Below are 52971 nucleotides of genomic sequence, written 5' to 3' on the forward strand. Positions count from 1 at the left end.
CCCGGTACTGGGCGTACCGGGATGAGCCCGACAACGCGGCGAGCGTGCGTGCCAGGCGTCGCGAGGCAGACGCGAGTTTGACGACAGGGCCTAGCCCCTGTCGTCAGCGGAGCAGCAGGGGGTCAACTCAAGGGCACGATGTCCGGCGCCCCCAGGCGTGCCGCGTCCGCCGTCAGGTCGTCCGGCTGCCGCTGCGACTCCCGCTCGGCCTCCACCCGCTTCTCGTAGTGCTGCACCTCCCGCTCGATCTGGTCCTTGTCCCAGCCGAGGACGGGCGCCATCAGCTCGGCGCATTCCCTGGCACTGCGCGTGCCCCGGTCGAACGTCTCGATCGAGATGCGCGTGCGCCGGGTCAGCACGTCGTCGAGGTGCCGGGCGCCTTCGTGCGACGCGGCGTAGACGACCTCGGCACGCAGGTAGTCGTCGGCCCCCGGCAACGGCTCGCCCAGCTTCGGGTCGGCGGTGATCAGTTCGAGCACTTCCTCGGCCATGGAGCCGTACCGGTTCAACAGGTGCTCCACGCGCACCACGTGCAGTCCCGTCCGCGCGGCGATCCTCGCGCGGGCGTTCCACAGCGCCTTGTACCCCTCGGCGCCGACGAGCGGGATGTCCTCCGTGACGCATTCGGCGACGCGCTGGTCCAGGCCGTGCACCGCCTCGTCGACGGCGTCCTTGGCCATCACGCGGTACGTCGTGTACTTGCCGCCCGCGACGACCACCAGGCCGGGTGCCGGGTGCGCGACCGTGTGCTCGCGCGACAGCTTGCTCGTGGCGTCCGACTCACCGGCGAGCAGCGGGCGGAGCCCCGCGTACACCCCCTGGACGTCGTCCCGGGAGAGCGGCACCGCGAGCACCGAATTCACATGCTCCAGGAGATAGTCGATGTCGGCGCTGGAGGCGGCCGGGTGCGCCTTGTCCAGGTCCCAGTCCGTGTCGGTGGTCCCCACGATCCAGTGCCGGCCCCACGGGATGACGAAGAGGACGCTCTTCTCGGTCCGCAGGATCAGCCCGGTGCTCGCGTTGATCCGGTCCTTCGGTACGACCAGATGGATGCCCTTGGACGCCCTGACGTGGAACTGGCCGCGCTCGCCGACCATCGCCTGTGTGTCGTCCGTCCACACACCGGTCGCGTTCACGATCTGCTTGGCACGGACCTCGTACTCCCCGCCGCCCTCCACGTCCTGCACCCGGGCGCCGACCACCCGCTCGCCCTCGCGCAGGAAGCCGGTGACCTTGGCGCGATTGGCGACCTTCGCGCCGTACGCCGAAGCGGTGCGCACCAACGTGGCCACATAGCGGGCGTCGTCCATCTGGGCGTCGTAGTACTGCATGGCGCCGACCAGTGCGTCCTTCTTCAGGCACGGGGCGACGCGCAGGGCGTGGCGGCGCGTCAGGTGGCGGTGCATGGGCAGGCCCCGGCCGTGTCCGCGGGACATCGACATGGCGTCGTAGAGCGCGACGCCCGATCCCGCGTACAACCTCTCCCAGCCCTTGTGCTGCAAGGGGTAGAGGAACGGCACCGGCTTCACGAGATGCGGGGCGAGCCGCTCCAGGAGCAGGCCGCGCTCCTTCAAGGCCTCCCGCACGAGCGCGAAGTCGAGCATCTCCAGATAGCGGAGCCCGCCGTGGATCAGCTTGCTGGACCGGCTCGACGTGCCCGAAGCCCAGTCCCTCGCCTCGACCAGGCCGGTGGACAGGCCGCGGGTCACCGCGTCGAGCGCCGTGCCCGCACCGACCACTCCCGCGCCCACCACCAGGATGTCCAGCTCCCGTTCGGCCATTCCCGCAAGTGACTCGGCACGCTCCGCCGGCCCCAGTGTCGCTGTCCTCACCGCTGCCTCCCGTTGAGCTCGGGTGTGGTCGGACTCACATCATGCCCAGATTTCTCCGCCGCCCGCTGATCGCGGCCCCGGCCTGTGGACAACACTCCGGAACCCCACGCAACGCAATACCGCAAATCGGTCATATTTACTCCTAGTCTGACATTGCGCTGGTCCGCCTTGTCCACAGGGCTTGCGCACTCGTCCCACTCCGGCTATTGGGAGGACGGCCCACCGCCATGCCCGCAGATCTCGCTGTCATCGGCCTCGGCCACCTCGGCCTGCCCCTCGCCCAGGCCGCCGTCGCACGCGGCATCGCCACCATCGGCTACGACCCCGTCCGCGCCGCCGACCTGGCCGGCGGCCGGCTGCCGTGCGACGGCGCCGAAGGCACCCTCACCGCCGCCGACGTCCGCCGGATGCTCTCGGGGGGCTTCCGGCCGACCGTCAATCCGGCCGAACTCGGCCGGGTCCGCACCGCGGTCATCTGCGCCCCCACTCCACCGGCCGCCGACCGCTCGCTCGACCTGAGCCAGGTGGCCGAGGCCGCCCGGGCCCTGGCCGCCCGCCTGCGCCCGCACACCACCGTGATCCTGGAGTCCCCCGCCTACCCGGGGACCACGGAGGAATTCCTCCGTCCGATCCTCGAATCGGGTTCGGGCCTGCGCGCCGGGCGCGACTTCCACCTCGCGTACTCGCCCGGCCGCCTCGACCCCGGCAACCGCAGCCACGGCTACGCGGGCACCCCCAAGGTCATCGGCGGCCTCACCCCGGCCTGCACCGAGTCGGCCGCCACCTTCTACGGCCGCCTCACCGACAAGGTCGTGCGCGCCCGCGGCCCACGCGAGGCCGAGACCGTGCACCTCCTGGAGACCAACTACCGGCACGTGAACATGGCCCTGGTCAACGAGATGGCGGTGCTCTGCCACGACATGGGCATCGACCTGTGGGACGTCATCCGCTGCGCCGAGACCAAGCCCTTCGGCTTCCAGGCCTTCCGCCCCGGACCCGGCGTCGGCGGCCACGGCGTCCCCCTGGACGTCCCGAACCCCTCCCGCGGCGTCCGCCCCCTGCGCATGGTCGAACTGGCCCAGCAAGTCAACGACCGCATGCCCCAGTACGTCATCCAGCGCTCGGCGACCCTGCTCAACGAACACGGCAAGTCCGCCCGCGGCGCCCGCGTCCTGCTCCTCGGCGTCACCTACAAGCCCGACCTCGCCGACCAGCAGGGCGCCCCCGCGCAGGAGGTGGCCACCCGCCTCATGGAGCTCGGCGCGGCGGTCAGCTACCACGACCCCTACGTGCCCAGCTGGAGCGTGCTCGGCCGCCCCGTCCCGCGCGCGGACTCCCTCTACGAGGCGGCGGCCGACGCCGACCTCACGATCCTGCTCCAGCACCACCGCACGTACGACCTGCAAGGTCTCGCGGTGAAGGCGCAGCTCCTGCTCGACACCAGGGGCGCCACCCCGGCGGGCGCGGCCCACAGGCTCTGAGCGCCTGTCTTCGAGCATGCGAAAGGGCCCCGGTACCAGGAGGTACCGGGGCCCTTCGTAGATCTGCGTCCAGAAACCGGACCGTCAGTCCGTCAGCGCTTGTGCTGCGAGTCCGCGACCGTCACCTCGACGCGCTGGAACTCCTTGAGCTCGCTGTAGCCCGTCGTGGCCATCGCGCGGCGCAGCGCACCGAAGAAGTTCATCGAGCCGTCCGGAATGTGCGAAGGACCGGTGAGGATCTCCTCGGTCGTGCCGACCGTGCCCAGGTCGACCTTCTTGCCACGCGGCACGTCCTCGTGGACGGCCTCCATGCCCCAGTGGTGGCCCTTGCCGGGCGCGTCCGTGGCGCGGGCCAGCGGGGAGCCCACCATCACGGAGTCCGCGCCGCACGCGATGGCCTTGGGCAGGTCGCCGGACCAGCCCACGCCGCCGTCGGCGATGACGTGCACGTACCGGCCGCCGGACTCGTCCATGTAGTCCCGGCGGGCGGCCGCGACGTCGGCGACGGCGGTGGCCATCGGCACCTGGATGCCCAGGACGTTGCGCGTGGTGTGCGCGGCGCCGCCGCCGAAGCCGACCAGGACACCCGCGGCGCCGGTGCGCATCAGGTGCAGGGCGGCCGTGTAGGTGGCGCAGCCGCCGACGATGACCGGGACGTCCAGCTCGTAGATGAACTGCTTCAGGTTCAGCGGCTCGGCGGCGCCGGAGACGTGCTCGGCGGAGACGGTGGTGCCGCGGATCACGAAGATGTCGACCCCGGCGTCCACGACGGCCTTGGAGAACTCGGCGGTGCGCTGCGGCGAGAGCGCGGCGGCGGTGACCACGCCCGCGTCACGCACCTCCTTGATGCGCTGGCCGATCAGGTCGGCCTTGATCGGGGCCGCGTAGATCTCCTGGAGGCGCCGGGTCGCGGTCTCCGCGTCCAGCTCGGCGATCTCGTCAAGGAGCGGCTGCGGGTCCTCGTACCGCGTCCAGAGGCCTTCAAGGTTCAGGACGCCGAGGCCGCCCAGCTCACCGATACGGATGGCCGTCTGCGGGGAGACGACGGAGTCCATGGGAGCGGCCAGGAAGGGCAGCTCGAAGCGGTAGGCGTCGATCTGCCACGCGATCGAGACCTCCTTCGGGTCGCGGGTGCGCCGGCTCGGTACGACGGCGATGTCGTCGAAGGCGTACGCGCGGCGGCCGCGCTTGCCGCGCCCGATCTCGATCTCAGTCACGTTGTGGGGCCTTTCCCTCTTGGTCTGCCTGTCCAGTATCCCCGACGCACACGGAAGGGGCGGCCCCGGTGACCGGGGCCGCCCCTCCCACGCGCACGCGTGAGCCGGAAGGCTCTACTTGCTGCGGCTGTAGTTCGGTGCCTCGACCGTCATCTGGATGTCGTGCGGGTGGCTCTCCTTGAGGCCCGCGGACGTGATGCGGACGAAACGGCCCTTGGTCTCCATCTCGTCGATGCTCGCCGCGCCGACGTAGCCCATCGTCTGGCGCAGGCCCCCGACGAGCTGGTGCAGCACGTTGGCCAGCGGGCCGCGGTAGGCCACCTGGCCCTCGATGCCCTCGGGCACGAGCTTGTCGTCGGAGGCGACCTCGGCCTGGAAGTAGCGGTCCTTGGAGTAGGACTTCCCCTGGCCACGGGACTGCATGGCGCCGAGCGAGCCCATGCCGCGGTACGACTTGAACTGCTTGCCGTTGATGAACATCAGCTCACCCGGCGACTCCTCACAGCCCGCGAGGAGCGAACCGAGCATCACCGTGTCGGCGCCGGCGGCCAGCGCCTTGCCGATGTCACCGGAGTACTGCAGGCCACCGTCGCCGATGACCGGCACGCCGGCCGCGCGGGCCGCGACCGCGGCTTCGTAGATCGCGGTGACCTGCGGGACACCGATGCCTGCGACCACGCGGGTGGTGCAGATCGAGCCCGGTCCGACACCCACCTTGACGCCGTCGACACCGGCGTCGATGAGCGCCTGGGCGCCGTCACGGGTGGCGACGTTGCCGCCGATCACGTCGACGCCCACGCTCGACTTGATCTTCGACATCCAGCTCAGGGCGTTGCTGTTGTGGCCGTGCGAGGTGTCGACGATCAGGAAGTCCACCCCGGCGCCGGCCAGCGCCTGGGCGCGCTCGAGCGCCTCGGGGCTGGCGCCGACGGCGGCGCCCACGAGCAGCCGGCCCTCGGGGTCCTTGGCGGCGTGCGGATACTGCTCGGCCTTCTTGAAGTCCTTGACGGTGATGAGACCCTTGAGCAGCCCGGCGTCGTCGACCAACGGCAGCTTCTCGATCTTGTGGCGGCGCAGCAGCTCCATGGCGTCCACGCCCGAGATGCCGACCTTGCCGGTGACCAGCGGCATCGGCGTCATGACCTCGCGGACCTGCCGGCTGCGGTCGTTCTCGAAGGCCATGTCCCGGTTGGTGACGATGCCGAGCAGCTTGCCCGCCGCGTCGGTCACCGGGACGCCGCTGATCCGGAACTTCGCGCAGAGCGCGTCCGCCTCGGCGAGCGTCGCGTCCGGGTGCACCGTGATCGGGTCGGTGACCATGCCGGACTCGGACCGCTTCACGAGGTCGACCTGGTTGACCTGGTCCGCGATGGAGAGGTTGCGGTGCAGAACACCGACGCCGCCCTGCCGGGCCATGGCGATCGCCATGCGGGCCTCGGTGACCTTGTCCATCGCCGCGGACAGCAGCGGGATGTTCACCCGGACGTTCCGTGAGATGCGGGACGAGGTGTCGACCGCGTTCGGGAGCACTTCCGATGCGCCCGGCAGCAGCAGCACGTCGTCGTAGGTCAGCCCGAGCGTCGCGAATTTCTCGGGCACTCCGTCGACGTTTGCAGTCATGACACCTTCCCCAAATGGCCTTGATCGGTGCGGATGTCCATGCTAACGGGCTCTGGGGGTGTCTCATTCCACGATCAAGATCATCGGTCGGCTTTGTACGTTCACACGTACCCGGCGACACGCCGAACCGGACCGCCCCTACTGCTCGGCGAGCGCCCTCAGCCTGCTCAGCGCCCGGTGCTGGGCGACCCGCACCGCGCCCGGTGACATCCCCAACATCTGTCCGGTCTCCTCGGCCGTCAGCCCGACGGCGATCCGCAGGAGCAGCAGCTCCCGCTGGTTGTCGGGGAGGTTGGCGAGGAGCTTCTTGGCCCACTCGGCATCGCTGCTGAGCAGCGCACGCTCCTCGGGACCGAGCGAATCGTCGGGCCGCTCCGGCATCTCGTCGGAGGGCACAGCGGTGGATCCGGGGTGCCGCATCGCCGCCCGCTGCAGATCCGCCACCTTGTGCGCCGCGATCGCGAAGACGAAGGCTTCGAAGGGGCGGCCCGTGTCCTTGTACCGCGGCAGGGCGAGGAGCACGGCGACACAGACTTCCTGCGCCAGGTCCTCCACGAAGTGCCGTGCGTCACCCGGCAGTCGGGACAGCCGGGTGCGGCAGTAGCGCAGCGCCAAGGGGTGCACGTGTGCGAGAAGGTCGTGCGTGGCCTGCTCGTCGCCCTCGACCGCGCGAAGGACGAGGGCACCGATCACCGTCGTCTTGTCATCGCGCATCGGTCCATGGTGCCTTGACGGCGAAGGATCCGCGGCACCGCGTCCGTAGTTGTGCACTGAAGCGTTATGAGCAGGTGCGCCGGAACTCATCTCCTGCGCCCTCCCCTCCCGCTCGATCGACTCGTCCCCGAGGAACTCCACACCTCAAGGATGCGGCATCGGCGACGAAACAAGCAGCGGCGGGCATCCGTCGCCCCGCCCGCCGGGTGGCAGACGGGGATCGCGGACCCCCCGCGGCAGCACACTCAGCGCACCAGACCCCAGCGGAAACCGAGCGCCACGGCGTGTGCCCGGTCCGAGGCGCCGAGCTTCTTGAAGAGCCGCCTGGCGTGCGTCTTCACCGTGTCCTCGGAGAGGAAGAGCTCACGCCCGATCTCCGCGTTCGAGCGGCCGTGGCTCATGCCCTCCAAGACCTGGATCTCACGCGCGGTGAGCGTGGGCGCGGCGCCCATCTCGGCCGAGCGCAGTCTGCGCGGTGCCAGCCGCCACGTCGGGTCGGCGAGCGCCTGGGTGACGGTCGCCCGCAGCTCCGCGCGGGAGGCATCCTTGTGCAGATAGCCGCGGGCGCCGGCGGCGACCGCGAGCGCGACCCCGTCCAGATCCTCGGCGACGGTGAGCATGATGATGCGCGCACCGGGGTCGGCGGACAGCAGCCGCCGGACGGTCTCGACGCCGCCCAGTCCGGGCATGCGTACGTCCATCAGAATCAGGTCCGAGCGGTCGGCGCCCCAGCGGCGGAGGACTTCCTCGCCGTTGGCCGCTGTCGTCACGCGCTCGACACCGGGCACGGTCGCGACCGCGCGGCGGAGCGCCTCTCGGGCAAGCGGGGAGTCGTCGCACACGAGGACAGATGTCATGACTGTCCTCCGCGGCTCTCACAGCTGCTGCGCGTCACCTTGAGCCTCCAGGCTGGTACATATCGTCACCTGTGCGGTTGACGCTCTCGGACACCTGCCCGAGCGCTTGTTCTTTCAACCGCCTCGCACTCTCAACGACGGTCACCCGAAAGAGTTACGGGGCAGTCAGCCACCTTCGGCACTCTACGTGAGGGCGCGGACACAGCGCAGAGCGCGCGGAAGACCCTCAACCTTTCATCACAAGCTATGCCCCATTTAGCGGCTTTTCTTCCCTTTTCCTGGTGTCTATGGCTAGATTCGCAATGAGTCATATTTTCATCTCCTTAGACAGTAGATGTACGGTCATGGGCACCGTATCCGCGAAGAACGGCATCAAGGGGACCAGCAATGGCAGATTTCTCCCGCCTTCCCGGACCGAACGCAGATCTGTGGGACTGGCAGCTCCTCGCGGCCTGCCGCGGGGTCGACAGCTCGCTCTTCTTCCACCCGGAGGGCGAGCGGGGAGCGGCGCGCAGCGCACGTGAGAACTCCGCCAAGGAGGTCTGCATGCGGTGCCCGGTGCGCGCGGAGTGCGCCGCGCACGCCCTCGCGGTGCGCGAGCCGTACGGCGTGTGGGGCGGACTGACCGAGGACGAGCGCGAAGAGCTCATGGGGCGCGCGCGCAACCGACTGGTCACGGCGTCAGCCTCGGCGGGCAGCGCCGTGTCGCACAGCTGAAGGAACGTTTCTTCGAACAGGCTTTCCGGCGAGCTCCGGAGCAGTCCCGGGGCGACTACCGCCCCCCTCCTCAGCGGGCAGCGGCCCGCGCGAGATGGTCCAGCGTGGCGGCGACGGCCGGCACCTGTGCCAGGTCCGGCAGCGTGAGCGCGACGATCTCCCGCTGCACGGCAGGCTCCACCGTCACGGTGACGGCGCCCTTGGGGCGCACCGACTCGATCGCGAGCTCGGGCAGCACCGCCACTCCCAGTCCGGCGCCGACCAGGCCGATCACCGCCGGGTAGTCGTCGGTCGCGAAATCGATCCGGGGCACGAAGCCCGCGCTCTCGCAGACCTCCACCAGTTGCCTGCGGCAGCGGGGGCACCCCGCGATCCATGACTCGTCGGCGAACTCGCCGATGGTGACCGAGTCCGCGCCCGCAAGCCGGTGCCCCTCGGGCACGAGACCGACCAGCCGGTCCGCGAGCAGCGGACGCACGATGAGGTCGCCCCACTCCTCGGCGGCCGTCGCCCCTTCGTACCGGAACGCCAGGGCGACGTCGCAGTCGCCCTCGCGCAGCATCTCCACCGAGCGCGGCGGCTCGGCCTCCACGAGGGAGACGCGGGTGCCGGGGTGGGCGGCGCGCAGGGCGGCAAGGGCGCAGGGAACGAGGGTGGAACTGCCGCTGGGGAAGGAGACGAGCCGCACCCGGCCCGCGCGCAGGCCCGCGATCGCGGCGACCTCCTCCTCCGCGGCGGTGAGCCCGGCGAGGATGCCCGAGGCGTGCCTGACCAGGGCCTCGCCGGCCTGGGTCAGGCGCATCTCACGGCCGGTGCGGATCAGCAGCGGCGTACCGGTCGAGGATTCGAGGGCCTTCATCTGCTGGCTGACGGCGGGCTGGGTGCAGCCGAGCTCGCGGGCCGCGGCCGAGAAGGAGCCGGTGGCGGCGACGGCGCGCAGGACGCGGAGGTGACGGGCCTCGATCATGGGATCGAGCATAAGCGGCGCTTGGACATATCGCGAAATAATGCTTCGCAGCTTTGAGGGGGCGGGCTTAGCCTGCTGAGCATGGAGCTTCTTTCGGTGAACATAGGCCGTCGCAGGGTCGTCGAGTACGCCGGTTCGCGCTCCGGCAGCACCGGCATCGACAAGCGGCCGGTGCGCGGGCCGGTCCTCGTGACGGCGCCGGGCGCGAAGGGCGTCGGCGGCAGCGGCCTGGCCGGGGACCAGATAAGCAACCTGCGGCACCACGGCGGGAACGACCAGGCGGTGTACGCGTACGCCCGCGAGGACCTCGACGCGTGGCAGGAGACCCTCGGGCGGCCGCTGCCCGACGGCTCGTTCGGCGAGAACCTCACGATGTCCGGGGTCGACGTGACCGGCGCGCGGATCGGCGAGCGCTGGCAGATCGGCTCCGATCTGGTGCTCGAAGTGACCAGCGGGCGCATCCCCTGCCGTACGTTCCAGGGCCACCTCGACGAGCCGGGGTGGGTGAAGCGGTTCACCGGAGAGGGTGCTCCCGGCGCGTATCTGCGGGTGATCGTGGCGGGCGAGATCCGGGCCGGGGACGCGGTCCGGATCGTGCACCGGCCCGAGCACGAGGTCACCGTCGGCCTCCAGTTCCGGGCCGTCACGACGGAGAAGTCGCTGCTGCCGCGGCTGCTCGCGGCGGGCGACGCCCTGCACCCCGAGACGACCGAACGCGCCCGCAGGTACCTGGCGCAGCACGCCGCCGAGGGCCTCGTGACCTGACGCCGGGCCGACGGCGCGCCACGGGGGCCGCGCGCGCTCACTAGCCTTGGGCCATGACTACGGCTCTGATTACGGGATCAACCGCCGGCATCGGCGCCGCCTTCGCGCGGCGCCTCGCCGGTGACGGGCACAACCTCGTCCTGGTGGCTCGCGACACCAAGCGGCTGCGCGAGCAGGCGACCGAGCTGCACGACCGGCACGGCATCGAGGCCGAGGTGCTGACCGCGGACCTCGCGACGGACGCGGGCATCGAGACCGTCGAGAAGCGGCTCTCGAACCGCAGGGACACAGTCGACCTGCTGATCAACAACGCGGGGTTCGGCAACAAGGGCCGCTACTTGGAGGTCTCGCTCGCCGACGAGCTGACCATGCTCAAGGTGCACTGCGAGGCGGTGCTGCGGCTGACGTCGGCCGCGACGGAGTCGATGCGCGAGCGCGGGCGCGGCGGGGTCGTGAACGTCGCGTCGGTGGCGGCGTTCGTGCCGCGCGGGACGTACGGGGCTTCGAAGGCGTGGGTCGTGCAGTTCACCCAGGGCGCGGCGAAGGACCTGGCCGGCACCGGGGTGCGGCTGATGGCGCTCTGCCCCGGCTTCGTCCGCACGGAGTTCCACGAGCGCGCCGGGATGGGGACGTCCAACATCCCCAACTGGATGTGGCTCGACGCGGACAAGCTGGTCGCGACGGCACTCGTCGATCTCTCCCGCGGCCGCACGCTGTCCGTCCCCGACCCGCGGTACAAGGCGCTGATGGGGGTGGTGAAGGTGACGCCGCGGGCGCTGCTGGGCGGCGTCACGTCCCGTACCGGCCGCAAATACGGGCCGCAGTAGGCCTGCGGGGGCCTTCGCGGGGGCGGGGTGCGTCTGCCTGGTTGTCCACCGTTGCCGGGTGCGGGCCGCCTTCGGCTGGTCGCGCAGTTCCCCGCGCCCCTGAGGGCGACTTCGGTGAGCGCCCCGTCAGGGGCGCGGGGAACTGCGCGAGGACGGAGGACGATCCACGGACGGCGACGCGCCAGGCACCCGGCAGACGCGCCCCCGAAATGGCTGAGGCCCGACTCCCTCAACGGGACGTCGGGCCTCAGCTACAAATCAGGTCAGTGCGAGTGACCGTGGCCGTGGCCGTGACCGGCCTCCGCCTCTTCCTCGGCCGGCTTCTCGACGACCAGGGTCTCGGTCGTGAGGAGCAGCGACGCGATGGACGCGGCGTTCTCCAGGGCGGAGCGGGTGACCTTGACCGGGTCGATGACGCCGGCCTTGACCAGGTCGCCGTACTCGCCGGTCGCGGCGTTGAAGCCGAAGCCCTTGTCGAGCTCGGCGACCTTCGAGGTGATGACGTAGCCCTCGAGGCCGGCGTTCTCGGCGATCCAGCGCAGCGGCTCGACGGCGGCGCGGCGGACGACGGCGACACCGGTGGCCTCGTCGCCCTCCTTGCCGAGGTTGCCCTCGAGGACCTTGACGGCGTGCACCAGAGCGGAGCCACCACCGGAGACGATGCCCTCCTCGACCGCGGCGCGGGTCGCGGAGATGGCGTCCTCCAGACGGTGCTTCTTCTCCTTCAGCTCCACCTCGGTGGCGGCGCCGACCTTGATGACGCACACGCCGCCGGCCAGCTTCGCGAGGCGCTCCTGGAGCTTCTCGCGGTCCCAGTCGGAGTCCGTGGACTCGATCTCGGCCTTGATCTGGGCGACGCGGCCCTCGACCTCGGCCTTGTTGCCGCCACCGTCGACGATCGTGGTGTCGTCCTTGGTGATGGTGACGCGGCGGGCGGTGCCGAGCACGTCGAGACCGACCTGGTCGATCTTGAGACCGACCTCTTCGGCGATGACGGTGGCGCCGGTGAGGGTGGCGATGTCACCGAGCATGGCCTTGCGGCGGTCGCCGAAGCCGGGGGCCTTCACCGCGACGGCGTTGAAGGTGCCGCGGATCTTGTTCACGACCAGGGTCGACAGGGCCTCGCCCTCGACGTCCTCGGCGATGATCAGGAGCGGCTTCGAGGCGTTGGCCTGGATGACCTTCTCGAGCAGCGGCAGGAGGTCCTGGATGGAGGAGATCTTGCCCTGGTGGATCAGGATGTACGGGTCGTCGAGGACGGCCTCCATACGCTCCTGGTCGGACACCATGTACGGCGACAGGTAGCCCTTGTCGAAGGCCATGCCCTCGGTGAAGTCGAGCTCAAGGCCGAAGGTGTTGGACTCCTCGACGGTGATGACACCGTCCTTGCCGACCTTGTCCATCGCCTCGGCGATGAGCTCGCCGACCTGCGGGTCCTGGGCGGACAGACCGGCGACGGCCGCGATGTCGGCCTTGTCGTCGATCGGACGGGCGGTGGCGAGGAGCTCCTGCGAGACGGCCGCGACGGCGGCGTCGATGCCCTTCTTCAGGGCGGCCGGGGAGGCGCCGGCGGCGACGTTGCGCAGGCCTTCCTTGACCAGGGCCTGGGCGAGCACGGTGGCGGTGGTGGTGCCGTCGCCAGCGATGTCGTTGGTCTTGGTCGCCACCTCCTTCACCAGCTGGGCGCCGAGGTTCTCGTACGGGTCGTCGACCTCGACCTCACGGGCGATGGTGACGCCGTCGTTGGTGATGGTCGGCGCGCCGAACTTCTTGTCGATGACGACGTTGCGGCCGCGGGGGCCGATCGTCACCTTGACCGTGTCGGCAAGCTTGTTGACGCCGCGCTCAAGGGCGCGACGGGCGTCCTCGTCGAACTTCAGGATCTTCGCCATGGGAGCGATTCAGCCCTCTCGAAAACTCGGATGAACGAACTGCGCCCCTCGCCGCCCGGCAATCAGCGGGGTGACCAGGGGCGCAGCTCAAAAGCAAATCTGCTGGTGAAGCAGGTGAAGCGGTGAATTACTTCTCGACGATCGCGAGCACGTCGCGAGCCGAGAGGACGAGGTACTCGTCGCCGTTGTACTTCACCTCGGTGCCGCCGTACTTGCTGTACAGCACGACATCGCCGACCTTTACGTCGAGCGGAAGGCGCTCGCCGTTCTCGAAACGCCCCGGGCCCACAGCGAGGACAGCGCCCTCCTGGGGCTTCTCCTTCGCGGTGTCCGGAATGACCAGGCCGGAGGCCGTGGTCTGCTCGGCGTCGAGCGGCTGGACCACAATGCGGTCCTCGAGCGGCTTGATGGCAACCTTGGAGCTGGCGGTCGTCACGATCCGGTCTCCCCCTTCGGAGATCTCACGGGGTTAAGAGTCTGAGTGTGGCGACCAGGTGGATCCGTCGTCGCGGGTGCCGGACCTGCCCGTCGCTGTTGGCACTCTCCAGTGGGGAGTGCCAGAAGTGAGACTAGGACGGGGATTAGCACTCGGTCAAGCGGAGTGCCAGTCGACTGCGTCGGGCTTTAGCGGATGTGGGTGCCCCTGGGCGGGGCGGGCGGCGATTTTTCCCTGTCGGGGCAACGGTTCTCGGGCTCTTCGGGTTCCCCGGCGGCGATTCGTGGGGGCCCTGATTCTTGTGGCCCTGCACCGGGGGCTGTGCCCACCCGTTCCTCCCCCAGTGCCTCAAGGGCCTGGGGGGACCCCCAGCGGAACGCCTGCCCACAGCGGTGCGAGCTCGGCTCTGAGCCCGGCTCTGGGGTCGGGTGTGAGGGTGTGCCTGGTCTGCGGGGCATCTTTTGTGTTGCCTTTCTGCCCAGGCGTTCGATCGGGTCCACTGATTCCGCGCAGCCCGCGAGCAGTGCGGGCGCGAGTACTCCGCACAGCAGGGCCCCGGCGAGGAGGCGGCGGCGGCGCGCTCGCGCCCGGGGGGTCACAGGTAGTCCTCCAGTTTGGCCACCGCGTAGCCCTTGTCCGTGACCGTCTTCATGACCCGGCGGACCATGTCGGGCATGGTGCCCTTCCAGTCCTCACGCCCCCGGAAGTGCGTGAGGATGATGTCGCCGGGATGCAGGTCCTTGTCCCACTCGCGCCACTCCATGTGGTCGGCGAAGGCCTCCGACGCCCACAGCGGGACCGCCTTGACGCCACAGGACTTGGCGGCGCGCAGGGTGTCGCGGTTGTAGTTGCCGTACGGCGGACGGAAGAGCTCGGGGCGCTTTCCGTAGTGCTTCGCGATGACGTCCTGCATGCCGCAGATCTCGCGGCGCTGGCCCTCGTACGACAGGCCGGGCAGATAGCGGTGGTGGAGGGTGTGGTTGTTCAGGGTGACGCCGCGGTCCTGCATCTTCTTGAAGTAGCCGTAGTCCTCCTTGACCAGGTAGTCGCTGAGGAACGCGGTGTACGGCAGGTGCAGTTCGCCCATCATCCTGAGCAGCGCCGGGTCCTTCTCGGCGCCGTCGTCGATGGTCAGGAAGACGACCTTCTCCTTGGTGGGGATCGTCGTGAAGACCGGCGGCAGGCTCGACTGGCCCTTGACGTCGAAGCCCTTGCGGGTGGTGATCCGCGGCTTGGTCCTGGGCGGTGGGGGCGCGGCGAGCGGGGTCTTGGCCAGGCCCCAGCGCTTGGCCGCCGCGACCCTGGCGGCCTGGATCGCGCCGAGCTTCTGGGCGTAGGAGTCGAGAGCGCGGGCGGGCGGGGCGTTGAGCGGCTGCTGGCCGTGGGCGGGGTCCGCGCCGGAACCGCCTGCGGAGGCGCAGCCCGACGCGATGGCGGAGGCGGCCAGGACGGCCACCGCGGCGCGTACCCGGTTGTTCCGTCTTCTGGCGTATTTTACGTTTTGTCGTACTAGTTGCATGGAGCCGGATCCTCGCAGCTCAAGGCCGTTTCGAGGCCCCGACACCGCCACCGGCCGCGCACCATCCACCGACTGGCCCACAATGGGGCAGGTGAACGACCCGAACACGCCGAGCGGCCACGAGGCCGGCCTCGTGGACCCCCTCGCCGCCTTCGCCGCCCTCCGTACCGCCGAGGGCCGGGCCCTGCTCGACGAGGTGCGGGACGTCGAGCCCGCGCAGGAGCTCGCCGCCGCCACCCGGCTGCGCCGCACGCACCCGGCTCCCCTGGTCACGGCCGCCCTCGCGCAGGCGCGGCTGCGCCAGCGGGCCGCGGCGAAGTTCGGCGCCGGGGACGCGGCCCGGATGTTCTTCACGCCGGACGGCGTCGAGCAGGCCACCCGCTCCTCCGTCGCCACCTATCGCGCCGAGCGCTTCAGGGCCCTCGGGGTCCGCTCGCTCGCCGACCTGTGCTGCGGCATCGGCGGCGACGCGATCGCTCTGGCGCGGGCCGGGATCTCCGTGCTCGCCGTCGACCGTTCCCCGCTGACCTGCGCGGTCGCCCGCGCCAACGCGGAGGCCCTGGGGCTCGCCGAGCTGATCGAGGTGCGCGAGGCCGATGTCACCGAGGTCGACACGTCGGCGTACGACGCGGTGTTCGTGGACCCGGCGCGCCGCTCCGCCAAGCGCGGCCGCATCTTCGATCCGGAGTCCTACTCCCCACCCCTGTCGTGGGCGGTGGAGACGGCACTGAGGGCGCCGCGCGCCGCGCTGAAGATCGCTCCCGGCATCCCGCACGAGGCGGTCCCCGCCGAGGCGGGGGCCGAGTGGATCTCGGACGGCGGCGACGTGAAGGAGGCCGTGCTCTGGTTCGGCACGGACGCGCCCTCCTCGCACCGCGCGACGCTGCTGCCCGGCGCCGCCTCCCTGTGGTCCTCGCTCGACGCGATGCTGCCCGACCCCGAGGTGCGTCCCGTCGGGCGGTATCTGTACGAGCCGGACGGCGCGGTCATCCGCGCGCACCTGGTCGCCGAGGTCGCCGCCCGGGTCGGCGGCGGGCTGATCGACGAGACCATCGCGTACGTCACCTCCGACGCCCTGCACGGCACCCCGTACGCGACCGCCTACGAGATCACCGATCAACTCCCCTTCAACGTAAAGAAGTTGAAGGCACTGTTGCGGGAGCGCGGGGTCGGCATCCTCACCGTGAAGAAGCGCGGGTCCGCCGTCGAGCCGGAGGAGCTGCGGCGCAAGGTGAAGCCTCAGGGGAAGCAGTCCGCGACCGTCTTCCTGACCCGGGTGGCGGGCGCGCCGACGATGCTGATCGGGCATCCGGCACCGGCCGCGACGGACTGACCCGGGCCGACCGGCACTGAACCGGACCGGCCGGCACTGATCCAGGCCGACCAGCACTGATCCACGCGGCCGCTCAGAGCTGGCAGGAGGCCGCCCGCGCGAGGAGCAGCTCCCGCTCCCTCTCGTTGCGCGCAAGGGACGCCGCCCGCTCGAACTCCGCGCACGCCTCGGCCGTCCTGCCGAGCCGCTCAAGGAGGTCGCCCCGCACGCTGGGCAGCAAGTGGTAGTCCTTCAGGGCCGGTTCGGCGGTGAGCGCGTCGACCAGGGACAGGCCGGGCTCCGGGCCCTGCGCCATCGAGACCGCGACCGCCCGGTTCAGCTCGACCACCGGGGACGGGGTGCGGGCGGCAAGCAGGCCGTAGAGGACGGCGATCTGCTGCCAGTCCGTCTCCTCGTACGTGTGCGCGTGGGCGTGACAGGCGGCGATCGCGGCCTGCAGCGCGTACGGGCCGAGAGCTCTGGACGAGGCGACCGCGGCCCTGGCCCGCGCCAGGGCGGCGTAACCCCGCCGGATGAGCAGCCGGTTCCAGCGGGCCCGGCTCTGCTCCTTGAGCAGCACCGGCTCGCCGAACGGTCCCGTGCGCGCCGCCGCGCGCGACGCCTGCAGTTCGAGGAGCGCGGCCAGGCCGTGCACCTCGGACTCCCCGGGCATGAGGCCGGCGAGGACCCGCGCCAGGCGCAGGGCGTCCTCGCACAGCGCCGGGCGCAGCCAGTCGTCACCCGCCGTGGCGGCGTACCCCTCATTGAAGATGAGGTAGATGACTTCGAGGACCGAGCCGAGGCGGGCCTCGCGGTCCGGGCCGTGGGGGACCTCGAAGGGGATGTCCTTGGTGGCGAGGATGCGCTTGGCCCGCACGATGCGCTGCGCCACGGTGGGCTCGGCGGCGAGCACGGCGCGGGCGATCTCCGCGGTGGTCAGGCCGCCGAGCAGGCGCAGGGTGAGCGCCACCCTGGCCTCGGCGGAGAGCAGCGGGTGGCAGGCGGTGAAGACGAGGCGGAGCAGGTCGTCGTCGATGTCGTCGGGACCGTCAGAATCGGCGGGACCGGCGGGACCGGCGGGATCGTCCGCGCCCGGCCCCATGGTCTCCAGGTCACGGCCGACCTCGGCCAGCTTGGCGGCGTAGCGCTCGCGGCGGCGCACCAGGTCGATGGCGCGGTGTTTGGCGGTGGCCATGAGCCAGGCGCCCGGGTTGTCGGGGACGCCCTGCCCGGGCCACTGTTCGAGGGCCGCCACCAAGGCGTCCTGCGCCAGCTCCTCGGCGATGCCGACGTCTCGTACGATCCGCGTGACACCGGCGATGATGCGCGGCGACTCCAGGCGGAAGACGGTCTCGACGGCGTGGCGGGACCGCTGCTCCGGCGGTGTGCGACGGGGGTGCTCCGGCGGAAGGCTCACGGCCACCCATCAGAACACCCCGGCGCACCCCCCGCAAAGGCTGCAACCGGTCCGGGCGAGAGAGCCTGGACCGGTCGGGCGGGACCCGGGGTCCGTCAGAAGGACCCTAGCCCTCGATCTCCCGGACCTCCGCGGTGACCGTCCAGTAGTCCTCATGGGTGCGCAGGAAGCGCTTGGTCCACTCGACCGCCTCCGTCATGTCCTTGGCCTGGCAGATCGAGTAGCCGCCGACGACCTCCTTGGTCTCGGTGAACGGGCCGTCGGTCACGGACATCTCGCCCTTGTCCCAGGTCACGCGGGTGCCTTCCGAGGTCGGCCGCAGACCCGCGGTGTCGAGCATCACCCCTGCCCTGGTGAGCTCTTCGAGCAGGGCGCCCATGCGCTCCTGCAGTTCGGCGCTCGGGCCGCCCTCGGGCGCGTTGTTCTCGTCGATGCGGATCATCGTCAGGTAGCGCGGCATGGCTGTCTCCCATCGGGTGGTGGCGGGGCCTCTCCTCGCCTCTCACTCCTGCGTCGAACGGGAGACGCCCGTTTCGACATCGTCGCCGGGATTTTTCGAAGTTTCTTTCCCGACGGGTGTTTTCGCAGGCCGCAGAGGTGCGGTCGGGGTCGTACGACGGCCGTGCAGCACCGCCGTCGCCAGCGCGGCCGCCACCAGGAGTCCCGCGGACGCCGTGAAGGCCGCCGCGTGCCCTTCGGCGAGGGCGCTCCGGCCCTGCCCCTCCCCCGTGGCGCTCGCCGCGACCGTGACCAGGAGCGCGAGGCCGAGGGAGCCGCCGAGCTGACGGGAGCTGTTGAGCAGTCCGGAGGCCATGCCGGTCTCCCCGGGGGCGACGCCGCTGGTCGCCGCCGTGCCGAGCGGTACGAAGCACAGGCCGATGCCGACGCTCGCGACCAGCGAGGGCCCGAGGACGGAGCCCAGGAACGTGCCGTCCGCCCCGACCGTCAGGGCGAACCACCCGAACCCGGCGGCGCCGAGCAGCCCGCCCGCCACGAGGAGCGTCCGCTCGCCGAGCCGCCCGACCGTCCGGGCCGCGACCGTCGACCCGGCCACGATGCCCGCGCAGAACGGCAGGAACGCGGCGCCGGCCGCCGTCGGCCCGTACCCCATCACCTGCTGGAGGTAGAGCGAGGTGAAGTAGAAGGCGGCGAACTGTCCCGAGGACATCAGCAGGGCGAAGACGTTCGCGGAGAGCACGGACCGGTGCGCCGCGCCGAGCAGGCCCAGGCGCAGCAGCGGCTCCCGCTTGCGGGACTCGACGGCGACGAAGGCGGCGAGCAGCAGGGCCGCGGCGCCGAGCGTGCCCAGCGTGGTGCCCGACCCCCAGGCGTACGTCTGCGTGCGCGCGAGGCCGAGGACGAGCAGCGTCGTCCCGGCCGTGACGAGCAGGGCGCCGGTGATGTCGAGGCGGGGCGCGGGTCCCGTACGGCGGTCGGCGGGCACCCCGTGCCGTGCGGCGAGGAGGGCGGCGAGCACCACGGGGACGTTGACCAGCATGACGGAGCGCCAGCCGGCCCAGTCGGTGAGCAGCCCGCCCGCCATGATCCCGACGGCCCCGCCGAGCGCCCCCGAGACGCCCCACAGACCGAGCGCCCGGGACCGCGCGGACCCCGCCGCGTAGTTCACGGTGATCAGGGCGAGCGCGACGGGAGCGAGCGCCGCCGCGCCCGCCCCCTGCACGGCCCGCGCCGCGATGAGCTGCCCCGGCGCGAGGGCGAGTCCGCCCGCGAGGCTCGCCGCGCCGAAGGCCGCGAAGCCCCCTATGAGGGTGCGCCGCCGGCCGACGAGGTCGGCGAGGCGTCCGCCGAGCATGAGCAGGCCGCCGAAGGCGAGCGCGTAGGCGTTGACGACCCAGAGCAGCGCGTCGGGGGCGAAGCCGAGGTCGTCACCCATGTCGGGCAGGGCGATGTTGACGACGGACATGTCGAGGGAGACGAGGAACTGCACGGTGAGCAGCACCGGCAGCAGCCAAGGTCCTCGCGGAGCGTTCGAGTTCACCGTAGTGACCGTGTTCACCATGCGACGCAGATTACTATACGTGTATAGAAACTACGCAAGGGCTGCTACCCCGCTCCCCTGGCCAGGCGCGACAATGAGCAGGTGGCAGCAGATGACAACGAGCAGACGGCGGCCGGGTCCGGGGCCGGGGCCGGGGCGAGAGCCGAGACCCCAGGCGCGGGGAAGAAGCGCGCCGTGGGGCGCCCCCGGCGCATCGAGACGGCGACGATCGTCGCGACGGCCCGCCGGATCCTGGAGACGGAGGGCGTCGCGGCCCTGAGCATGCGCCGGGTCGCCAAGGAGGTCGGCGCGACGCCGATGGCGCTCTACCACCACGTGCGCGACAAGGACGAGCTCCTGATGCTCACGCTCGCCGGTACGGCCGCGACGGTCCCGCGCCCCGAACTGCCCGCCGACCCGCGCGAGCGCCTTCTCGCCGTCTCGGTGCACATGCACGGCATCCTGGCGGGGATGCCCTGGGTGGTCGAAGTGCTCAGCCTCGGCGACCTCACCGACGAGGGCGCCCTGTGGATGGTCGAAGAGATCATCGCCTCCTGCGTCGCGTGCGGGCTCACCCCGGAGGAGGCCGTACGCGCGTACCGGACCATCTGGCACTGCGTCTACGGAGACCTGGCCTTCCGCCGCGCGATGGAGCGCCGCGCCGAGGACCCGGACCGCAAGCGCCACTTCCCCGGCCTGCTCACCGGCGCGGACGCGGCCGAACTCCCCTACCTCGCGGCACTCGCGGGCCGCTGGGCGGAGCTCACCGAGGACTACGACGTGACCCGCCAACTGGGCGCGGTCATCGACGGATTGCTGGGCCGGGCGGAACGCCCCCAGTGATCCGAACTGAACCGGGCGGAACGCCCCCGGTGATCCGAACTGGGCCGGGCGGAACGCCCCGGGTGATCCGAAGGGGTGTGCGAGGCTCCCCCGCATGCCCTTCGACCACAACGACCACTACCACCCGCTGCTCCTGCGGAACCTGCCGCGTGGGGGGCGAGCTTGGGCGTGCCAACTCATCAGGTGATTGTTACAGTAGTACTGTAACAATAGTTCTTGATGTTGGAGAGCTCATGACCTCCCAGGCCAGAAGGACGCGTCCCGGAATCTCCGATCGCAGTCGGATCGCCTTAGGTGCCGCCCCGTGGCTCGCCGCCGCCGTGGCACAGCTGGCCGTCTACGCGGCTGTCCGCGGTCGACTGCCGGACAAGGTGGTCTCGCACGTGGGCTTCTCCGGGCCCGACGGCTTCATGTCGCCCCTCAAGCTGGTCGCCATCACCGTCGCCATATACCTGGCCGAGGCAGCCCTGTTCGGATACTTGCTGATAGGCCGCCGCCAGACGGCCGGGCAGTATCGACTCGTTGCCGCCTGCGGGTGGGGCGCCGCTCTGGGCGAGGGCTATTTCCTCACCGCCTCCTTCGCCGCCAACGCCGGGCTGTCCGACCCGCGCGACCTCGACTTCTCCATGGCGGTGCACGGGGGGATCGCCATCGCCATCTGCCTGGCGGGCGGCGCTCTCGGGGCGGCACTGGCATGGAAGGCGGACCGATGATGACGCCGCCCGCCCCTCGCAGGGCGGCCTGGAGCCGGAAGGCGGGGCCTGCCTGGTGCGCACCGGCCGGAGCGCTCCTGGTCGCCGCAAGCGGCGGTCTCGCCTACGTCACAGTGAGCTGGTGGCTGCTCTTTGCGGCGTTCATGGGCCTGCTTCTCGTGCTGTTCGGCAGTACGAGGGTTACCGTCGACGCGGGCGGTCTCACCGTCTCCGCTGCTCGGATGCCGATCCGGCGCTTCCGCTCGGATCAGATCGTGGCCGCGCGCTCCGGCTACGCCCGCCTCGCCGACCTGGGGGGCTTCGGCTATCGCGTGATGCCCGGTCGGCATGCCGTGTCCTTGCGGCCGGGCGATGCCCTGTGGCTGGCGCTGAGCAGTGGGCGAGAGTTTGTCGTGACAGTAGACGATGCCGGGACTGCCGCACGTCTGATCACGGACCTTTCTGAAGGGCGTTGACGCCATGCTGGTGGAGATCGATACAAGCTCCACGCAACCGCTGTCGGAACAGGTTGCCGCGGCCGCCCGACGCGCCATGCTCGCCGGTTCGCTGCGCGTCGGTGACCGGTTGCCGGCTGCCAGGGATCTGGCCGGCGCATTGGGGATCAGCCTGCACACCGTGCTGCGGGGCTACCAGGCGCTCCAGGCCGAGGGGCTCATCGAGTTGCGGCGCGGCCGAGGGGCGGTCGTGGTCGCATGCGCTCCGCAGGACCGCGCCGCAGTCGTCGAACAAGCACGGCAGTTGGTGGCTGCCGCTCGGCGGATCGGCATGTCGGATGCCGAAACGCTCGCGCTGGTCTCGACGTGTATGGGCCGGGAGTAGATGCGGCGGCTCCGGCGGGAGTCCGCCCTCTGCGTGTCAACCGGCGGTTCGTACCGGAGGTCGCAGCGTCGTGGGTTCGACAGGTTCGACAGGTTCGACAGGTTCGGCAGGGGCCTCGGCAGTCGGGTGCGCCCGGCGCCGGGCGATGGTGGCGCCGGACGGCAGGCAGAGCACCAGGATGCCGCCCGCCATCGCGAGGGCGAAGCTCCACAGACCCATCATCAGCCCGATCGAGAAGTGGAACAGCAACCCCGCCCACATCGCCGCGCAGCGAACCCGCTGCGGCAACAGCGGGGCGACGGCGAGTGTGATCTCGATGAGCAAGGGAAGCCACGTCATCAGGGCGACACCCCATGGCGTCGACACGACAGGACGTACGACAGCGGCTAGCCAAGGGGGAGCACCGAAGCTCAGGTTGGTGCTCCAGTACCACATGGCCGTTCCGTCGTACCACTCCTGATGCGGCAGCTTGGCGACGCACGCGGTGAAGTAGACGACACACATCTGCAGCCGCAGCATCAGCAGTCCCGAGGAGCCGATGAGAGCCCAGCCTCGGCGGGCCCGGGAGCCTTCGTCCGATGGCGGTGCCTGCCAGTGCCACCGGCGCGGGTCCCCCAGGGCGGGCAGGATGAACAGCATCGACAGGACGAGCCCGATCTGGTCACCGCCGTCGCTGATGGCGATCCCCGCGAAGACGCTGTAATTGACATAGGCGTGCGGAACGGCGGTGAGGCGGGGGCGCCAGCCGGAAGCGACGATCAGGAGCAGAAGGACGCACAGCCACTTCAGCCACAAAAGGCCGGTGTGGTCGTCCTTCGCGAGGCAGAACACGGAAGCTGAAGTGGCTCCCTCGCAGGCCGGAAAGTCACCGGCTAGAGCGACCGGGCGAAACAGGGTGTCGACGCTGGAGAATGCGAGGGTGCCCGCGGTGCCGAGGGCGACGAGGGTGCGTGCCAGGCCGTAGACGTTGCTCCACGGCAGGCGGACGAGGCGGTCGGCGGCCATGTCAGCACTCCACATCCCAGACGGCAGCACGCACCGGCGTGTGGGTGCCCGACAGCAGATCGCGCCAAGCCCACGGAACCGGTTTCATCTCGACCATGGCCGAGCGTCCGCAGATGCTGGGCGAAGGCGAACGGTTCTTCAATTTTCGCGCCACAGAGACCTTCTGAAGGCATTCGGCAGCAGAGGTGGCGTCACCGCAGGGATGCCAGGAGATGCCCTTCTCGTGCAGGAGCAGAGCTCCCTCTATGCCCTGGGAGCGAGAGGCACGGTCCAGGCCGAAGGAATTGGAGGCGCGAGCGTGCGGCCCAAGCCGGATATCGCGCCATTCCTCGCCCTGCCGACGGAAAGGAACGAACTCGGAGCTCTTGGCGGACTTAGTAAAAAACGCCCAGCCCTGAGGGGCGACCACGAACGCGACGTCGTGCATCTTCTCCTGCCCCGGTAAGTGGAGGGCATTCTTCGGTACAAATATTTGGGCCAAGTAGAGGGCGATCACAGCCCAGATGACGGCAGCGACGGCGATCCATCTGCTCGGTACGCGGGTGTGACTAGCGCTATCAGTTACTCGTAGCGGTATGTACTCGGCAAGTCTCATCAGCGATCTGCAAGCTGGGTGTAAATAGGTGTTCGGCTGCTGTGGATCACGCAGCGGCGAGCCGGGTGATGTCGGCGACCTTTTGCTCCTTGGTGATGCCGCCCTCGTCGTCGGGTGCTGCCCTCGACATATTGACGACGTTCTTCCATGCCTGCACATTGACTGCGACGGAAACATTCACAGCACCGCCTACATTCACGGCGACCAGCACGTTCACCGCGAGGACAGCGCAGCGACCGGTACCCGTACCCACGTCCCCAGAGTTCTTGCCGGTGTCCTTCTCGTCCACCGTGACGTCGGTGAGCAGCTTGACGGCCTGATCCATTCCGGACTCGACCTTGCGGGGATCGCCGGAGCGGACCTTTGCGGAGAAGGCGCTGAAAAAGCCGGGCTCCTTCTCGGTGATCGCGTCGAGCACCTGGGCGACGGCCCTGCGCGCCTCGGCATTATTGTTCTTTCGGTAGGAATCGGGGGCGCCGGAGTACGACCCCAGCTCGGCGAACTTCTTGCCGAGATCCCCCTGCAGGAAGATCAGGCCCGCGTAAAGATCACGGCCGTCCTGATCAGTACCGGGAACCGGGCCCGACTTGTCGGCGGCGACCGGTGCGGTTTTCGCAGAAGGGGCGGCAGAAGCATTCGACGAGATCACCCCGCCCACACCGATCGCGGTGACTGCGGCCATTGTGGCCAGGAAGCGCTTCGTCATTATGTTCCGGGTCTGCAAAATGCTCCTTCGGTGGCGGGCGAGCATGCTGGACTGCAGTGATGGGCGCGCTATTTCACCAATATCCGGCACGCCAAGATTCTACGCAGAGACCCGACTCCCGCCTATCGGGAATTTCCTATACAGAGATTGGGAAACCCACTCACCCCGGCGGCAGCCGATGCGCCTCCGGGGCCAGGGTCACCTCCACCAGGTCACAAGGGAGCGGGAAGGGGAGGTCCGCTGTCCCCAGGCGGCGCAGGCAGGTGAACACGGTGTCGCGGTGGCAGTAGAGGCGCCCGGCCGCCCGTCCCGCCGAACCCTCGCAGGCCAGCCAGGCGTCCAGCGTCTCCAACAGCACGGCCCGGTCGGCCGGTTCGAGCGCGAGGACCTGGGCCGGCCCCTCATCCGGGCTAGAACCTAACGAAGCACTACTGAGCCCGCTCCACCGACTCGAACCGCCACCGGTGCACCGCCCGCGTCACCAACTGCGCGTCGGGCTCCGGGAGTTCGGGCAGCTCGGCGTCGGGCTCGGCGTCCCACCAGGTGATGACGAGGACCCGGTCCTGCGGCGCGCGGAAGGTCTCTCGGCGGACGGGGGAGCCGTCGATCTCCTGGGCCCGCGCCCAGGCGAGCAGCTCCTCGCCGCGTCCCTCGACGGCGCGGGCCTCCCACATCAGCGCGAGCGTCATGAGTACAGGTTCTCCTTGCTGACCTCGTGCACGTGATCGTGATCGTGGTCGTGCGGGTGCCCCGGCACGTGCGGCTCCGTCACCGGCAGCGAGGAGTCCGCCGACAGGTCCCAGGACGAGGCCGACCGGTTGCGGGCCACCATCTCGGCGCCGAGGGCGGCGACCATCGCGCCGTTGTCCGTGCACAGCTTGGGGCGCGGCACGCGCAGCCGGATGCCCGCCTTCTCGCACCGCTCCTGCGCGAGCGCGCGAAGGCGCGAGTTGGCGGCCACGCCACCGCCGATCATGAGGTGGTCGACGCCCTCGTCCTTGCAGGCCCGCACGGCCTTGCGGGTCAGCACGTCGACGACCGCCTCCTGGAAGGACGCCGACACGTCCCGCACCGGCACCTCCTCGCCCGCGGCCCGCTTCGCCTCGATCCAGCGGGCGACGGACGTCTTCAGACCGGAGAAGGAGAAGTCGTACGGGGCGTCGCGCGGCCCGGTGAGCCCGCGCGGGAAGGCGATGGCCGCCGGGTCACCCTCGCGTGCGTACCGGTCGATGACGGGGCCGCCCGGGAAGCCCAGGTTCAGTACCCGCGCGATCTTGTCGAAGGCCTCGCCCGCCGCGTCGTCGATGGTCGCGCCGAGCGGCCGCACGTCCGAGGTGATGTCGGAGGAAAGCAGCAGCGACGAGTGGCCGCCGGAGACCAGGAGCGCCATGGTCGGTTCGGGCAGCGGCCCGTGCTCCAGCTGGTCCACGCAGATGTGCGAGGCGAGGTGGTTCACGCCGTAGAGCGGCTTGCCGAGGGCGTACGCGTACGCCTTGGCGGCCGAGACCCCGACGAGCAGCGCGCCCGCGAGCCCGGGACCCGCGGTCACCGCGATGCCGTCCAGGTCCTTCGCGCTCACGCCCGCTTCCTTCAGGGCGCGGTCGATGGTCGGCACCATCGCCTCCAGGTGCGCGCGCGAGGCGACCTCGGGGACGACGCCGCCGAAGCGGGCATGCTCGTCGACGCTGGAGGCGACGGCGTCCGCGAGCAGGGTGGTGCCACGGACGATGCCGACGCCGGTCTCGTCGCAGGAGGTCTCGATGCCGAGGACGAGAGGTTCGTCGCGCGAGTCAGCCATGAATCTCGGTTCCTTGTACGCCAGATACGGAGGTGGAGGGATCGGTGCGGCGCATGACCAGGGCGTCCACGTTGCCGGGCTGGTAGTAGCCGCGCCGGAAGCCGATGGGCTCGAAGCCGAAGCGCTCGTACAGCTTCTGCGCCCGGGTGTTGTCGACCCGCACTTCCAGCATGACCTCGGCGCACTCGAAGGCGGTCGCGGCCTGCAACAGGTCGGTGAGGAGCCGGGCGCCGAGGCCGGAGCCCCAGTGGTCGCGCGCCACGGCGATGGTCTGGACGTCGGCCAGGTCCCCGGAGGCGGCGAGCCCCGCATACCCGACGAGGCGGTCGCCGTCCATGGCGACCACATAGCGGCGGGTGGCGAGCGGCCCGCGCGCGTGGGCCAGCTCCGACCAGAACATCCCGCGCGACCAGGCGTCGTCCGGGAAGAGCTCCTTCTCAAGGACGAACACCGCGTCGATGTCCCACCAGCGCATCTCGCGCAGCACGGCGGCCTCGGTCGCCTGGGTCACCTGGGTGGTCACTTGGGGGTGACCACCTTGTAGTTCTTGGGCACCTGCGCGTCGGGCCTGCGCAGGTACAGCGGCCTGGGCTCCAGGAGCTCCTCGCCCGCCGCCAGCCGCTCGGCGGCCAGCGCGGCGAGCGCGGCGGCCGAGACGTGCTCGGGCCCGCGGGCGTCGGGGAAGGTGTCGGGGTAGAGCAGCGCGCCGGCGCCGACCGCGGGCACCCCCGCGACCTCGGCGGCGATGTCCGCGGGGCGGTCGACGGCGGGGCCGCCCACGCGGGTGCGGACGTCGTCGTAACGCGCCCAGTAGACCTCCTTGCGCCGGGCGTCGGTGGCCACCACGAAGGGGCCGCTCCCGACGCCGGACGCGTACGCGAGGCCGTCCAGGGTGCACACCCCGTGCACGGGCACGCCGAGCGCGAGGCCGAAGGTGTCGGCGGTCATCAGGCCGACGCGCAGTCCGGTGTAGGGGCCGGGGCCCACCCCGGCGACGATGCCGGTCACGGCGTCGAGTCCGAGGCCCGCCTCGGCGAGCACCCGGTCGACGGCGGGCAGCAGCAGTTCTCCGTGCCGCCGGGCGTCGACCTGGCTCGACTCCGCGATGACGGAGGAGCCGTCGTGGAGAGCGACGGTGACGGCGGGCGTTGCGGTATCCAGAGCGAGCAAGAGCACGCGAACAGCCTACGGCTCCCAGGCGCGGCGCACGGCCGGACCGGCATCGGACAGCCATCGGACGGGCATGCGGACGGGCACCGGACCGGCACCGGACCGGCACGGGGTGCGGATGCCCGGGGATGGGGCGCCGCTGCTGCTACCGTCAACCCGGCAGCCGTACGCAGTACGAAGAGGTGGGTGGCGCAAGGTGTCAAGGAGCAGCTCGGGATTCGTGGCCGGGCTCACCGCCGCTGCGCTCGCCGCGGTCGGCTTCCTCGCCTACCAGGCCTCGGCCAGCGCGCCGGACGACCTGGCCAAGCACCCCGGAAAGAGCTCTCCCCCGGCCGCCGCCCCGCGCTCCCCGAAGGAGAAGGCGGACCCGAAGGCGGTGCCCGCGCGCTCCGGGACGGGGCAGCGCGTCGTGTACTCCGTGGGCGAGGACCGCGTCTGGCTGGTCGAGCCCGACGGGAAGCTGCGGCTCACGTTCGAGGTCACGCCGGGCACGGTCGACCCGGCGCCGGGCACCTACAGCGTCACTTCCCGTACCGGTGCCGTCACCGGTACGGATGGCAAGGCGGTCGAGCACGTCGTGCGGTTCACGTCCGTCGAGGGGACCGGGATCGGCTTCAGCGCGGCGGTCGACGGCTCGACGCCCGAGCCGGACCCGTCGAAGAAGACCGGCGGCATCCGCGAGTCGCGTGCGGACGGCAACGCGATGTGGGAGTTCGCCCTGCGCGACCGGAAGGTCGTCGTCATTCCGTGACCGGCGGGCGGTGCCTCACCGCTCCGTGGCGGGCTCCTCCGCGGCCGGGTCACCGGGCGGCGTGGAGACGGCCGTCGCCGCGGCGCAGGACGCCAGCAGGTCGCTCATGGACAGGTGCGAGGGCATCGACAGGTGCGAGGGCTCCGGTGCGCCCGACGGCCCCGGCAGCCGGTGCGACTGCGGCTGCGGCTGTACGTCATGTTCTGAAGCCGACATGGATGCCTCCTGGGGCTGCGGGGGCAGGGGTAGTTAGGCAGACCTAACCAGTACCTCTCTCCATGTGACCACGCCCGGCACACACAACGCAACATTTTACCGACGTCTTGTCGGAACGTTAGGGCGAACGTACGAGAGCGGGCCGCCCCGACACGCGATCGGAACGGCCCGTACGGGGGATGCGGAACGACCCTCAGGCCGCCAGCGACTCCAGGTCCGCGTCCGCCCACCGCTGCCCGAGCCCGGTGAGCGTCACCTCGCGCACCTCGTCCGTCGTGTCGCCGGTCGCCCGGTCGATGACGACGTGCAGGCGGTCGTCCGAGAGCTCCTCGACCTTGCCGTCGCCCCACTCCACGACGATCACCGATTCGGGCAGCGAGACGTCGAGGTCCAGGTCCTCCATCTCGTCGAGCCCGCCGCCCAGGCGGTACGCGTCGACGTGCACGAGGGCGGGACCGGCGCCGAGCGGCGGGTGCACACGGGCGATGACGAAGGTCGGGGAGGTGACGGCGCCGCGCACGCCGAGGCCCTCGCCGAGGCCGCGGGTCAGCGTCGTCTTGCCGGCGCCGAGCTCACCGGTGAGCATGACGAGGTCGCCGGGGCGCAGGATCTTGGCCAGGCGGCGGCCCAACTCACCCATCTGGCCGGGGGAGTTGACCGTGATCTTGAGTACGGCTGCGGGGGCCTGGTGGTGCGGTGCTTCCATACCGACCACGGTAGCGGCTGGACGGCCCCGCCCGGCCCGCCTTCGCGGCGCCCGCGCCGCGTCCCGGCCCCGCCGGACCCGCGGGCCCGGGGCGGTCAGCCGCCCGCCCGGCCCGCCCGGTCGGCCGCGGGGACGGCCCCCACCCGCGCGAGCAGATCCGCGAGCCGGTCCATGACCACCTCCGGGTGCTCCAGCATGACCAGGTGCCCGGCGTCCGGGACCAGGACCAGTTCGGCGTCGGGCAGCCGCTGGGCGATCGTCTCGCTGTGCTCGCTCGGCGTGACCAGGTCCTTGTCCCCCGCCAGCACGAGCACCGGCAGCTCGGCGAAGTGCTTGAGCGCGTCCGCCTTGTCGTGCTCGGCGAACGCCGGATAGAACTCCGCGACCACGTCGATCGGCGTCGCCTCGATCATCCGCTCCGCGAACCGCGTGATGGCCGGGTCCACGTCCTTGCGCGAGAACGAATAGCGCTTGATGACACCCGCGAAGAGGTCCGCGGTGGCCCGGCGCCCCTTCTCGACCAGCTCGGCCTGTGAACCGAGCGCCCGCAGCACCCCGGGCAGCACCCGCCGGACCGCTTTCATGCCCGCCACCGGAAGCCCGAAGTTCACCTCACCGAGCTGCCCCGACGAGGTGCCGACCAGGGCGACGCCCACCACGCGCTCCCGGATCAGCTCCGGGAACTGGTCGGCGAGGGCCATCGTCGTCATGCCGCCCATGGAGTGCCCGACGAGGACGAGCGGCCCCTCGGGCGCGGCGGCGTCGATGACGGCCTTCAGGTCCCGCCCGAGCTGGTCGATGGTGACCGGCAGGCCACGCTCCAGCTGGTCGGCCCCGCGCCCGGAGCGGGCGTGGCTGCGCTGGTCCCAGTAGACGGCGCGCACGACACCGCGCAGGGCGGCCCGCTGGAAGTGCCAGGAGTCCTGGCTCAGGCAGTAGCCGTGGCTGAAGACGACGGTGACCGGCGCGGGGGCCCGGCGGCCGAAGAGCCGGCGCCGCCGCGAGGCCTGGTCGCTGTCCGCCTCGACCTCCTCGACCTCGTAGGAGAGCTCCGTGCCGTCGTCCGCGTACGCCGTGCCTGGCATGCCGCGCAGCGAGCCGTAGGGCCCCGAGGCGTCGAGCGCGAGCCGTGCCTTCTTGCGCATGCCGCGGCCCACGGTGAGCCGCTCTATGGCGACACCGGCGGCCGCGCCCGCGGCGATGACGCCTATCGCGGTGCCCGCCACCCCGGCCCTGCGCCAGTTCCCCGCCGCGGCGGCGGCCTCCGTCACCGCTTCCGCAGCGGCCGCCCCCGTGCTGCTCTCGCTCACGTGCCGCTCCTCGTCAGTTCCTGGTCAGCCGTCGGACCGCTCGTGCACATAGACGCGCGGGACGCGCGATCCGATGCGGGTGACGATCTCGTACGCAATGGTGCCCGTGGCCTGCGCCCAGTCCTCGGCGGTCGGCTCGCCGCGGTCGCCGGGGCCGAACAGCACCGCCTCCGCGCCCACTTCCGGCTCGTCCCCGCCGAGGTCGACCACGAACTGGTCCATCGCGATCCGGCCCGCGACCGTCCGCCACTTGCCGCCGACGAGGACCGGGGCCGTGCCGGAGGCGTGCCGCGGGATGCCGTCGCCGTACCCGGCGGGGACGAGGCCGAGGGTCGTCTCGCCGGGGGTGACGTAGTGATGTCCGTAGCTCACGCCGTGGCCCGCCGGGACGTGCTTCACGTGGGCGAGCGAGGCGGTGAGCGTCATGACGGGGCGCAGCCCGAAGTCCGCCGGAGTGCCCACCTCGGGGCTCGGCGAGACGCCGTACATCGCGATGCCCGGACGGACGAGGTCGAAGTGCGTCTCCGGGAGCGTGAGCATCCCCGGGGAGTTGGCGATGTGGCGCACCTCGGGGCGTATCCCGCGCTCCTGCGCGTACGCCACCATCTCGCGGAAGACCGTGAGCTGGGCGGCGATCGACGGATGCCCCGGCTCGTCGGCGCAGGCGAAGTGCGACCAGAGGCCGGTGACCCGGACCAGGCCCTCAGCCTCGGCGCGCAGGGACTCGGCGACCAGCTCGGGCCAGTCGGCGGGCATGCAGCCGTTGCGCCCCAGGCCCGTGTCGGCCTTGAGCTGGATACGGGCGGGCCGCCCCACCGCACGGGCCGCGTCGGTCACCTCGCGCAGCGCCCACAGGGCGCTCACCGCCATGTCCAGGTCGGCCTCGACGCCCTCGCGCCAGGGGCCGCCCGGCGTCCACAGCCAGCACATGATCCGCCCGGGCACGCCCGCCGCGCGCACGGCCAGGGCCTCCTCCGGTGTGGCGGTGCCGATCCAGGTGGCGCCCGCCTGGCGGGCGGCCTTGGCGCAGGGCACCATCCCGTGTCCGTACGCGTCCGCCTTCACCACGGCCATGAACGCGGCGTCCGGCGCGTGGGCGCGCAGCGAGCGCACGTTGGCGCGGAGGGCGTCGAGGTCGATCTCGGCGCGGACACGGAAAGGGGCTGTCTCGTTCATCGCGGACAAGTGTCTCAGAGCCCGCCGACAGCCCCTGCCCGGCGCCAACTCGGGCCCGCTCCGCGGCTCGACTACCCGGGCCTGCGGACCTCCCGCCACACGGCGGGAATCGCGTCGGCCACGTCCTGGGCGCTCACCGGCGCGCCGTCCGCCGCACGCCGCCCGGCGAGACCGTGCAGATACGCGGCCACGGACCCCGCGTCCCGTGCCCCGAGCCCCGCCGCCAGCAGGGACCCGGCGAGCCCGGACAGCACGTCGCCGCTGCCCGCGGTGGCGAGCCAGGCGGTGCCGGTGGGGTTGACGCGTACGGGGCCCTCCGCCGACGCCACCAGCGTGGTGGACCCCTTCAACAGCGCCGTCGCCCCGTACCGCCGCGCCAGTTCCCGCACGGCGCGGAGCCGCCCCGCCTCGACCTCCTCGCGCGCCACCCCGAGCAGCGCGGCGGCCTCGCCCGCATGCGGCGTCAGGAGCGTGGGCGCGCGCCGGGCCCGTACCGCCTCCTGCCCCGCGAGCCGCAGCCCGTCGGCGTCGATAAGCACCGGCACGTCGGAGGCGACCACGTCCCGCAGCCGCTCCTCGTCGTCCCCGAGCCCGGGCCCCACGACCCAGGCCTGCACACGCCCCGCCTTCGCCGGCGGACCCGCGGACACCAGCGCCTCGGGGAACCGCGCGATGACGGCGTCCGCGGCGGGCCCCACGTACCGCACGGCGCCCGCACCCCCGCGCAGCGCGCCCGCCACGGCGAGCACGGCGGCGCCCGGATACCGGGCCGAACCGGCGACGACCCCGACGACGCCCCGCCGGTACTTGTCGCTCTCCCCGCCCGGCACGGGCAGCAGCCCGGCCACGTCGGCGAAGTGCAGGGCCTCCAGTCCGGCCTCGTCGGCCGCGAGTTCGAGCCCGATGCCGACGAGCCGCACGGCACCGGCGTACTCCCGGCCCGGATCGATCAACAGCCCCGGCTTGTACGCCCCGAAGGTCACCGTCACATCGGCGCGCACGGCGTCGCCAGGCACCTCGCCCGTATCGGCGTCGACCCCGCTCGGCAGGTCCACGGCGACGACGGTCGCGTCCCGCGCGGCGTCGACGAGTTGAGCGGCGCGCTCGCGGAGCCCGCCCCGCCCGCCGATCCCCACGATCCCGTCGACGACGAGCCGGGACCGGGCCACCACGCCCTCGGCCCGCTCCTCGTCGGCGCCCACCACCACACCTCCGGCGGCCCGCAACGCGGCGAGCCCTCCGGCGTGCGTGCGGTCCGGGGCGAGGAGCACGGCGCTGACTCCGGCGCCGCGGCGCGCGAGGCGGGCCCCCGCGTACAGGGCGTCGCCCCCGTTGTCCCCGCTGCCCACAAGGAGCGTGACTCTCGCCCCGTACACCTTGCCGAGCAGGCGCGCGCACTCGGCGGCCAGGCCTGCCGCTGCGCGCTGCATCAGCACGCCTTCTGGCCCCTGGGCCATGAGCGTACGTTCACTGGCCCTGACCTTTTCCACGCTGTACGCAGTCCGCATGGGGTCCAGTCTGCCTCTGCGAGTACGAACAGGCCCGCACCCGCCCACCCGTTTGCGCCCCCTACCCCTCCGCCACCACCACCGCCGAAGCCACCCCCGCGTCATGGCTCAACGACACGTGCCACGACCGCACGCCAAGGACGGACGCCCGCTCGGCCACCGTGCCCCGCACCCGGACCCTCGGCTGCCCGCTCTCCTCGACGTACACCTCGGCATCCGTCCACCGGAGCCCGCTCGGCGCCCCCAGCGCCTTGGCCAGCGCCTCCTTCGCCGCGAAGCGGGCCGCCAGTGAGGCGATGCCCCGGCGTTCCCCGCCCGGAAGCAGCAACTCGCTCTCCACGAAAAGGCGTTCGGCCATCCCGGGCGTCCGTTCCAGCGCCGCCGCGAACCGTTCGATCTCCGCGACGTCGATGCCAACCCCAATAATCACCGGCTCAGCGTGACACACCCCACCCCCCACCCCACCCCCCGTCCCGTTCAAACAGCCGTAACAATGGACCGTGATCTCTTCGGTCTCCGTGCCCCCGACGGCACCCCGGAGCGCCCACCGGCCCAAGCCGGAGGCGACTCCCTACCTCGACCTCACCCGCACCGAGTGGAGCGCGCTTCGCGAGAAGACGCCTCTGCCGCTCACGGCGGAGGAGGTGGAGCAGCTGCGCGGCCTCGGCGACGTCATCGACCTGGACGAGGTCCGCGACATCTACCTCCCGCTCTCCCGCCTCCTGAACCTCTACGTCGGGGCGACGGACGGCCTGCGCGGCGCCCTCAACACCTTCCTCGGCGAGAAGGGTTCCCAGTCCGGCACCCCCTTCGTCATAGGGGTCGCCGGCTCCGTGGCGGTCGGCAAGTCCACCGTCGCCCGGCTCCTGCAGGCGCTGCTCTCCCGCTGGCCGGAGCACCCGCGTGTGGAGCGTGTCACGACGGACGGTTTCCTGCTGCCCACGAAGGAGCTCCAGGCCCGGGGCCTGATGTCCCGCAAGGGCTTCCCCGAGTCGTACGACCGCCGCGCGCTCACCCGTTTCGTCGCGGACATCAAGGCGGGCAAGGACGAGGTGACGGCGCCCGTCTACTCCCACCTGATCTACGACATCGTGCCGGACCGGCGCCTCACGGTCCGCCGCCCGGACATCCTCATCGTCGAAGGCCTGAACGTCCTGCAGCCCGCGCTGCCCGGCAAGGACGGCCGCACCCGCGTGGGCCTCGCGGACTACTTCGACTTCAGCGTGTACGTCGACGCCCGCGCCGACGACATCGAGCGCTGGTACCTCAACCGCTTCAAGAAGCTGCGCCAGACGGCCTTCCAGGACCCGTCCTCGTACTTCCGCAAGTACACGCAGGTGTCGGAGGAGGAAGCCCTCGACTACGCCCGCACCACCTGGCGCACGGTCAACAAGCTCAACCTCGTGGAGAACGTGGCCCCGACCCGCAGCCGCGCCACCCTCGTCGTACGCAAGGGCCCCGACCACAAGGTGCAGCGCCTGAGCCTGCGCAAACTCTGAAGTCCCCCGCCCCACGACGCGGCCCGCACCCCGCTAACCTGCGCACATGCTGCACCTGCGCCTGATCACGCCGCCGACCGCCACGGACGAGGTGGTGCGCCTCGTCGAGCGCACGGTCGGCGCCACGCACCTCGTCGTGATGCCGGGCGCCGCCCGGGAACCCGCGGGGGACGTGATCATGTGCGACGTGGCACGCGAGGCGGGCGACGGCCTGCTCGGCGACCTGCGCGCGCTCGGGATCGACGAGTCCGGGTCGATCGCGGTGGAGAACATCGACCTGTCCCTGTCCCAGCGCGCCGACCAGGCGGAGGACGACGCTCCGGGCGAGGGAGCGGACGCGGTGCTCTGGGAGCATCTGGCGGAGGCGACCCACGAGGAGTCGACGCTCTCCGTCACCTACGTCGCGTTCATCACGCTCGCCACGATGATCGCGGCCTGCGGCGTCGTGCTCGACAACGCGATCCTGATCGTGGGCGCGATGGCGGTGGGCCCGGAGTTCGGCCCGCTCACGGGGTTCTGCACGGCCTTGGTCCAGCGCGCTCCCCGGCTGGCCGCGCGCTCGCTGACCGCGCTGCTCGTGGGCTTCGCGGTGGCGATGGTGGCGACGGCCGGGTTCAGCTACTTCATGGACGCGGTGCACCTGTTCAGCGACAGCGCCCTGCAGGCGGAGCGCCCGAACACGAACTTCATCTACCGCCCCGACTGGTTCTCGTTCGTGGTGGCGGTCCTCGCGGGCATCGCGGGCACGCTCTCCCTCACGTCGGCGAAGTCGGGCGCCCTGGTCGGCGTGGCGATCTCCGTGACGACGGTCCCCGCGGCGGCGAACGCCGCGGTCGCCTTCAGCTACAGCGAGTACAAGCAGGCCTGGGGCTCCACGGAGCAGCTCTTCCTCAACCTGCTCGGCATCGTCCTGGCCGGTACGGCAACGCTGCTGGCCCAGAAACTCCTCTGGGCCGCGCAGCACCGCCGGACGGCCAGGACGTCACACGGCTCCTAGGGTCCTCCCGCGGAGGCCCGCCAGAAGGGCCCTAGCCCAGCGCCGACTTCACCACGTCGGCCAGGCGCCCGGCCACGGAGCGGGCCTGCTCGATGTCGGCGGCCTCGACCATCACCCGCACCAGCGGCTCGGTCCCGGAGGGGCGCAGCAGCACCCGCCCCGTGGAGCCCAGCTCGCGCTCGGCGTCGGCGACGGCGGCCGCCAGCTCCGGCGAGGTCTTCACGCGCGTCCTGTCGACGTCGGGCACGTTGATCAGGACCTGCGGAAGCCGCTCCATGACGCCGGCCAGATCCTTGAGCGTCCGCCCGGTCTCGGCGACCCGGGCCGCGAGCAGCAGCCCGGTCAGCGTGCCGTCACCGGTCGTCGCGTGGTCCAGGATGATCACGTGCCCGGACTGCTCGCCACCGAGGGCGAAGCCGTGCTCCTTCATCGACTCAAGCACGTACCGGTCGCCGACGGCGGTCTGCACCAGGGAGAGCCCCTGGCCCTCCATGGCGAGCTTGAAGCCGAGGTTGGACATGACCGTGGCGACAACGGTGTCGTGACGCAGCGTGCCGTGCTCCCGCATGGCGAGGGCGAGCACGGCGAGGATCTGGTCCCCGTCGACCTCGGCGCCCGTGTGGTCCACGGCGAGGCACCGGTCGGCGTCCCCGTCGTGCGCGACGCCGAAGTCGGCCTTGTGCTCGACGACGGCGGCCTTGAGCAGGTCCAGGTGCGTGGAACCGCACCCGTCGTTGATGTTCAGCCCGTCGGGCTGGGCGCCGATCGTGATGACCTCGGCGCCGGCGCGCGCGAAGGCCTCCGGCGACACGCGGGCGGCGGCGCCGTGCGCCTCGTCGAGGACGATCTTCAGCCCGTCGAGGCGGTTCGGAAGGACTCCGATGAGGTGGGCGACGTACTGGTCGAGTCCCTGGTCGTACGAGGTCACGCGGCCGACGCCGGAGCCGGTGGGCCGCTGCCACAGGGCGCCGGTGCGGTGCTCCTCGTAGACGGTCTCGATGCGGTCCTCCAGCTCGTCGGCGAGCTTGTGGCCGCCCCGGGCGAAGAACTTGATGCCGTTGTCCGGCATGGCGTTGTGACTGGCGGAGAGCATCACACCGAGGTCGGCGCCCAGCGCACCGGTGAGATGCGCCACCGCGGGGGTGGGCAGCACACCGACGCGCAGGACGTCCACGCCCGCGCTCGCGAGGCCCGCTACCACCGCGGCCTCCAGGAACTCCCCGGACGCGCGCGGGTCACGCCCGACCACCGCCACCGCGCGATGGCCTTCAAAGGTGCCCGCCTCGGCCAGTACGTGCGCCGCCGCCACGGAGAGTCCGAGCGCGAGCTCGGCCGTCAGATCCGCGTTGGCGACACCACGCACGCCGTCCGTGCCGAAGAGTCGTCCCACTGCTGTCCTCCGAACGTTCCAGAAAAACCATGAACCCCTGGGAAGAGAGTCCCAGAACCAGAACAGTTCCAGGACCCCAGGGGTTCCTGATAGACGAACGCCCCGGCAGCACGGTGAGTGCCGCCGGGGCGAACGAGCAGTACGAGCAGGCAGCGATTAGCGCTTGCTGTACTGCGGGGCCTTGCGGGCCTTCTTGAGACCGGCCTTCTTGCGCTCGACCGCACGGTCGTCACGCTTGAGGTAACCGGCCTTCTTGAGGGCGGCGCGGTTGTTGTCGACGTCGGCCTCGTTCAGCGCACGGGCGACACCGAGACGGAGCGCACCGGCCTGACCGGAGACGCCGCCACCCGAGATGCGGGCGATGACGTCGTAGCGGTTGTCGAGCTCGAGCACCTTGAAGGGCTCGTTGACTTCCTGCTGGTGGACCTTGTTCGGGAAGTAGTCCTCGAGCGTGCGCCCGTTGACCCTCCACTTGCCGGTGCCCGGGACGATCCGGACGCGGGCGATGGCGTTCTTGCGACGGCCCAGGCCGGCGGCCGGCTGCGGGTCGCCGAAGCGCGCGGCGTTCGACTCGGAGGTGTACTCGCCCTCGACGGGGACCTCGGACTCGGTGGTGTACTGCTCGACGTCAACAACCTCGGTCTCTTCGACCGGCTGCTCAACGGTGGTCTCGGCCACGATTCTCCTCAGAATTCTTTACGTCTTTGGGGGTGGCCGGAACTACTGCGCGACCTGGGTGATCTCGAACGGGACCGGCTGCTGAGCGCCGTGCGGGTGCTGGTCGCCCGCGTAGACCTTCAGCTTCGAGAGCATCTGACGGCCCAGGGTGTTCTTGGGAAGCATGCCCTTGACGGCCTTCTCGATGGCCTTCTCGGGGTTCTTCTCGAGCAGCTCGTCGTAACGGACGGAGCGCAGACCACCCGGGTAGCCGGAGTGGCGGTACGCCATCTTCTGGGTCTTCTTGTTGCCCGAGAGGTGCACCTTCTCCGCGTTGATGATGATGACGAAGTCACCGGTGTCAACGTGGGGGGCGTAGATCGGCTTGTGCTTGCCGCGCAGAAGGGTCGCAGCAGTGGTCGCCAGACGACCCAGGACGATGTCCTGAGCGTCAATGACGTGCCACTGGCGGGTCACATCGCCGGGCTTGGGGCTGTACGTACGCACTTCGTAGCCTTCGCTTCTTCAGTGGATGGGGTCCAGACACACGGCACCCAGGAAGCGATCATGCAGCTGGGGCCCACAATGCCGGGGACGCTGCCCGTATGCGAGCCACTGGTAACTGCTCCAGGGAACCTACGTATGGGCCCTTCGCGTGAGAACGACGACACCAATACGCATAACAATCTCTGAGACTACCCGCGCCGCCCCGTACGGGTCAAAACGCGGACCTGGAGGCCGACCCCGCCTGCTCCGCCGCCCCGGGCGGCCTGCGCCGTCCAGCGTAACCGGCCCCGGCGCCCCGGAGCGCGGCCCGAGGCCACCGACCTCGCCCCGCCCCGCTCACCGGGCGCCCGCCGCCTCCCCGGCCCGCTCCCGCGCCGCCCGCCGCCCCGGCGGCACCGTCTCGTCCCGCGCCCCGCGCTCCCCCGCACCCCCGCCGGTCACACCCGCCCACCCGGCCGTGGCCGCCAGGAGGCAGAGCGTGACGGCGTCCTTGAAGGCGCGCCGCGTCCCCGGTTCGAGCCCCGGCCACCCGAAGCCCGGCACCTGCGGCACCAGCGCCACCCAGAACCAGGGGCTGCGGGCCACCGAGCCGGGCGCCGACGCCCCCGCCAGGAGCAGCGGAAGCACCACCAGGAGGTAGTGGTCGTAGGACGGCCGCGAGACGAGAAAGGCCGAAAGCATCAGCATCACGGCGCAATCCACCACCCCCGCCGGCTCCGCGTCCCTGCGCTCCCACCGCCGCCAGGCACACCACAGCCCGGCCAGCGCCGCGCACCCGGCCAGCAGTGTGGCCCCCGTCTGCGGCACCCCGAGCCGCGCGAGCACCGCGGAGGGCGACGCCTCGTAGAGCCGTACGAAGGAGTCCTCGCCGCGCAGCAGAAAGGGCAGCGTCCGCGTGAAGAAGCCCGCCGGGTCCGGCATCAGGAGCGCCGCGGCCGCCGACACCACCGCGGGCACGCCCACCGCGGCGCCGAGCGCCCGCCACCGGCGCGCGAGGACGAAGAGGAGCACCACGGGCGCGAGCAGCGGCTTCACCGCGACGGCGGCCCCGAGCACGAGCCCCGCCGCGACCCACCGGCCCCGGCAGACGAGGAGCAGGGCGAACGGCAGCGCGGCCGCGGAGCCCGCCGTCCAGTTGCCGAGCTGGACGAGGTGCCCGAACGGCGCGAAGCCGAGCGCGAGCCCGAGCAGGCCGTAGACGGCGAACCGGCTGCGCCACGCCACCCCGTGGATCCGCAGGGCGCACGCCCACCCGGCGACGAGCCCGGCGCTCACCCCCGCGGGCACGAGATAGCGCACCACGTCCGCGGGCAGCAGCGCCTGGGGCACCGCGGCGAGCACGGCGCCCGGCAGATAGAGGAAGTGCCGGTCGGCGTAGGGCGACCGGCCCGCCAGCCACGCCTCCGCGGCCCGCACCACGATGGCGTTGTCCATCCCGCCGCCCGGAGCCGCCAGGCCCACCCGGACCACCCCGGCGACGAGCACCAGCCCGAGGACCCACCGGACCTGCCACTCGGCCGACCGCGACAACCACCCGATAACAGCCGTTCTGCCCGTATTCATACGCCTCAGGCTAGGCCGGGCACCCCGTGCGACCCCCGCTCAACATCCCCAAGTGCCCGTCTAAGATGCCGCCCATGAGCTTTGGGCAAGGGGGACCTCAGTGGGGTCCAGGCGGAACGGGCGGACCCGGCGGCGGTCCCACGCCCGACTGGGCGGCACTCGCCGAGGCCTCCGAGGCGCGCGCCCGCCGCCGCAAGTGGCTGCTGATCGGCGGCGGAGCCTTCGCCACGGTCGGCATCGCGGCGGCCGTGGCCATCACAGTCGTCTCCGCGAACGGCGACGGCGACACCACGTCGAACAAACCCGCGAGCGAACTGCCGACCGCCGCGGACATCCCCGGTGCGAGCAAGGACGCCGAGCCGTCCTTCGAGGCGACCACACCGCCGCCCCCGTCGGACCCCAAGGACTTCATCTCCAGCGCCAAGAAGGACAAGGCGCCGCTCACCCCCGAGGGCCTCTTCCCCGGCAAGTCCCTGCGGTCGGGCCAGCACATCTACAAGAAGGGCGCGACCGACTCCACCTCGAAGTGCACGTCCGTCACGCAGAGCGCCCTCGGCTCGGTCCTCGCCAAGCACGACTGCACCCGCCTGATCCGTGCCAGCTACCTCAGGGACGGCATCGCGGTCACGGTCGGCGTCGCCGTCTTCGACACCACGTCCGACGCCACCAAGGTCAAGGACGAGGTGGAGAAGGGCCTCGTCGACGCCCTGCCCGGCAAGGGCGTCCCCGCCTTCTGCCGCACGGGCGTGTGCCGCGGCACCTACAACTCCCAGGGCCGCTACGCGTACTTCACCACCACGGGCTACACCAGCGGCAAGAACGTGACGACGTCGGACCGCAAGGCCTACGGCGTCGGCGACGACCTGGCCCGCTTCGCCTTCCAGCGGATCAACCAGCGGGGCGAGGCCCAGGCCTCGGCCGCCGCCGAGGCCCCGCAGTAGTCCCGCGCCCCGGTCGCCCGGCCGGGGCTCAGCAGCACCCGGCCCCGGGCAGCGTCCGCTTGTTCCTGGCTTCCTTGCTGCGTGCGGCGAGCAGCTCGTCGGCGGGATAGCCGACCTCCTCAAGGGTGAGCCCGTGCGGGCGCACCACATGCACGGCGGAGTCCCGCACACCCGCTTCGAGCACCTTCCCCGGCCACTCCACGGGCCGGTGCCCGTCCCCCACGAACAGCATGGCGCCGACCAGCGACCGCACCATGTTGTGGCAGAAGGCGTCGGCCCGCACGGTGGCTTCGAGAATCCCGTCGGGCCGCCGCTCCCAGCGCAGCTCCTGCAGCGTACGGATAGTCGTGGCGCCCTCGCGCTTCTTGCAGTAGGCGGCGAAGTCGTGCTCCCCGACCAGGTGCTCCGCGGCGGCGTTCATCGCGTCGAGGTCCAACTCCCAGTCGTGCCACAGCACATGGCCGCGCAGCAGCGGGTCGACGCCGCCCGGGTGGTCGGTCACGCGGTAGGCGTAGCGCCGCCACACGGCGGCGAACCGCGCGTTGAACCCGGCGGGAGCCTCGGCCACCTTCCACACCCGCACATCGTGCGGAAGCCGCCCCGCGAGCCTGCGCAGCAGCTTGTCGCTGTGCTCGGCCCACACGCTCTCCGGCAAATCGACGTGGGCCACCTGCCCCCGCGCGTGCACCCCGCTGTCGGTCCGCCCGGCCACCGTCAGCTCGTACGTCTCCTGCGACCGCGTCACGGTCCGCAGCGCGGCCTCGATCTCCCCCTGGACGGTCCGCTGCCCCTGCCGCTGCTTGGCCCAGCCGGAGAAGTCCTTGCCGTCGTACGAAAGATCAAGACGCACCCGCACGAACCCGGGCTCTACTTCGTCACTCACTCGTGGTTCCTCTCAGGCAACACAAAAGCGGGCCCGCCCCCGGCAAGGGGCGGACCCGCGACGCCCTGAAGGGGCGCGGGGAACTGCGCGACAAGCCGCGACGAGGCCGCAGCCGACGACGCGCAGTCCCCGGCGAAACGCTTACGCGTCCTTCGACTCCTCGGCGGCGTCGTCGCCCTTGGCCGTGTCGACCTTGGGCTCGGCGACCTCGGCGTCCTTGGCGGCGCGCTTCGTGGCGGCCTCGGCCTCACCGGTGGCCTCCTGGGCCACGGTCAGGGCCTCGACCAGCTCGATGACCGCCATGGGCGCGTTGTCGCCACGACGGTTACCGATCTTGGTGATGCGGGTGTAACCACCGGGGCGGTTCTCGTAGCGCGGGCCGATCTCCGTGAAGAGCGTGTGCACGATGCTCTTGTCGGTGATGACGGACAGCACCTGGCGGCGGTTGTGAAGGTCACCCTTCTTCGCCTTGGTGACCAGACGCTCCGCGTAGGGACGCAGACGACGGGCCTTCGCCTCGGTGGTGGTGATGCGGCCGTACTCGAAGAGCTGCTTGGCGAGGTTCGCCAGCAGAAGCTTCTCGTGCGCGGCGCTGCCGCCCAGACGGGCACCCTTGGTGGGCTTCGGCATGGTGTTTCTCCTTCATCGCTGCACCGGCCGTGTCAGGTACCGGTGACAGTGCCTGTGAGGCGGCTGCCCCGCAGGAAGTCTTTTTCAGCCCGTCCGGCGTTTGAGGACAAGGGCTCAGCCGCAGCGGCGGGGCGGCCGGGAGAACCCGCCCACCCCACCGGAGGCGACTAGTACTGCTCGGTCTCCACGAAGCCCGCGTCCGCGTCGTCGTCGGCGCCAAAGGCGTCAGCCGCGGCGGTCGGGTCGAACCCGGGAGGCGAGTCCTTCAGCGCGAGGCCCATGCCATTGAGCTTCATCTTGACCTCGTCGATCGACTTCGCACCGAAGTTGCGAATGTCGAGCAGGTCCGCCTCGGAGCGGGCGACGAGCTCGCCCACCGAGTGGATGCCCTCGCGCTTGAGGCAGTTGTACGACCGAACGGTGAGCTCCAGCTCCTCGATCGGCAGGGCGAGATCGGCGGCGAGCGCGGCGTCCGTGGGGGACGGGCCCATGTCGATGCCCTCGGCGTCGATGTTGAGCTCGCGGGCGAGACCGAAGAGCTCGACCAGCGTCTTGCCGGCGGAGGCCATGGCGTCACGGGGACGCATCGCCTGCTTGGTCTCGACGTCGACGATCAGCTTGTCGAAGTCGGTGCGCTGCTCGACTCGGGTCGCCTCGACCTTGTACGTGACCTTGAGGACCGGCGAGTAGATGGAGTCGACCGGAATGCGACCGATCTCCTGGCCGACCTGCTTGTTCTGCACGGCGGAGACGTAGCCGCGACCGCGCTCGACGGTCAGCTCCATCTCCAGCTTGCCCTTGCCGTTGAGCGTGGCGAGGACGAGGTCGGGGTTGTGCACCTCGACACCGGCCGGGGGCGCGATGTCGGCGGCGGTGACCAGACCCGGGCCCTGCTTGCGCAGGTACATCACGACCGGCTCGTCGTGCTCCGAGGAGACGACCAGCTGCTTGATGTTGAGGATCAGGTCGGTGACGTCCTCCTTGACGCCCGGCACGGTGGTGAACTCGTGCAGGACACCGTCGATGCGGATGCTGGTGACAGCAGCGCCGGGGATCGACGAGAGGAGCGTGCGGCGGAGGGAGTTGCCGAGGGTGTAGCCGAAGCCCGGCTCCAGCGGCTCGATCACGAACCGGGAACGGAATTCGTCGACGACCTCTTCGGTCAACGAAGGACGCTGAGCGATCAGCATGAAGTGATTCCTTCAGTCAGGGGCACCCACTATTTGATGCCCTGCCCGGGGCGAAGCCCCATGTGTTACTGGCTACAAGGGTACGGGCGATACGGCTCGGAAGAGCCGTACCGCCCGATTCCTCAAGTCAAGCGACGTACGTCAGACGCGACGGCGCTTGGGCGGACGGCAGCCGTTGTGCGGCGTGGGCGTCACGTCCTGGATCGAGCCGACCTCGAGGCCGGTGGCCTGGAGGGAGCGGATCGCGGTCTCACGGCCGGAGCCGGGACCCTTGACGAACACGTCGACCTTGCGCATGCCGTGCTCCTGCGCGCGACGGGCGGCCGACTCGGCAGCCATCTGCGCGGCGAACGGCGTGGACTTGCGCGAGCCCTTGAAGCCGACGTGGCCGGCGGAGGCCCACGAGATCACGTTGCCGGTCGGGTCCGTGATGGACACGATCGTGTTGTTGAACGTGCTCTTGATGTGAGCGTGCCCGTGGGCAACGTTCTTCTTTTCCTTGCGGCGCACCTTCTTGGCAGCGCCCTGACGACCCTTGGGGGGCATCTATAACTCCTACGGGAGGTGGTCGGTCCTGCAGCGTCAGCTGTCGATAGACCGCTGAGCGAGGACTACTTCTTGCCCGGCTTCTTCTTACCGGCGATGGCGCGACGCGGGCCCTTGCGGGTGCGGGCGTTCGTGCTGGTGCGCTGACCGCGGACCGGCAGACCACGACGGTGACGGAGACCCTGGTAGCAACCGATCTCGACCTTGCGGCGGATGTCGGCCTGGATCTCGCGACGGAGGTCACCCTCGGTCTTGATGTTGGCGTCCACGTACTCACGGATCTTGACGAGGTCTTCCTCGGTCAGATCGCGGACGCGGGTGTTGCGGTCCACCTCGGTGGCGTCCAGCGTCTGCTGGGCCAGCGTGCGGCCGATGCCGAACACGTAGGTGAGGGCGACCTCGATGCGCTTCTCGCGCGGGAGGTCAACACCTTCAACGCGTGCCATTCATGGCTCCTGTTGATTCTTCGGAGGTCTTCAGCAGAACCACTCCCAGCCGCCGTCCCCTTTTGCTGGAAAAGGGTCGGTACGTACTGGGTCCCCGGCCTCCGACCGGGGGTGTCGCCCTCCATGACCGATGGTTCTGAAGAGGGACGGGTCCTGCGTATCTACTTACGTGCGTCGCGCGAAAATCTGCGAACTGCAGTCGTGCGTCAGCCCTGGCGCTGCTTGTGGCGCGGGTTGTCGCAGATGATCATGACCCGGCCGTGACGGCGGATCACCCTGCACTTGTCGCAGATCTTCTTGACGCTCGGCTTGACCTTCATTGGGTGAGGTTCTCCGGGTCAGTGCCACCACCCCGCGCGAGCGGGATGCGGGCAAGATCTACTTGTACCGGTAGACGATCCGGCCACGGGTCAGGTCGTACGGAGACAGCTCCACCACGACCCGGTCGTCAGGGAGGATGCGGATGTAGTGCATGCGCATCTTGCCACTGATGTGTGCCAGGACCTGGTGGCCGTTCTGGAGCTCCACCTTGAACATGGCGTTCGGAAGAGACTCGACGACAGTGCCTTCGATCTCGATGGCACCTTGCTTCTTGGCCACGCTTCGCCCTTCGAATCGACTACCTTGATCGACTTCGTACACCGAATGCAGACACACGGATGCACGAGAGCCGACGCGTCAGTCTACGTCAGTGCACTCGGAAAGACGAATCGAGAAAGTCTGCCCCACGAGCAAGATCCTTAAGCAAGGAGGCACCACTGCCGCACACCGCTGACATCACGGCTCAGCCCAGCGGGTCCGGCGCCGCCGTGGTCCCGTACTCCGCCAGCTTCGCCTTGCCGCAGTCCGGCGCCGTGAGGACCAGCGGGCCCTCCTCCGTCAGCGCGACGGAGTGCTCCCAGTGCGAGGACCACGTGCCGTCCGTCGTGATGACGGTCCAGTCGTCCTCCAGGACCTCCGTGCGGGGGGTGCCGAGGGAGACCATCGGCTCGATGGCCAGGCAGAAGCCGGGGACCAGCTTGGGGCCCTTGCCGCGGCGGCGCTCGACGTAGTTCAGGAGGTGCGGGTCCATGTGCATCTCGGTGCCGATGCCGTGACCGCCGTAGTCCTCGACGATCCCGTACTTGCCGCCGCCCGGCTTGGGCTGGCGGCGGATGTACGTCTCGATGGCGCGCGAGATGTCGATGAGCCGGTTGCCCGGCTTCATGGCCGCGATGCCCGCCCACATCGACTCCTCGGTCACCCGGGAGAGCTCGACGAGCTCCGGGGCGTGACCGGTGCCCACGAACGCGGTGTAGGCCGCGTCACCGTGCCAGCCCTCGATGATCGCGCCCGCGTCGATGGAGATGATGTCGCCGTCCTTCAGGACGGTCTTGTCGTCGGGGATGCCGTGCACGACGACCTCGTTGACCGAGGTGCAGATCGTGGCGGGGAAGCCGCCGTACCCGAGGAAGTTCGACTTCGCGCCGTGCTCGGCGATCACCTTGCGGGCGACGTCGTCCAGATCCTTCGTGGTGGCGCCGGGCACCGCGGCCTCACGGGTCGCGGCGTGGATCGCGGCGACGACAAGGCCCGCCTCACGCATCTTCGCGATCTGCTCGGGGGTCTTGATCTGCACCATGGGACTTCCGCTCTCCGTCATCCGTCGACAAACCGGCTACGTACTCGCGCCGGGTACGTAGACAACAGTACGGCCGCGGTCCCCCGACGGGCACCGCGGCCGAACAGCGTACTGATTACTTGTCGCCCTTGAGGGCGTCCATCGCGCGCTCCGTGACCTCGTCCACCTTGCCGAGCGCGGAGATCGTGACGACCAGGCCCTGGGTCCGGTAGTAGTCGATGATCGGCTCGGTCTGCGAGTGGTAGACCTCGAGGCGCTTGCGGACGGTGTCCTCGCTGTCGTCCTCGCGCTGGTACAGCTCGCCGCCACAGATGTCGCAGACGCCCTCGGCCTTCGGCTGGGAGTACGTCACGTGGAAGACGTGGCTCGAGTCGTTGCGGCAGATGCGGCGGCCCGCGATGCGCTTGACGACCTCGTCCTCGGGGACCTCGAGGTCCAGGACCGCGTCGAGCTTCACATCGTCGGCCTTGAGGGCCACGTCGAGCGCCTCGGCCTGCGACACGTTGCGCGGGAAGCCGTCGAGCAGGAAGCCGTTCTCGGCGTCCGGCTGCGCCATGCGGTCCTTCGCCATGCCGATGGTCACCTCGTCGGGCACGAGGTTGCCGGCGTCCATGAACGCCTTCGCCTGCTTGCCAAGATCCGTGCCCTGGCTGATGTTGGCACGGAAGAGGTCGCCCGTGGAGATGTGCGGGATCGACAGGTTCTTGGCGAGGAACGCGGCCTGCGTTCCCTTGCCCGCACCGGGCGGCCCGACGAGGACGATTCGCATCAGCGGAGGAACCCTTCGTAATTGCGCTGCTGGAGCTGGCTCTCGATCTGCTTCACGGTTTCCAGACCCACACCCACGATGATGAGGATGCTCGTCCCGCCGAACGGGAAGTTCTGGTTTGCCTGGAAGCCCACCAACGCCATCGTCGGCACAAGAGCGATCAGTCCCAGATACAGCGAACCCGGCCACGTGATCCGGTTGAGTACGTAGCTCAAGTACTCAGCGGTCGGGCGGCCAGCCCGGATGCCCGGGATGAAGCCACCATACTTCTTCATGTTGTCGGCGACTTCCTCGGGGTTGAAGGAGATCGCGACGTAGAAGAAGGCGAAGAAGACGATCAGGATGAAGTACGTGGCGATGTAAATCGGATGGTCACCCTTGGTCAGGTTCGCCTCGATCCACGTCTTCCATCCCGAGTTGCCGCCCGCGAACTGGGCGACCAGGGCCGGAATGTAGAGCAGCGAGGAGGCGAAGATCACAGGGATGATGCCCGCCTGATTGACCTTCAGCGGAATGTACGTCGACGTTCCGCCGTAGGACCGGCGGCCGATCATTCGCTTCGCGTACTGGACCGGAATGCGGCGCTGCGCCTGCTCGACGAAGACCACCAGGCCGACCATGACCAGACCGACCGCGATCACGGTGCCGAACTCGATCCAGCCGCCCGCCAGGTCGCCCTGCTGCTTGATCGCCCAGAGGGCGCTCGGGAAGGTGGCGGCGATCGAGATGAACATCAGGATGGACATGCCGTTGCCGATGCCGCGGTCGGTGATGAGCTCACCGAGCCACATGACACAGGCCGTACCCGCGGTCATCGTGATGACCATCGTGATGGTGACGAAAATCGACTGGTCGGGGACGATCCGGCTGGCGACGGGGCAGCCCTGGAAGAGGGAGCCGGTGCGGGCGGTGGCCACCAGGCCGGTGCCCTGCAGGATCGCGAGCGCGATGGTCAGATAGCGCGTGTACTGCGTGATCTTCGCTGTGCCGGCCTGGCCCTCCTTCTTGAGGGCCTCGAGTCGCGGGATCACCACGGTCAGCAGCTGCAGAATGATGCTCGCCGTGATGTACGGCATGATGCCGAGCGCGAAGATCGTGATCTGCAGCAGCGCGCCACCGCTGAACATGTTGACAAGACCGAACAGACCCTGGTTCGCATTCGCGTTGTCGATGCAGGTCTGGACGTTCTTGTAGTCGATACCGGGGATCGGCACATGCGTACCCACCCGGTAGATCACGATGATGCCGAGCGTGAAGAGCAGCTTCTTGCGCAGGTCGGGCGTCTTGAACGCCCGGGCGAACGCGGTGAGCACGGTGCCTCCTGCGACCCCCGCGCGCGTGCGCCAGAGGTGGTGGTCTGAGGTTCGACGAATACGTATCAGTCAAGAAAACCGTGCGGCCGGGCCGCACGGAGCTTGGACAGTGCACGCCACCTTACCGGCGACCGTGCCCCCCTTGGAACGACCAACCGGGGATGCCCCTTTTGTGGGGCATCCCCGGCTGGGAATCGCTCATGTCATCGACACGTCTGAGGGAATCAGACGAGCTCGGTGACGGTACCGCCGGCGGCGGTGATCTTCTCCTTGGCGGAGCCGGAGACGGCGTCGACCGTCACCTGCAGCGCCACGGTGACCTCACCCTGGCCGAGGACCTTGACGAGGCTGTTCTTGCGAACCGCACCCTTGGCCACGAGGGCCTCGACGGTGACCTCGCCACCCTCGGGGAACAGCGCGCTCAGCTTGTCGAGGTTCACGACCTGGAACTCGGTCTTGAACGGGTTCTTGAAGCCCTTGAGCTTCGGGAGACGCATGTGGAGGGGCATCTGGCCACCCTCGAAGCGCTCCGGAACCTGGTAACGGGCCTTGGTGCCCTTGGTACCACGACCAGCGGTCTTACCCTTGGACGCCTCACCACGACCCACACGGGTCTTGGCGGTCTTGGCGCCCGGGGCGGGCCGGAGGTTGTGGACCTTCAGCGGGTTCTGCTCCGCCATGTCAGTCGACCTCCTCAACCGTCACGAGGTGGCGGACGGTCTGCACCATGCCGCGGAACTCGGGGCGGTCCTCCTTGACGACCTGCGTGTTGATGCCCTTGAGGCCAAGGGAACGCAGGGTGTCGCGGTGGTTCTGCTTGCTGCCGATGTACGACTTCGTCTGCGTGATCTTGAGCTGTGCCATTACGCAGCACCAGCCCCGGCACGCGCCCGCAGCAGAGCCGCGGGAGCGACGTCCTCGAGGGGCAGACCACGGCGAGCCGCGATCTCCTCGGGACGCTGCAGGCCCTTGAGGGCCGCCACGGTCGCGTGCACGATGTTGATCGCGTTCGACGAACCGAGCGACTTCGACAGGATGTCGTGAACGCCGGCGCACTCGAGCACGGCACGCACCGGGCCACCGGCGATAACACCGGTACCGGGGGAAGCAGGCTTGAGCAGGACGACGCCCGCGGCCTTCTCGCCCGTGATCGGGTGCGGGATGGTGCCCTGGATACGGGGGACCTTGAAGAAGTGCTTCTTGGCCTCCTCAACACCCTTGGCGATGGCGGCCGGCACCTCCTTGGCCTTGCCGTAACCGACACCCACGGTGCCGTCACCGTCGCCCACCACGACCAGCGCGGTGAAGCTGAAGCGACGACCACCCTTCACAACCTTGGCGACACGGTTGATCGCGACAACGCGCTCAACGTATGCGGTCTTCTCGGCGGCAGCGCCACCGTCGCGACCCTTCCGGTCCCGCCGCTCGCCGCCACCGGCACCGCCACCGCGGCGCTGGGGTCCAGCCATTGGAATTACCTCTCTCTGTTTCCGCTAGCTACGGAACCGACTCAGAACTTGAGTCCGGCTTCGCGGGCGGCGTCCGCCAGGGCTGCGATGCGCCCGGCGTACTGGTTACCACCACGGTCGAACACGACAGTCTCGACACCGGCAGCCTTGGCGCGCTCGGCGACCAGGGCGCCGACCGACTTGGCAGCCGCGGACTTGTCGCCCTCGGCCCCGCGGATCGTGGTGTCCAGGGTCGACGCCGACGCAAGGGTGTGACCCTTGATGTCGTCGATGACCTGGGCCACGATGTGGCGGTTGGAACGCGTCACGACCAGGCGCGGACGCTCAGCCGTACCCGAGATGTGCTTACGGATGCGGATGTGACGACGCTTGATGGCAGCACGCTTGTAAGCGTCGCCCTTAGCAATCTTGACACCGTATGCCATGGCTTACTTACCCGCCTTTCCGACCTTGCGGCGGATGACTTCGCCTTCGTACTTGACGCCCTTGGCCTTGTACGGGTCGGGCTTGCGCAGCTTGCGGATGTTGGCCGCAACCTCGCCGACCTTCTGCTTGTCGATGCCCTCGACCGAGAAACGGGTCGCGGACTCCACCTTGAAGGTGATGCCCTCGGGGGCCTCGACCAGGATCGGGTGGCTGTAGCCCAGCGAGAACTCCAGGTTGGAGCCCTTCGCGAGGACGCGGTAACCGACACCGCTGATTTCGAGCTTCTTCACGTAACCCTGGGTCACGCCGGTGATCATGTTCGCCACCAGCGTGCGGGACAGGCCGTGCAGGGCCTTGTTCTGACGCTCGTCGTTCGGACGGGTGACGTTCAGAACGCCGTCCTCGTCCTTAGCGATCTCGATCGGCGCGACAACGGTGTGCGAAAGGGAACCCTTGGGGCCCTTCACAGCGACCGTACGGCCGTCGATGGTGACGTCCACGCCGGCGGGAACCGTGATGGGGAGCTTGCCAATACGCGACATTAGCTATTCCTCCGTTCCCGACTACCAGACGTAGGCGAGGACTTCCCCACCTACGCCCTTCTTGCCTGCCTGCTGGCCGGTCAGAAGACCGTGCGACGTGGAGATGATCGCCACGCCGAGGCCGCCGAGGACCTTGGGCAGGTTGGTGGACTTCGCGTAAACCCGGAGACCGGGCTTGGAGATCCGCTTGATGCCCGCGATGGAGCGCTCACGGTTCGGGCCGAACTTCAGCTCGAGAACGAGGTTCTTGCCAACCTCGGCGTCCTCGACCTTCCAGCCCGTGATGAAGCCCTCCTGCTGGAGGATCTCCGCGATGTGAGACTTGATCTTGCTGTGCGGCATCGCCACGGTGTCGTGGTACGCCGAGTTCGCGTTACGCAGACGAGTCAGCATGTCCGCGATCGGATCAGTCATGGTCATGAATTGGCCTTCGGCCTCTCTCGCCGTGGTTTCCTATCTGCGCCATCCCTCTCCCCACTCAGAGGCAGGACGGGTGCGGCGCGGGGACCTACGGCGTAGTAAGTCGGTCAGGGCGGCAGACGCCCAACCCTCCTAGCCTAAGCCATATGGAGGACGGCATCTGCCAACCCTTTACTTACCGAGAGTCCAAGCAGTCCGGAAAAGTACGGACTACCAGGAGCTCTTGGTCACGCCCGGCAGCTCGCCACGGTGAGCCATCTCACGAAGGCACACGCGGCAGAGGCCGAACTTGCGGTAGACGGAGTGCGGGCGGCCGCAGCGCTGGCAGCGGGTGTACGCACGCACACCGAACTTGGGCTTACGAGCAGCCTTGGCAATCAGAGCCTTCTTCGCCATCTCGCTTACGCCTCCTTGAACGGGAAGCCGAGGTGACGAAGGAGCGCACGGCCCTCAGCGTCGTTGGTCGCCGTGGTGACCACGGTGATGTCCATACCCCGGACGCGGTCGATCTTGTCCTGGTCGATCTCGTGGAACATGACCTGCTCCGTGAGACCGAAGGTGTAGTTGCCACGGCCGTCGAACTGCTTGGGGGACAGACCACGGAAGTCGCGGATGCGCGGCAGCGCGAGCGACAGGGTGCGGTCCAGGAACTCCCACATGCGGTCGCCACGGAGCGTGACGTGGCAGCCGATCGGCTGACCCTCGCGCAGCTTGAACTGCGCGATGGACTTCCGGGCCTTCGTCACGGCCGGCTTCTGACCGGTGATCGTGGTCAGGTCGCGGATGGCGCCGTCGATCAGCTTCGAGTCACGGGCGGCGTCGCCGACACCCATGTTGACCACGATCTTGACCAGACCGGGGATCTGCATGACGTTCTCGTACGAGAACTCCTCACGCAGCTTGCCGGTGATCTCCTCGCGGTACTTCGTCTTGAGACGCGGAGTGGTGGTGGTCGTCATCAGATGTCCTCACCCGTCCGCTTGGCAACGCGGATCTTGTTGCCCTCGTCGTCGAAGCGGTAACCGACACGCGTGACAACCTTGTTGCCGTCCTTCTCCACGACCAGCTGGACGTTGGAGACGTGGACGGGGGCCTCGGTGGTCACGATGCCGCCGGCCTGCGAGCCGCTGGCGGTCGGGCCGGCCTTCGTGTGCTTCTTGACCCGGTTGACACCCTCGACCAGGACGCGCTCGTCGCGCGGGTAAGCGGCAATGACCTTGCCCTGCTTGCCCTTGTCCTTACCGGTGATGACCTGAACCAGGTCGCCCTTCTTGATCTTCATGCTTACAGCACCTCCGGCGCGAGCGAGATGATCTTCATGAACTTCTTCTCGCGCAGCTCACGGCCGACGGGGCCGAAGATACGGGTGCCGCGAGGGTCGCCGTCGTTCTTCAGAATGACGGCGGCGTTCTCGTCGAAGCGGATGTACGAGCCGTCCGGACGGCGGCGCTCCTTGACGGTGCGAACGATGACCGCCTTGACGACGTCACCCTTCTTCACGTTGCCACCGGGGATCGCGTCCTTGACGGTGGCGACGATGACGTCACCGATACCCGCGTAGCGGCGACCCGAGCCACCGAGAACACGAATGGTGAGAATTTCCTTCGCACCCGTGTTGTCGGCGACGCGAAGTCGCGACTCCTGCTGGATCACGTCTATCTCCTGTTTGTCTGCCGGTTCCCCCGGGGCAGTTCAGTGAACTGCCCCGGGAGCCTGGCGGAACGAACTCCGAGGGATACCCCTAGGAGCTGTACTTGTTGGAATTCCCTTGCGGGAATTACCTACTTGGCCTTCTCGAGGATCTCGACGATGCGCCAGCGCTTGGTCGCCGACAGCGGACGCGTCTCCATCAGGAGGACGCGGTCGCCGACGCCGGCAGCGTTCTGCTCGTCGTGCGCCTTGAGCTTGTTCGTACGGCGGATGACCTTGCCGTACAGCGCGTGGGTCACGCGGTCCTCGACGGCGACGACGACGGTCTTGTCCATCTTGTCGCTGACGACAAGACCCTGACGGGTCTTGCGGAAGCCGCGCGCGGCCTTCGTCTCTTCAGTCACGTTGCTCTCGCTCATCAGGCGCTCTCCACCGTCTCGATGCCCAGCTCGCGCTCACGCATCAGGGTGTAGATCCGCGCGATGTCCTTACGGACGGCCTTGAGCCGACCGTGGTTCTCGAGCTGCCCCGTCGCCGCCTGGAAGCGGAGGTTGAACAGCTCTTCCTTGGCTTCGCGAAGCTTGTTGACAAGCTCCTCGTCGCCCAGTTCGCGCAGCTCGGACG

At 70.0% G+C, this 52971-nt stretch carries 65 protein-coding genes (1 of these 65 only partly in view); 13 read left to right on the plus strand and 52 right to left on the minus strand.

The window, feature by feature from the left end:
- Window positions 1–122 precede the first annotated feature (122 nt).
- Window positions 123–1832, minus strand: a complete 1710-nt coding sequence (locus ACFVYL_RS11650; protein ID WP_389714721.1) for a glycerol-3-phosphate dehydrogenase/oxidase — start codon at window positions 1830–1832, stop codon at window positions 123–125.
- Between the two features lie 227 nt (window positions 1833–2059).
- Between ACFVYL_RS11650 and ACFVYL_RS11655 the strand changes: the two genes are divergently transcribed.
- Window positions 2060–3313: a nucleotide sugar dehydrogenase gene (locus tag ACFVYL_RS11655; protein ID WP_389714722.1), complete on the plus strand. Its 1254-nt coding sequence runs from the start codon at window positions 2060–2062 to the stop codon at window positions 3311–3313.
- Between the two features lie 92 nt (window positions 3314–3405).
- Here the strand turns inward: ACFVYL_RS11655 and ACFVYL_RS11660 are convergent, their stop codons facing one another.
- From ACFVYL_RS11660 to ACFVYL_RS11675, 4 genes are all read right to left on the minus strand, one after another.
- On the minus strand, window positions 3406–4530 hold the full coding sequence (locus tag ACFVYL_RS11660; RefSeq protein ID WP_150171160.1) for a GuaB3 family IMP dehydrogenase-related protein: 1125 nt from the start codon (window positions 4528–4530) through the stop codon (window positions 3406–3408).
- 114 nt (window positions 4531–4644) lie between these two features.
- A complete protein-coding gene (gene guaB, locus ACFVYL_RS11665; RefSeq protein WP_389714724.1) occupies window positions 4645–6150 on the minus strand; it encodes an IMP dehydrogenase in 1506 nt (501 codons plus the stop codon).
- Window positions 6151–6288: 138 nt separating this feature from the next.
- Entirely contained in the window at window positions 6289–6864 is a 576-nt protein-coding gene (locus tag ACFVYL_RS11670) for a sigma-70 family RNA polymerase sigma factor (protein WP_055563244.1), read from the minus strand.
- Between the two features lie 245 nt (window positions 6865–7109).
- Entirely contained in the window at window positions 7110–7721 is a 612-nt protein-coding gene (locus ACFVYL_RS11675; protein WP_003948568.1) for a response regulator transcription factor, read from the minus strand.
- Between the two features lie 387 nt (window positions 7722–8108).
- Between ACFVYL_RS11675 and ACFVYL_RS11680 the strand changes: the two genes are divergently transcribed.
- On the plus strand, window positions 8109–8438 hold the full coding sequence (locus tag ACFVYL_RS11680; RefSeq protein WP_389714725.1) for a WhiB family transcriptional regulator: 330 nt from the start codon (window positions 8109–8111) through the stop codon (window positions 8436–8438).
- Between the two features lie 70 nt (window positions 8439–8508).
- Here ACFVYL_RS11680 and ACFVYL_RS11685 read toward each other — a convergent pair whose 3' ends face one another.
- Window positions 8509–9405: a LysR family transcriptional regulator gene (locus ACFVYL_RS11685; protein WP_389714727.1), complete on the minus strand. Its 897-nt coding sequence runs from the start codon at window positions 9403–9405 to the stop codon at window positions 8509–8511.
- Window positions 9406–9486: 81 nt separating this feature from the next.
- Between ACFVYL_RS11685 and ACFVYL_RS11690 the strand changes: the two genes are divergently transcribed.
- Window positions 9487–10170: an MOSC domain-containing protein gene (locus tag ACFVYL_RS11690; protein WP_389714729.1), complete on the plus strand. Its 684-nt coding sequence runs from the start codon at window positions 9487–9489 to the stop codon at window positions 10168–10170.
- Window positions 10171–10223: 53 nt separating this feature from the next.
- Window positions 10224–10997 carry an SDR family NAD(P)-dependent oxidoreductase gene (locus ACFVYL_RS11695; RefSeq protein WP_389714731.1) on the plus strand — a complete coding sequence of 258 codons (774 nt, stop codon included), beginning with the start codon at window positions 10224–10226 and terminating at the stop codon, window positions 10995–10997.
- A 263-nt stretch (window positions 10998–11260) separates the two neighbouring features.
- Here ACFVYL_RS11695 and groL read toward each other — a convergent pair whose 3' ends face one another.
- The 3 genes from groL to ACFVYL_RS11710 form a co-directional block, all read right to left on the minus strand.
- Window positions 11261–12889 carry a chaperonin GroEL gene (groL, locus tag ACFVYL_RS11700; protein WP_389714733.1) on the minus strand — a complete coding sequence of 543 codons (1629 nt, stop codon included), beginning with the start codon at window positions 12887–12889 and terminating at the stop codon, window positions 11261–11263.
- Between the two features lie 127 nt (window positions 12890–13016).
- A complete protein-coding gene (gene groES / locus ACFVYL_RS11705) occupies window positions 13017–13325 on the minus strand; it encodes a co-chaperone GroES (RefSeq protein WP_006347174.1) in 309 nt (102 codons plus the stop codon).
- A 595-nt stretch (window positions 13326–13920) separates the two neighbouring features.
- Window positions 13921–14844: a polysaccharide deacetylase family protein gene (locus ACFVYL_RS11710; RefSeq protein ID WP_389714735.1), complete on the minus strand. Its 924-nt coding sequence runs from the start codon at window positions 14842–14844 to the stop codon at window positions 13921–13923.
- Between the two features lie 82 nt (window positions 14845–14926).
- Between ACFVYL_RS11710 and ACFVYL_RS11715 the strand changes: the two genes are divergently transcribed.
- On the plus strand, window positions 14927–16177 hold the full coding sequence (locus tag ACFVYL_RS11715) for a methyltransferase domain-containing protein (RefSeq protein WP_389714736.1): 1251 nt from the start codon (window positions 14927–14929) through the stop codon (window positions 16175–16177).
- A 73-nt stretch (window positions 16178–16250) separates the two neighbouring features.
- Here the strand turns inward: ACFVYL_RS11715 and ACFVYL_RS11720 are convergent, their stop codons facing one another.
- The 3 genes from ACFVYL_RS11720 to ACFVYL_RS11730 form a co-directional block, all read right to left on the minus strand.
- Window positions 16251–17573 carry an RNA polymerase sigma factor gene (locus tag ACFVYL_RS11720; RefSeq protein WP_389714737.1) on the minus strand — a complete coding sequence of 441 codons (1323 nt, stop codon included), beginning with the start codon at window positions 17571–17573 and terminating at the stop codon, window positions 16251–16253.
- 106 nt (window positions 17574–17679) lie between these two features.
- Window positions 17680–18033: a YciI family protein gene (locus tag ACFVYL_RS11725; protein WP_389714739.1), complete on the minus strand. Its 354-nt coding sequence runs from the start codon at window positions 18031–18033 to the stop codon at window positions 17680–17682.
- Window positions 18034–18075: 42 nt separating this feature from the next.
- Complete coding sequence (locus ACFVYL_RS11730; protein ID WP_389714741.1) at window positions 18076–19593, minus strand: MFS transporter; 1518 nt, start codon at window positions 19591–19593, stop codon at window positions 18076–18078.
- A gap of 81 nt (window positions 19594–19674) precedes the next feature.
- On the opposite strand from ACFVYL_RS11730, the gene ACFVYL_RS11735 reads away from it, so the two are divergent.
- The 4 genes from ACFVYL_RS11735 to ACFVYL_RS11750 all read left to right on the plus strand — a co-directional run bounded on the left by ACFVYL_RS11735 (window position 19675) and on the right by ACFVYL_RS11750 (window position 21947).
- On the plus strand, window positions 19675–20415 hold the full coding sequence (locus ACFVYL_RS11735) for a TetR/AcrR family transcriptional regulator (protein ID WP_389714742.1): 741 nt from the start codon (window positions 19675–19677) through the stop codon (window positions 20413–20415).
- 233 nt (window positions 20416–20648) lie between these two features.
- Window positions 20649–21128: a hypothetical protein gene (locus ACFVYL_RS11740; protein WP_389714743.1), complete on the plus strand. Its 480-nt coding sequence runs from the start codon at window positions 20649–20651 to the stop codon at window positions 21126–21128.
- A gap of 113 nt (window positions 21129–21241) precedes the next feature.
- Window positions 21242–21583 (plus strand): hypothetical protein, encoded by a 342-nt coding sequence (locus tag ACFVYL_RS11745; protein ID WP_389714745.1) that lies wholly within the window; start codon window positions 21242–21244, stop codon window positions 21581–21583.
- Window positions 21584–21587: 4 nt separating this feature from the next.
- Window positions 21588–21947, plus strand: coding sequence for a GntR family transcriptional regulator (locus tag ACFVYL_RS11750; protein ID WP_389714746.1), 360 nt, complete (start codon window positions 21588–21590; stop codon window positions 21945–21947).
- 36 nt (window positions 21948–21983) lie between these two features.
- Here ACFVYL_RS11750 and ACFVYL_RS11755 read toward each other — a convergent pair whose 3' ends face one another.
- The 8 genes from ACFVYL_RS11755 to tsaB form a co-directional block, all read right to left on the minus strand.
- On the minus strand, window positions 21984–22952 hold the full coding sequence (locus tag ACFVYL_RS11755) for a sporulation-delaying protein SdpB family protein (protein WP_389714747.1): 969 nt from the start codon (window positions 22950–22952) through the stop codon (window positions 21984–21986).
- 1 nt (window position 22953) lies between these two features.
- Complete coding sequence (locus tag ACFVYL_RS11760) at window positions 22954–23706, minus strand: SdpA family antimicrobial peptide system protein (RefSeq protein ID WP_389714748.1); 753 nt, start codon at window positions 23704–23706, stop codon at window positions 22954–22956.
- A complete protein-coding gene (locus ACFVYL_RS11765; RefSeq protein WP_389714749.1) occupies window positions 23594–24343 on the minus strand; it encodes a hypothetical protein in 750 nt (249 codons plus the stop codon). The genes ACFVYL_RS11760 and ACFVYL_RS11765 overlap by 113 nt, the downstream gene beginning before the upstream one ends.
- 70 nt (window positions 24344–24413) lie before the next feature.
- Window positions 24414–24611 (minus strand): helix-turn-helix domain-containing protein, encoded by a 198-nt coding sequence (locus tag ACFVYL_RS11770; RefSeq protein ID WP_389714750.1) that lies wholly within the window; start codon window positions 24609–24611, stop codon window positions 24414–24416.
- Between the two features lie 70 nt (window positions 24612–24681).
- The gene (locus tag ACFVYL_RS11775) at window positions 24682–24942 is read right to left on the minus strand and encodes a hypothetical protein (RefSeq protein WP_389714752.1); all 261 of its coding nucleotides are present in this window, start codon (window positions 24940–24942) and stop codon (window positions 24682–24684) included.
- Window positions 24939–26051: a tRNA (adenosine(37)-N6)-threonylcarbamoyltransferase complex transferase subunit TsaD gene (tsaD, locus tag ACFVYL_RS11780; RefSeq protein WP_389714754.1), complete on the minus strand. Its 1113-nt coding sequence runs from the start codon at window positions 26049–26051 to the stop codon at window positions 24939–24941. Before tsaD ends, ACFVYL_RS11775 begins: the two co-directional genes overlap by 4 nt.
- Window positions 26044–26526 carry a ribosomal protein S18-alanine N-acetyltransferase gene (gene rimI, locus ACFVYL_RS11785; protein ID WP_389715081.1) on the minus strand — a complete coding sequence of 161 codons (483 nt, stop codon included), beginning with the start codon at window positions 26524–26526 and terminating at the stop codon, window positions 26044–26046. Before rimI ends, tsaD begins: the two co-directional genes overlap by 8 nt.
- Before the next feature lie 44 nt (window positions 26527–26570).
- Window positions 26571–27227 (minus strand): tRNA (adenosine(37)-N6)-threonylcarbamoyltransferase complex dimerization subunit type 1 TsaB, encoded by a 657-nt coding sequence (gene tsaB / locus ACFVYL_RS11790; RefSeq protein ID WP_389714756.1) that lies wholly within the window; start codon window positions 27225–27227, stop codon window positions 26571–26573.
- A 190-nt stretch (window positions 27228–27417) separates the two neighbouring features.
- On the opposite strand from tsaB, the gene ACFVYL_RS11795 reads away from it, so the two are divergent.
- A complete protein-coding gene (locus ACFVYL_RS11795; RefSeq protein WP_389714757.1) occupies window positions 27418–27972 on the plus strand; it encodes a hypothetical protein in 555 nt (184 codons plus the stop codon).
- A 15-nt stretch (window positions 27973–27987) separates the two neighbouring features.
- On the opposite strand, the gene ACFVYL_RS11800 is transcribed toward ACFVYL_RS11795, so the two are convergent.
- The 6 genes from ACFVYL_RS11800 to ACFVYL_RS11825 all read right to left on the minus strand — a co-directional run bounded on the left by ACFVYL_RS11800 (window position 27988) and on the right by ACFVYL_RS11825 (window position 33318).
- A complete protein-coding gene (locus ACFVYL_RS11800) occupies window positions 27988–28188 on the minus strand; it encodes a hypothetical protein (RefSeq protein WP_389714759.1) in 201 nt (66 codons plus the stop codon).
- Window positions 28189–28381: 193 nt separating this feature from the next.
- Window positions 28382–28894, minus strand: a complete 513-nt coding sequence (tsaE, locus tag ACFVYL_RS11805) for a tRNA (adenosine(37)-N6)-threonylcarbamoyltransferase complex ATPase subunit type 1 TsaE (RefSeq protein WP_389714761.1) — start codon at window positions 28892–28894, stop codon at window positions 28382–28384.
- Window positions 28895–28989: 95 nt separating this feature from the next.
- Window positions 28990–30204, minus strand: coding sequence for an alpha/beta fold hydrolase (locus tag ACFVYL_RS11810; protein ID WP_389714763.1), 1215 nt, complete (start codon window positions 30202–30204; stop codon window positions 28990–28992).
- Window positions 30205–30228: 24 nt separating this feature from the next.
- Entirely contained in the window at window positions 30229–31380 is a 1152-nt protein-coding gene (gene alr, locus ACFVYL_RS11815) for an alanine racemase (protein WP_389714765.1), read from the minus strand.
- Window positions 31381–31451: 71 nt separating this feature from the next.
- Complete coding sequence (locus ACFVYL_RS11820; protein ID WP_389714766.1) at window positions 31452–32888, minus strand: NAD(P)H-hydrate dehydratase; 1437 nt, start codon at window positions 32886–32888, stop codon at window positions 31452–31454.
- Window positions 32889–32949: 61 nt separating this feature from the next.
- A complete protein-coding gene (locus ACFVYL_RS11825; protein ID WP_389714767.1) occupies window positions 32950–33318 on the minus strand; it encodes a holo-ACP synthase in 369 nt (122 codons plus the stop codon).
- A gap of 88 nt (window positions 33319–33406) precedes the next feature.
- Between ACFVYL_RS11825 and coaA the strand changes: the two genes are divergently transcribed.
- On the plus strand, window positions 33407–34387 hold the full coding sequence (gene coaA, locus ACFVYL_RS11830) for a type I pantothenate kinase (RefSeq protein WP_389715083.1): 981 nt from the start codon (window positions 33407–33409) through the stop codon (window positions 34385–34387).
- Between the two features lie 46 nt (window positions 34388–34433).
- Window positions 34434–35384, plus strand: coding sequence for a DUF389 domain-containing protein (locus ACFVYL_RS11835; protein WP_389714768.1), 951 nt, complete (start codon window positions 34434–34436; stop codon window positions 35382–35384).
- Between the two features lie 31 nt (window positions 35385–35415).
- Here the strand turns inward: ACFVYL_RS11835 and glmM are convergent, their stop codons facing one another.
- From glmM to ACFVYL_RS11855, 4 genes are all read right to left on the minus strand, one after another.
- A complete protein-coding gene (gene glmM, locus ACFVYL_RS11840; protein WP_389714770.1) occupies window positions 35416–36774 on the minus strand; it encodes a phosphoglucosamine mutase in 1359 nt (452 codons plus the stop codon).
- A 156-nt stretch (window positions 36775–36930) separates the two neighbouring features.
- Complete coding sequence (gene rpsI / locus ACFVYL_RS11845) at window positions 36931–37452, minus strand: 30S ribosomal protein S9 (protein ID WP_389714772.1); 522 nt, start codon at window positions 37450–37452, stop codon at window positions 36931–36933.
- Between the two features lie 42 nt (window positions 37453–37494).
- Window positions 37495–37938: a 50S ribosomal protein L13 gene (gene rplM / locus ACFVYL_RS11850; protein WP_389714774.1), complete on the minus strand. Its 444-nt coding sequence runs from the start codon at window positions 37936–37938 to the stop codon at window positions 37495–37497.
- Window positions 37939–38274: 336 nt separating this feature from the next.
- Window positions 38275–39501 (minus strand): glycosyltransferase family 87 protein, encoded by a 1227-nt coding sequence (locus ACFVYL_RS11855; RefSeq protein WP_389714776.1) that lies wholly within the window; start codon window positions 39499–39501, stop codon window positions 38275–38277.
- Window positions 39502–39575: 74 nt separating this feature from the next.
- Between ACFVYL_RS11855 and ACFVYL_RS11860 the strand changes: the two genes are divergently transcribed.
- The gene (locus ACFVYL_RS11860; protein WP_389714777.1) at window positions 39576–40442 is read left to right on the plus strand and encodes a hypothetical protein; all 867 of its coding nucleotides are present in this window, start codon (window positions 39576–39578) and stop codon (window positions 40440–40442) included.
- 28 nt (window positions 40443–40470) lie between these two features.
- On the opposite strand, the gene truA is transcribed toward ACFVYL_RS11860, so the two are convergent.
- The 22 genes from truA to rpmC all read right to left on the minus strand — a co-directional run.
- On the minus strand, window positions 40471–41325 hold the full coding sequence (gene truA, locus ACFVYL_RS11865) for a tRNA pseudouridine(38-40) synthase TruA (protein ID WP_389714778.1): 855 nt from the start codon (window positions 41323–41325) through the stop codon (window positions 40471–40473).
- Window positions 41326–41466: 141 nt separating this feature from the next.
- Window positions 41467–41955, minus strand: coding sequence for a 50S ribosomal protein L17 (gene rplQ / locus ACFVYL_RS11870; RefSeq protein WP_389714780.1), 489 nt, complete (start codon window positions 41953–41955; stop codon window positions 41467–41469).
- A gap of 167 nt (window positions 41956–42122) precedes the next feature.
- Entirely contained in the window at window positions 42123–43145 is a 1023-nt protein-coding gene (locus tag ACFVYL_RS11875; protein WP_016645160.1) for a DNA-directed RNA polymerase subunit alpha, read from the minus strand.
- Between the two features lie 141 nt (window positions 43146–43286).
- The gene (rpsK, locus tag ACFVYL_RS11880; protein WP_003948617.1) at window positions 43287–43691 is read right to left on the minus strand and encodes a 30S ribosomal protein S11; all 405 of its coding nucleotides are present in this window, start codon (window positions 43689–43691) and stop codon (window positions 43287–43289) included.
- A 65-nt stretch (window positions 43692–43756) separates the two neighbouring features.
- Window positions 43757–44137 carry a 30S ribosomal protein S13 gene (rpsM, locus tag ACFVYL_RS11885; RefSeq protein ID WP_030782528.1) on the minus strand — a complete coding sequence of 127 codons (381 nt, stop codon included), beginning with the start codon at window positions 44135–44137 and terminating at the stop codon, window positions 43757–43759.
- A 206-nt stretch (window positions 44138–44343) separates the two neighbouring features.
- Window positions 44344–44457, minus strand: a complete 114-nt coding sequence (rpmJ, locus tag ACFVYL_RS11890) for a 50S ribosomal protein L36 (protein WP_003948619.1) — start codon at window positions 44455–44457, stop codon at window positions 44344–44346.
- A gap of 58 nt (window positions 44458–44515) precedes the next feature.
- Entirely contained in the window at window positions 44516–44737 is a 222-nt protein-coding gene (gene infA / locus ACFVYL_RS11895; RefSeq protein ID WP_003948620.1) for a translation initiation factor IF-1, read from the minus strand.
- 184 nt (window positions 44738–44921) lie between these two features.
- Complete coding sequence (gene map / locus ACFVYL_RS11900) at window positions 44922–45758, minus strand: type I methionyl aminopeptidase (RefSeq protein WP_389714781.1); 837 nt, start codon at window positions 45756–45758, stop codon at window positions 44922–44924.
- 115 nt (window positions 45759–45873) lie between these two features.
- The gene (locus tag ACFVYL_RS11905; protein WP_389714782.1) at window positions 45874–46527 is read right to left on the minus strand and encodes an adenylate kinase; all 654 of its coding nucleotides are present in this window, start codon (window positions 46525–46527) and stop codon (window positions 45874–45876) included.
- Window positions 46527–47840, minus strand: coding sequence for a preprotein translocase subunit SecY (gene secY, locus ACFVYL_RS11910; protein WP_389714784.1), 1314 nt, complete (start codon window positions 47838–47840; stop codon window positions 46527–46529). The genes ACFVYL_RS11905 and secY overlap by 1 nt, the downstream gene beginning before the upstream one ends.
- Before the next feature lie 224 nt (window positions 47841–48064).
- Window positions 48065–48520 (minus strand): 50S ribosomal protein L15, encoded by a 456-nt coding sequence (rplO, locus tag ACFVYL_RS11915; RefSeq protein ID WP_098244248.1) that lies wholly within the window; start codon window positions 48518–48520, stop codon window positions 48065–48067.
- 1 nt (window position 48521) lies between these two features.
- Window positions 48522–48704, minus strand: a complete 183-nt coding sequence (rpmD, locus tag ACFVYL_RS11920) for a 50S ribosomal protein L30 (RefSeq protein ID WP_030567278.1) — start codon at window positions 48702–48704, stop codon at window positions 48522–48524.
- Entirely contained in the window at window positions 48704–49309 is a 606-nt protein-coding gene (rpsE, locus tag ACFVYL_RS11925) for a 30S ribosomal protein S5 (RefSeq protein ID WP_389714785.1), read from the minus strand. Before rpsE ends, rpmD begins: the two co-directional genes overlap by 1 nt.
- A gap of 41 nt (window positions 49310–49350) precedes the next feature.
- Window positions 49351–49734: a 50S ribosomal protein L18 gene (gene rplR / locus ACFVYL_RS11930; RefSeq protein ID WP_055564833.1), complete on the minus strand. Its 384-nt coding sequence runs from the start codon at window positions 49732–49734 to the stop codon at window positions 49351–49353.
- Between the two features lie 3 nt (window positions 49735–49737).
- Window positions 49738–50277 (minus strand): 50S ribosomal protein L6, encoded by a 540-nt coding sequence (gene rplF, locus ACFVYL_RS11935; protein WP_362363444.1) that lies wholly within the window; start codon window positions 50275–50277, stop codon window positions 49738–49740.
- A gap of 21 nt (window positions 50278–50298) precedes the next feature.
- A complete protein-coding gene (rpsH, locus tag ACFVYL_RS11940; RefSeq protein WP_018528360.1) occupies window positions 50299–50697 on the minus strand; it encodes a 30S ribosomal protein S8 in 399 nt (132 codons plus the stop codon).
- A 210-nt stretch (window positions 50698–50907) separates the two neighbouring features.
- Window positions 50908–51093, minus strand: a complete 186-nt coding sequence (locus tag ACFVYL_RS11945) for a type Z 30S ribosomal protein S14 (protein WP_003956452.1) — start codon at window positions 51091–51093, stop codon at window positions 50908–50910.
- Window positions 51094–51098: 5 nt separating this feature from the next.
- A complete protein-coding gene (gene rplE, locus ACFVYL_RS11950) occupies window positions 51099–51656 on the minus strand; it encodes a 50S ribosomal protein L5 (RefSeq protein ID WP_055564831.1) in 558 nt (185 codons plus the stop codon).
- Window positions 51656–51979, minus strand: coding sequence for a 50S ribosomal protein L24 (gene rplX / locus ACFVYL_RS11955; RefSeq protein WP_016645174.1), 324 nt, complete (start codon window positions 51977–51979; stop codon window positions 51656–51658). Before rplX ends, rplE begins: the two co-directional genes overlap by 1 nt.
- A gap of 2 nt (window positions 51980–51981) precedes the next feature.
- Window positions 51982–52350, minus strand: coding sequence for a 50S ribosomal protein L14 (gene rplN, locus ACFVYL_RS11960; RefSeq protein WP_003974257.1), 369 nt, complete (start codon window positions 52348–52350; stop codon window positions 51982–51984).
- A gap of 128 nt (window positions 52351–52478) precedes the next feature.
- Window positions 52479–52766: a 30S ribosomal protein S17 gene (rpsQ, locus tag ACFVYL_RS11965; protein WP_150171090.1), complete on the minus strand. Its 288-nt coding sequence runs from the start codon at window positions 52764–52766 to the stop codon at window positions 52479–52481.
- On the minus strand, window positions 52766–52971 hold the 3' portion of the coding sequence (rpmC, locus tag ACFVYL_RS11970; RefSeq protein WP_127912615.1) for a 50S ribosomal protein L29. 19 nt of this gene lie beyond the right edge of the window; the window shows 206 of its 225 coding nt (coding positions 20–225); the start codon falls outside the window, past its right edge; it ends in the stop codon at window positions 52766–52768. The genes rpsQ and rpmC overlap by 1 nt, the downstream gene beginning before the upstream one ends.

This window comes from Streptomyces sp. NPDC058308 (genome assembly GCF_042880275.1).
Taxonomy (GTDB): domain Bacteria; phylum Actinomycetota; class Actinomycetes; order Streptomycetales; family Streptomycetaceae; genus Streptomyces.

Coding starts and splice junctions, on each gene's coding strand:
- ACFVYL_RS11655 (WP_389714722.1), top strand. CDS start 2,060: ATGCCCGCAGATCTCGCTGTCATCGGCCTCGGCCACCTCGGCCTGCCC.
- guaB (WP_389714724.1), bottom strand. CDS start 6,150: ATGACTGCAAACGTCGACGGAGTGCCCGAGAAATTCGCGACGCTCGGG.
- ACFVYL_RS11670 (WP_055563244.1), bottom strand. CDS start 6,864: ATGCGCGATGACAAGACGACGGTGATCGGTGCCCTCGTCCTTCGCGCG.
- ACFVYL_RS11675 (WP_003948568.1), bottom strand. CDS start 7,721: ATGACATCTGTCCTCGTGTGCGACGACTCCCCGCTTGCCCGAGAGGCG.
- ACFVYL_RS11680 (WP_389714725.1), top strand. CDS start 8,109: ATGGCAGATTTCTCCCGCCTTCCCGGACCGAACGCAGATCTGTGGGAC.
- ACFVYL_RS11685 (WP_389714727.1), bottom strand. CDS start 9,405: ATGATCGAGGCCCGTCACCTCCGCGTCCTGCGCGCCGTCGCCGCCACC.
- ACFVYL_RS11690 (WP_389714729.1), top strand. CDS start 9,487: ATGGAGCTTCTTTCGGTGAACATAGGCCGTCGCAGGGTCGTCGAGTAC.
- ACFVYL_RS11695 (WP_389714731.1), top strand. CDS start 10,224: ATGACTACGGCTCTGATTACGGGATCAACCGCCGGCATCGGCGCCGCC.
- groL (WP_389714733.1), bottom strand. CDS start 12,889: ATGGCGAAGATCCTGAAGTTCGACGAGGACGCCCGTCGCGCCCTTGAG.
- ACFVYL_RS11710 (WP_389714735.1), bottom strand. CDS start 14,844: ATGCAACTAGTACGACAAAACGTAAAATACGCCAGAAGACGGAACAAC.
- ACFVYL_RS11715 (WP_389714736.1), top strand. CDS start 14,927: ATGGGGCAGGTGAACGACCCGAACACGCCGAGCGGCCACGAGGCCGGC.
- ACFVYL_RS11725 (WP_389714739.1), bottom strand. CDS start 18,033: ATGCCGCGCTACCTGACGATGATCCGCATCGACGAGAACAACGCGCCC.
- ACFVYL_RS11730 (WP_389714741.1), bottom strand. CDS start 19,593: ATGGTGAACACGGTCACTACGGTGAACTCGAACGCTCCGCGAGGACCT.
- ACFVYL_RS11740 (WP_389714743.1), top strand. CDS start 20,649: ATGACCTCCCAGGCCAGAAGGACGCGTCCCGGAATCTCCGATCGCAGT.
- ACFVYL_RS11750 (WP_389714746.1), top strand. CDS start 21,588: ATGCTGGTGGAGATCGATACAAGCTCCACGCAACCGCTGTCGGAACAG.
- ACFVYL_RS11755 (WP_389714747.1), bottom strand. CDS start 22,952: ATGGCCGCCGACCGCCTCGTCCGCCTGCCGTGGAGCAACGTCTACGGC.
- ACFVYL_RS11760 (WP_389714748.1), bottom strand. CDS start 23,706: ATGTGCAGGCATGGAAGAACGTCGTCAATATGTCGAGGGCAGCACCCG.
- ACFVYL_RS11775 (WP_389714752.1), bottom strand. CDS start 24,942: ATGACGCTCGCGCTGATGTGGGAGGCCCGCGCCGTCGAGGGACGCGGC.
- tsaD (WP_389714754.1), bottom strand. CDS start 26,051: ATGGCTGACTCGCGCGACGAACCTCTCGTCCTCGGCATCGAGACCTCC.
- rimI (WP_389715081.1), bottom strand. CDS start 26,526: ATGCGCTGGTGGGACATCGACGCGGTGTTCGTCCTTGAGAAGGAGCTC.
- ACFVYL_RS11800 (WP_389714759.1), bottom strand. CDS start 28,188: ATGTCGGCTTCAGAACATGACGTACAGCCGCAGCCGCAGTCGCACCGG.
- tsaE (WP_389714761.1), bottom strand. CDS start 28,894: ATGGAAGCACCGCACCACCAGGCCCCCGCAGCCGTACTCAAGATCACG.
- alr (WP_389714765.1), bottom strand. CDS start 31,380: ATGAACGAGACAGCCCCTTTCCGTGTCCGCGCCGAGATCGACCTCGAC.
- ACFVYL_RS11820 (WP_389714766.1), bottom strand. CDS start 32,888: ATGCGGACTGCGTACAGCGTGGAAAAGGTCAGGGCCAGTGAACGTACG.
- ACFVYL_RS11835 (WP_389714768.1), top strand. CDS start 34,434: ATGCTGCACCTGCGCCTGATCACGCCGCCGACCGCCACGGACGAGGTG.
- ACFVYL_RS11855 (WP_389714776.1), bottom strand. CDS start 39,501: ATGAATACGGGCAGAACGGCTGTTATCGGGTGGTTGTCGCGGTCGGCC.
- ACFVYL_RS11860 (WP_389714777.1), top strand. CDS start 39,576: ATGAGCTTTGGGCAAGGGGGACCTCAGTGGGGTCCAGGCGGAACGGGC.
- rplQ (WP_389714780.1), bottom strand. CDS start 41,955: ATGCCGAAGCCCACCAAGGGTGCCCGTCTGGGCGGCAGCGCCGCGCAC.
- ACFVYL_RS11875 (WP_016645160.1), bottom strand. CDS start 43,145: ATGCTGATCGCTCAGCGTCCTTCGTTGACCGAAGAGGTCGTCGACGAA.
- rpsK (WP_003948617.1), bottom strand. CDS start 43,691: ATGCCCCCCAAGGGTCGTCAGGGCGCTGCCAAGAAGGTGCGCCGCAAG.
- rpsM (WP_030782528.1), bottom strand. CDS start 44,137: ATGGCACGCGTTGAAGGTGTTGACCTCCCGCGCGAGAAGCGCATCGAG.
- rpmJ (WP_003948619.1), bottom strand. CDS start 44,457: ATGAAGGTCAAGCCGAGCGTCAAGAAGATCTGCGACAAGTGCAGGGTG.
- map (WP_389714781.1), bottom strand. CDS start 45,758: ATGGTGCAGATCAAGACCCCCGAGCAGATCGCGAAGATGCGTGAGGCG.
- ACFVYL_RS11905 (WP_389714782.1), bottom strand. CDS start 46,527: ATGCGAATCGTCCTCGTCGGGCCGCCCGGTGCGGGCAAGGGAACGCAG.
- rplO (WP_098244248.1), bottom strand. CDS start 48,520: ATGGCGGAGCAGAACCCGCTGAAGGTCCACAACCTCCGGCCCGCCCCG.
- rpmD (WP_030567278.1), bottom strand. CDS start 48,704: ATGGCACAGCTCAAGATCACGCAGACGAAGTCGTACATCGGCAGCAAG.
- rpsE (WP_389714785.1), bottom strand. CDS start 49,309: ATGGCTGGACCCCAGCGCCGCGGTGGCGGTGCCGGTGGCGGCGAGCGG.
- rplR (WP_055564833.1), bottom strand. CDS start 49,734: ATGGCATACGGTGTCAAGATTGCTAAGGGCGACGCTTACAAGCGTGCT.
- rplF (WP_362363444.1), bottom strand. CDS start 50,277: ATGTCGCGTATTGGCAAGCTCCCCATCACGGTTCCCGCCGGCGTGGAC.
- rpsH (WP_018528360.1), bottom strand. CDS start 50,697: ATGACCATGACTGATCCGATCGCGGACATGCTGACTCGTCTGCGTAAC.
- ACFVYL_RS11945 (WP_003956452.1), bottom strand. CDS start 51,093: ATGGCGAAGAAGGCTCTGATTGCCAAGGCTGCTCGTAAGCCCAAGTTC.
- rplE (WP_055564831.1), bottom strand. CDS start 51,656: ATGACGACCACCACCACTCCGCGTCTCAAGACGAAGTACCGCGAGGAG.
- rplX (WP_016645174.1), bottom strand. CDS start 51,979: ATGAAGATCAAGAAGGGCGACCTGGTTCAGGTCATCACCGGTAAGGAC.
- rpsQ (WP_150171090.1), bottom strand. CDS start 52,766: ATGAGCGAGAGCAACGTGACTGAAGAGACGAAGGCCGCGCGCGGCTTC.